Origin of the sequence: Streptomyces vastus, from assembly GCF_039532825.1 — a bacterium.
GTDB classification, from domain to species: Bacteria; Actinomycetota; Actinomycetes; order Streptomycetales; family Streptomycetaceae; genus Streptomyces; species Streptomyces vastus.
Map to the genome: position 1 here is coordinate 57,672 of NZ_BAAASJ010000017.1, position 57,671 is coordinate 115,342.

50 protein-coding genes, 1 pseudogene and 1 riboswitch (2 of these 52 cut by a window edge) are annotated in these 57,671 nt (G+C 70.0%); of the genes and pseudogenes, 38 read left to right on the forward strand and 13 right to left on the reverse strand.

The annotated features are described in order from the left end of the window. From ABD357_RS06450 to metK, 11 genes are all read left to right on the forward strand, one after another. Positions 1–1,239: the 3' portion of a dihydroorotase gene (locus ABD357_RS06450; RefSeq protein WP_344388099.1), read on the forward strand. The gene continues 48 nt to the left of window position 1, outside the view; the window shows 1,239 of its 1,287 coding nt (coding positions 49–1,287); its start codon lies beyond the left edge, outside the window; its stop codon occupies positions 1,237–1,239. Next, positions 1,236–1,814 (forward strand): PH-like domain-containing protein, encoded by a 579-nt coding sequence (locus tag ABD357_RS06455; RefSeq protein ID WP_328772932.1) that lies wholly within the window; start codon positions 1,236–1,238, stop codon positions 1,812–1,814. Before ABD357_RS06450 ends, ABD357_RS06455 begins: the two co-directional genes overlap by 4 nt. After that, on the forward strand, positions 1,811–2,962 hold the full coding sequence (carA, locus tag ABD357_RS06460; protein WP_344388103.1) for a glutamine-hydrolyzing carbamoyl-phosphate synthase small subunit: 1,152 nt from the start codon (positions 1,811–1,813) through the stop codon (positions 2,960–2,962). Before ABD357_RS06455 ends, carA begins: the two co-directional genes overlap by 4 nt. Beyond that, positions 2,955–6,263: a carbamoyl-phosphate synthase large subunit gene (carB, locus tag ABD357_RS06465; RefSeq protein ID WP_344388105.1), complete on the forward strand. Its 3,309-nt coding sequence runs from the start codon at positions 2,955–2,957 to the stop codon at positions 6,261–6,263. The genes carA and carB overlap by 8 nt, the downstream gene beginning before the upstream one ends. A gap of 4 nt (positions 6,264–6,267) precedes the next feature. After that, positions 6,268–7,374: a quinone-dependent dihydroorotate dehydrogenase gene (locus ABD357_RS06470; RefSeq protein WP_344388106.1), complete on the forward strand. Its 1,107-nt coding sequence runs from the start codon at positions 6,268–6,270 to the stop codon at positions 7,372–7,374. Next, entirely contained in the window at positions 7,371–8,222 is an 852-nt protein-coding gene (pyrF, locus tag ABD357_RS06475) for an orotidine-5'-phosphate decarboxylase (RefSeq protein WP_344388107.1), read from the forward strand. Before ABD357_RS06470 ends, pyrF begins: the two co-directional genes overlap by 4 nt. Before the next feature lie 267 nt (positions 8,223–8,489). Then, positions 8,490–8,813 carry an integration host factor gene (locus ABD357_RS06480; RefSeq protein WP_005319887.1) on the forward strand — a complete coding sequence of 108 codons (324 nt, stop codon included), beginning with the start codon at positions 8,490–8,492 and terminating at the stop codon, positions 8,811–8,813. A 38-nt stretch (positions 8,814–8,851) separates the two neighbouring features. Then, on the forward strand, positions 8,852–9,445 hold the full coding sequence (gene gmk, locus ABD357_RS06485; protein WP_344388108.1) for a guanylate kinase: 594 nt from the start codon (positions 8,852–8,854) through the stop codon (positions 9,443–9,445). Between the two features lie 38 nt (positions 9,446–9,483). Continuing rightward, a complete protein-coding gene (gene rpoZ / locus ABD357_RS06490) occupies positions 9,484–9,756 on the forward strand; it encodes a DNA-directed RNA polymerase subunit omega (RefSeq protein ID WP_033321800.1) in 273 nt (90 codons plus the stop codon). Between the two features lie 149 nt (positions 9,757–9,905). After that, complete coding sequence (coaBC, locus tag ABD357_RS06495) at positions 9,906–11,108, forward strand: bifunctional phosphopantothenoylcysteine decarboxylase/phosphopantothenate--cysteine ligase CoaBC (protein WP_344388110.1); 1,203 nt, start codon at positions 9,906–9,908, stop codon at positions 11,106–11,108. 253 nt (positions 11,109–11,361) lie between these two features. Beyond that, a complete protein-coding gene (gene metK / locus ABD357_RS06500; RefSeq protein WP_344388112.1) occupies positions 11,362–12,570 on the forward strand; it encodes a methionine adenosyltransferase in 1,209 nt (402 codons plus the stop codon). A gap of 68 nt (positions 12,571–12,638) precedes the next feature. On the opposite strand, the gene ABD357_RS06505 is transcribed toward metK, so the two are convergent. The 4 genes from ABD357_RS06505 to ABD357_RS06520 form a co-directional block, all read right to left on the reverse strand. Further along, the gene (locus ABD357_RS06505) at positions 12,639–13,748 is read right to left on the reverse strand and encodes a hypothetical protein (protein WP_344388114.1); all 1,110 of its coding nucleotides are present in this window, start codon (positions 13,746–13,748) and stop codon (positions 12,639–12,641) included. 19 nt (positions 13,749–13,767) lie between these two features. Continuing rightward, complete coding sequence (locus ABD357_RS06510; RefSeq protein WP_344388116.1) at positions 13,768–15,696, reverse strand: nSTAND3 domain-containing NTPase; 1,929 nt, start codon at positions 15,694–15,696, stop codon at positions 13,768–13,770. Next, the gene (locus tag ABD357_RS06515) at positions 15,693–16,451 is read right to left on the reverse strand and encodes a toll/interleukin-1 receptor domain-containing protein (protein WP_344388118.1); all 759 of its coding nucleotides are present in this window, start codon (positions 16,449–16,451) and stop codon (positions 15,693–15,695) included. Before ABD357_RS06515 ends, ABD357_RS06510 begins: the two co-directional genes overlap by 4 nt. A 71-nt stretch (positions 16,452–16,522) precedes the next feature. Then, the gene (locus ABD357_RS06520) at positions 16,523–17,836 is read right to left on the reverse strand and encodes an NsdA family TPR-like regulatory protein (protein ID WP_344388119.1); all 1,314 of its coding nucleotides are present in this window, start codon (positions 17,834–17,836) and stop codon (positions 16,523–16,525) included. A 295-nt stretch (positions 17,837–18,131) separates the two neighbouring features. Here ABD357_RS06520 and ABD357_RS06525 point away from each other — a divergent pair, with 295 nt between their 5' ends. Further along, the gene (locus ABD357_RS06525; RefSeq protein ID WP_344388122.1) at positions 18,132–20,276 is read left to right on the forward strand and encodes a primosomal protein N'; all 2,145 of its coding nucleotides are present in this window, start codon (positions 18,132–18,134) and stop codon (positions 20,274–20,276) included. Positions 20,277–20,464: 188 nt separating this feature from the next. On the opposite strand, the gene ABD357_RS06530 is transcribed toward ABD357_RS06525, so the two are convergent. Further along, positions 20,465–21,016, reverse strand: coding sequence for a hypothetical protein (locus ABD357_RS06530; RefSeq protein ID WP_344388123.1), 552 nt, complete (start codon positions 21,014–21,016; stop codon positions 20,465–20,467). A 387-nt stretch (positions 21,017–21,403) separates the two neighbouring features. Between ABD357_RS06530 and fmt the strand changes: the two genes are divergently transcribed. The 3 genes from fmt (at position 21,404) to ABD357_RS06545 (ending at position 24,750) form a co-directional block, all read left to right on the forward strand. Next, positions 21,404–22,339: a methionyl-tRNA formyltransferase gene (gene fmt, locus ABD357_RS06535; protein ID WP_344388125.1), complete on the forward strand. Its 936-nt coding sequence runs from the start codon at positions 21,404–21,406 to the stop codon at positions 22,337–22,339. A gap of 75 nt (positions 22,340–22,414) precedes the next feature. Continuing rightward, a complete protein-coding gene (locus ABD357_RS06540; protein WP_344388127.1) occupies positions 22,415–23,845 on the forward strand; it encodes an RsmB/NOP family class I SAM-dependent RNA methyltransferase in 1,431 nt (476 codons plus the stop codon). Positions 23,846–23,916: 71 nt separating this feature from the next. Next, the gene (locus tag ABD357_RS06545) at positions 23,917–24,750 is read left to right on the forward strand and encodes a TylF/MycF/NovP-related O-methyltransferase (RefSeq protein WP_344388128.1); all 834 of its coding nucleotides are present in this window, start codon (positions 23,917–23,919) and stop codon (positions 24,748–24,750) included. 3 nt (positions 24,751–24,753) lie between these two features. Here ABD357_RS06545 and ABD357_RS06550 read toward each other — a convergent pair whose 3' ends face one another. Next, on the reverse strand, positions 24,754–26,934 hold the full coding sequence (locus ABD357_RS06550) for an MMPL family transporter (protein WP_344388129.1): 2,181 nt from the start codon (positions 26,932–26,934) through the stop codon (positions 24,754–24,756). Between the two features lie 134 nt (positions 26,935–27,068). Between ABD357_RS06550 and rpe the strand changes: the two genes are divergently transcribed. The 9 genes and pseudogenes from rpe to ABD357_RS06595 all read left to right on the forward strand — a co-directional run bounded on the left by rpe (position 27,069) and on the right by ABD357_RS06595 (position 37,071). Next, positions 27,069–27,755, forward strand: a complete 687-nt coding sequence (gene rpe, locus ABD357_RS06555) for a ribulose-phosphate 3-epimerase (protein ID WP_344388130.1) — start codon at positions 27,069–27,071, stop codon at positions 27,753–27,755. Positions 27,756–27,843: 88 nt separating this feature from the next. Next, complete coding sequence (locus ABD357_RS06560) at positions 27,844–28,887, forward strand: sugar-binding transcriptional regulator (RefSeq protein WP_344388132.1); 1,044 nt, start codon at positions 27,844–27,846, stop codon at positions 28,885–28,887. A gap of 104 nt (positions 28,888–28,991) precedes the next feature. Then, on the forward strand, positions 28,992–29,342 hold the full coding sequence (locus ABD357_RS06565; RefSeq protein ID WP_344388134.1) for a barstar family protein: 351 nt from the start codon (positions 28,992–28,994) through the stop codon (positions 29,340–29,342). A gap of 258 nt (positions 29,343–29,600) precedes the next feature. After that, positions 29,601–30,689 (forward strand): annotated as a pseudogene (locus ABD357_RS06570) (winged helix DNA-binding domain-containing protein). A gap of 240 nt (positions 30,690–30,929) precedes the next feature. Continuing rightward, complete coding sequence (locus ABD357_RS06575; RefSeq protein ID WP_344388135.1) at positions 30,930–32,396, forward strand: GuaB1 family IMP dehydrogenase-related protein; 1,467 nt, start codon at positions 30,930–30,932, stop codon at positions 32,394–32,396. Between the two features lie 149 nt (positions 32,397–32,545). Next, the gene (locus tag ABD357_RS06580) at positions 32,546–32,998 is read left to right on the forward strand and encodes an Lrp/AsnC family transcriptional regulator (protein ID WP_344388136.1); all 453 of its coding nucleotides are present in this window, start codon (positions 32,546–32,548) and stop codon (positions 32,996–32,998) included. Between the two features lie 152 nt (positions 32,999–33,150). Further along, positions 33,151–34,353, forward strand: coding sequence for an MFS transporter (locus tag ABD357_RS06585; RefSeq protein WP_344388137.1), 1,203 nt, complete (start codon positions 33,151–33,153; stop codon positions 34,351–34,353). A gap of 154 nt (positions 34,354–34,507) precedes the next feature. Continuing rightward, positions 34,508–35,305 carry a carbon-nitrogen hydrolase family protein gene (locus ABD357_RS06590; RefSeq protein WP_344388138.1) on the forward strand — a complete coding sequence of 266 codons (798 nt, stop codon included), beginning with the start codon at positions 34,508–34,510 and terminating at the stop codon, positions 35,303–35,305. Positions 35,306–35,361: 56 nt separating this feature from the next. Continuing rightward, positions 35,362–37,071 carry a flavin monoamine oxidase family protein gene (locus ABD357_RS06595; RefSeq protein ID WP_344388139.1) on the forward strand — a complete coding sequence of 570 codons (1,710 nt, stop codon included), beginning with the start codon at positions 35,362–35,364 and terminating at the stop codon, positions 37,069–37,071. 40 nt (positions 37,072–37,111) lie between these two features. Here the strand turns inward: ABD357_RS06595 and ABD357_RS06600 are convergent, their stop codons facing one another. Then, positions 37,112–38,044, reverse strand: a complete 933-nt coding sequence (locus tag ABD357_RS06600) for an LLM class F420-dependent oxidoreductase (protein WP_344388140.1) — start codon at positions 38,042–38,044, stop codon at positions 37,112–37,114. Between the two features lie 122 nt (positions 38,045–38,166). Then, complete coding sequence (locus ABD357_RS06605; protein ID WP_344388141.1) at positions 38,167–38,853, reverse strand: DUF5995 family protein; 687 nt, start codon at positions 38,851–38,853, stop codon at positions 38,167–38,169. A 175-nt stretch (positions 38,854–39,028) separates the two neighbouring features. Between ABD357_RS06605 and ABD357_RS06610 the strand changes: the two genes are divergently transcribed. Continuing rightward, the gene (locus tag ABD357_RS06610; RefSeq protein ID WP_344388234.1) at positions 39,029–40,159 is read left to right on the forward strand and encodes a glycoside hydrolase family 6 protein; all 1,131 of its coding nucleotides are present in this window, start codon (positions 39,029–39,031) and stop codon (positions 40,157–40,159) included. Here the strand turns inward: ABD357_RS06610 and ABD357_RS06615 are convergent. Further along, positions 40,141–41,349 (reverse strand): MFS transporter, encoded by a 1,209-nt coding sequence (locus ABD357_RS06615; protein WP_344388142.1) that lies wholly within the window; start codon positions 41,347–41,349, stop codon positions 40,141–40,143. The genes ABD357_RS06610 and ABD357_RS06615 overlap by 19 nt on opposite strands. A 130-nt stretch (positions 41,350–41,479) precedes the next feature. Here ABD357_RS06615 and ABD357_RS06620 point away from each other — a divergent pair, with 130 nt between their 5' ends. Continuing rightward, complete coding sequence (locus ABD357_RS06620) at positions 41,480–42,661, forward strand: ROK family transcriptional regulator (protein WP_344388143.1); 1,182 nt, start codon at positions 41,480–41,482, stop codon at positions 42,659–42,661. A gap of 165 nt (positions 42,662–42,826) precedes the next feature. Here ABD357_RS06620 and ABD357_RS06625 read toward each other — a convergent pair whose 3' ends face one another. Next, positions 42,827–43,579, reverse strand: a complete 753-nt coding sequence (locus ABD357_RS06625; protein ID WP_344388145.1) for an SDR family oxidoreductase — start codon at positions 43,577–43,579, stop codon at positions 42,827–42,829. 298 nt (positions 43,580–43,877) lie between these two features. Continuing rightward, positions 43,878–44,008, forward strand: a riboswitch (FMN riboswitch). Positions 44,009–44,159: 151 nt separating this feature from the next. Between ABD357_RS06625 and ABD357_RS06630 the strand changes: the two genes are divergently transcribed. From ABD357_RS06630 to ABD357_RS06670, 9 genes are all read left to right on the forward strand, one after another. Then, the gene (locus ABD357_RS06630; protein ID WP_344388146.1) at positions 44,160–44,762 is read left to right on the forward strand and encodes a riboflavin synthase; all 603 of its coding nucleotides are present in this window, start codon (positions 44,160–44,162) and stop codon (positions 44,760–44,762) included. Continuing rightward, the gene (locus ABD357_RS06635; protein WP_344388147.1) at positions 44,759–45,403 is read left to right on the forward strand and encodes a nicotinamide mononucleotide transporter family protein; all 645 of its coding nucleotides are present in this window, start codon (positions 44,759–44,761) and stop codon (positions 45,401–45,403) included. Before ABD357_RS06630 ends, ABD357_RS06635 begins: the two co-directional genes overlap by 4 nt. Beyond that, the gene (locus ABD357_RS06640; protein WP_344388148.1) at positions 45,400–46,689 is read left to right on the forward strand and encodes a bifunctional 3,4-dihydroxy-2-butanone-4-phosphate synthase/GTP cyclohydrolase II; all 1,290 of its coding nucleotides are present in this window, start codon (positions 45,400–45,402) and stop codon (positions 46,687–46,689) included. The genes ABD357_RS06635 and ABD357_RS06640 overlap by 4 nt, the downstream gene beginning before the upstream one ends. Before the next feature lie 37 nt (positions 46,690–46,726). Then, positions 46,727–47,212, forward strand: coding sequence for a 6,7-dimethyl-8-ribityllumazine synthase (gene ribH, locus ABD357_RS06645; RefSeq protein WP_344388149.1), 486 nt, complete (start codon positions 46,727–46,729; stop codon positions 47,210–47,212). 34 nt (positions 47,213–47,246) lie between these two features. Further along, a complete protein-coding gene (locus tag ABD357_RS06650; protein WP_031486114.1) occupies positions 47,247–47,519 on the forward strand; it encodes a phosphoribosyl-ATP diphosphatase in 273 nt (90 codons plus the stop codon). Positions 47,520–47,586: 67 nt separating this feature from the next. Continuing rightward, positions 47,587–48,435 (forward strand): ATP phosphoribosyltransferase, encoded by an 849-nt coding sequence (gene hisG / locus ABD357_RS06655; RefSeq protein ID WP_344388150.1) that lies wholly within the window; start codon positions 47,587–47,589, stop codon positions 48,433–48,435. A gap of 20 nt (positions 48,436–48,455) precedes the next feature. Beyond that, positions 48,456–48,956, forward strand: coding sequence for a PH domain-containing protein (locus ABD357_RS06660; RefSeq protein WP_344388152.1), 501 nt, complete (start codon positions 48,456–48,458; stop codon positions 48,954–48,956). A gap of 198 nt (positions 48,957–49,154) precedes the next feature. After that, complete coding sequence (locus ABD357_RS06665) at positions 49,155–50,483, forward strand: hemolysin family protein (protein ID WP_344388153.1); 1,329 nt, start codon at positions 49,155–49,157, stop codon at positions 50,481–50,483. Next, the gene (locus ABD357_RS06670) at positions 50,480–51,586 is read left to right on the forward strand and encodes a hemolysin family protein (protein WP_344388154.1); all 1,107 of its coding nucleotides are present in this window, start codon (positions 50,480–50,482) and stop codon (positions 51,584–51,586) included. Before ABD357_RS06665 ends, ABD357_RS06670 begins: the two co-directional genes overlap by 4 nt. Positions 51,587–51,679: 93 nt before the next feature. Here ABD357_RS06670 and ABD357_RS06675 read toward each other — a convergent pair whose 3' ends face one another. Both ABD357_RS06675 and ABD357_RS06680 read right to left on the reverse strand, forming a co-directional pair. Continuing rightward, the gene (locus ABD357_RS06675; RefSeq protein WP_344388155.1) at positions 51,680–53,545 is read right to left on the reverse strand and encodes an AAA family ATPase; all 1,866 of its coding nucleotides are present in this window, start codon (positions 53,543–53,545) and stop codon (positions 51,680–51,682) included. A 436-nt stretch (positions 53,546–53,981) separates the two neighbouring features. After that, on the reverse strand, positions 53,982–54,614 hold the full coding sequence (locus tag ABD357_RS06680; RefSeq protein ID WP_344388156.1) for a uridine kinase family protein: 633 nt from the start codon (positions 54,612–54,614) through the stop codon (positions 53,982–53,984). Between the two features lie 162 nt (positions 54,615–54,776). Between ABD357_RS06680 and ABD357_RS06685 the strand changes: the two genes are divergently transcribed. The 3 genes from ABD357_RS06685 (at position 54,777) to ABD357_RS06695 (ending at position 57,215) form a co-directional block, all read left to right on the forward strand. Further along, positions 54,777–56,144 carry a peptidase C39 family protein gene (locus ABD357_RS06685; RefSeq protein WP_344388158.1) on the forward strand — a complete coding sequence of 456 codons (1,368 nt, stop codon included), beginning with the start codon at positions 54,777–54,779 and terminating at the stop codon, positions 56,142–56,144. Positions 56,145–56,286: 142 nt separating this feature from the next. Further along, a complete protein-coding gene (locus ABD357_RS06690; RefSeq protein ID WP_344388159.1) occupies positions 56,287–56,448 on the forward strand; it encodes an SCO1431 family membrane protein in 162 nt (53 codons plus the stop codon). Between the two features lie 113 nt (positions 56,449–56,561). Continuing rightward, complete coding sequence (locus ABD357_RS06695) at positions 56,562–57,215, forward strand: TetR/AcrR family transcriptional regulator (protein ID WP_344388160.1); 654 nt, start codon at positions 56,562–56,564, stop codon at positions 57,213–57,215. A gap of 52 nt (positions 57,216–57,267) precedes the next feature. Here ABD357_RS06695 and ABD357_RS06700 read toward each other — a convergent pair whose 3' ends face one another. Continuing rightward, positions 57,268–57,671: the final stretch of a glycoside hydrolase family 18 protein gene (locus ABD357_RS06700; protein WP_344388161.1), read on the reverse strand. Its footprint extends 862 nt past the window's final position; the window shows 404 of its 1,266 coding nt (coding positions 863–1,266); its start codon lies off the right edge, out of view; it ends in the stop codon at positions 57,268–57,270.

Consider the following 57,671-nt stretch of genomic DNA (forward strand, 5'->3'; position numbering starts at 1 on the left):
CAGGACGTCCTGATCGACGGCGACACCATCGTGGAGGTCGGTGCCGGACTTCCCGCCGAGGGAGCCGAGGTCGTTGAGGCCGAAGGCAAGGTGCTTCTGCCGGGCCTCGTCGATCTCCACACCCATCTGCGCGAACCCGGGCGTGAGGACTCCGAGACCGTCCTGACCGGTACGCGGGCTGCCGCGAGCGGCGGTTACACGGCCGTGTTCGCCATGGCCAACACCTTCCCGGTCGCCGACACCGCCGGTGTGGTCGAGCAGGTCTACCGGCTGGGCCAGCAGCACGGCTACTGCGATGTGCAGCCCATCGGGGCCGTCACCGTCGGCCTGGAGGGCAAGAAGCTCGCCGAGCTGGGCGCCATGCACGAGTCGGCGGCCGGCGTCACCGTCTTCTCGGACGACGGCAAGTGCGTGGACGACGCCGTGATCATGCGGCGGGCCCTGGAGTACGTGAAGGCCTTCGGCGGTGTCGTGGCCCAGCACGCGCAGGAGCCGCGGCTGACCGAGGGCGCCCAGATGAACGAGGGCGTCGTCTCGGCCGAGTTGGGGCTCGGCGGCTGGCCCGCCGTCGCCGAGGAGTCGATCATCGCGCGCGATGTGCTGCTCGCCGAACACGTGCACTCCCGGGTGCACATCTGCCATCTGTCGACCGCCGGCTCGGTCGAGATCGTGCGCTGGGCCAAGTCCCGCGGCATCGACGTGACCGCCGAGGTCACCCCGCACCACCTGCTGCTCACCGATGAGCTGGTCCGCTCGTACGACCCGGTCTACAAGGTCAATCCGCCGCTGCGCACCGAGCGCGACGTGATGGCCCTGCGCGAGGCGCTCGCCGACGGCACGATCGACATCGTCGCCACCGACCACGCCCCACACCCGCACGAGGACAAGGACTGCGAGTGGGCCGCGGCGGCCATGGGCATGGTCGGCCTGGAGACCGCGTTGTCCGTGGTCCAGCAGACGATGGTCGACAGCGGACTGCTCGACTGGGCCGGCGTCGCGGACCGTATGTCCTTCAAGCCCGCCCGGATCGGCCGGGCGACGGGACACGGCCGGCCCGTCTCGGCAGGTGAGCCCGCCAACCTCACGCTGGTCGATCCGGCATACCGTGGGACCGTGGACCCCACGGGCTTCGCGTCGCGCAGCCGCAACACTCCGTACGAGGGTCGTGAGCTGCCGGGCCGTGTCACGCACACATGGCTGCGGGGCCGCGCCACGCTCGTCGACGGGAAGCTCGCGTGACACCACTGACGCAACTGACGTACGCCGCGGAACAGAAGTCGGCGGAAGTGACCGACTGGGCCGCCCGCATCGGCTGGCTCGTGGGGCTCGCGCTCTTCGTCGCCCTCGTCTACTGGCTGATGCGCGAGGGCTGGAAGTGGCGCGGCACGCTCCAGGGAGACCTGCCCGAGCTGCCCCAGGCCCCGGACGAGCCCGGTCCGGTGAAGCTGACGATGAGCGGCCGCTACCACGGCTCCACCACCGCCGGTCAGTGGCTCGACCGCATCGTGGCGCACGGCCTGGGCACCCGCAGCCGGGTCGAACTCACGCTGACGGACGCGGGCCTGGATGTCGTACGCCCCGGAGCGGCCGACTTCTTCGTGCCTCTCGAGGCGCTGCGCGAGGCCCGGCTCGACAAGGGCATCGCGGGCAAGGTCCTCACCGAGGGCGGCCTGCTGGTCGTCACCTGGGAGCACGGTGACAGGCTGCTCGACTCCGGTTTCCGCTCCGACCACGCGGCCGAGCACAACGAGTGGGTCGAGACCCTGAACCAGATGATCAACAAGGACAGCAACAAAACGGAAGGCGCACGATGACCACCTCCACCCGGGGAGCTTCCAGAACTCCCGCCGTACTCGTCCTGGAGGACGGCCGGATCTTCCGCGGCCGCGCCTACGGGGCCGTGGGGGTGACCTTCGGAGAGGCCGTCTTCTCCACCGGGATGACCGGATACCAGGAGACCCTCACCGACCCCTCGTACCACCGCCAGGTCGTCGTGATGACCGCCCCGCACGTCGGCAACACCGGCGTCAACGACGAGGACCCCGAGTCGAAGCGGATCTGGGTCGCCGGCTATGTCGTACGCGACCCCGCGCGCGTGCCCTCCAACTGGCGCTCCCGGCGCTCGCTGGACGAGGAGCTCGCCCGGCAGGACGTCGTCGGGATCTCCGGCATCGATACGCGTGCCCTCACCCGTCATCTGCGCGAGCGCGGCGCCATGCGCGTCGGGATCTTCTCCGGGAACGCGCTGCCCGACGAGGGCACGATGCTCGCCGAGGTGCGCCAGGCCCCCGAGATGAAGGGCGCCAGCCTGTACGAGGAGGTCGCGACGGAGGAGGCGTACGTCGTCCCCGCCATCGGCGAGAAGCGGTTCACCGTCGCCGCGGTGGATCTCGGCATCAAGGGCATGACCCCGCACCGTATGGCCGAGCGCGGCATCGAGGTGCATGTACTGCCCGCCACCGCGACCGCCGAGGACCTCTACGCGGTCGGGCCCGACGGCGTGTTCTTCTCCAACGGTCCCGGCGACCCGGAGAAGGCCGAGCACCCGGTCTCGGTGATGCGCGCCGTCCTCGAGCGGAAGACCCCGCTCTTCGGCATCTGCTTCGGCAACCAGATCCTGGGCCGCGCCCTCGGCTTCGGCACGTACAAGCTGAAGTACGGCCACCGGGGCATCAACCAGCCCGTGCAGGACCGTACGACCGGCAAGGTCGAGGTCACCGCGCACAACCACGGGTTCGCCGTCGACGCGCCGCTCGACCGCGTCAGCGACACCCCCTACGGGCGTGCCGAGGTCTCGCACGTCTGCCTGAACGACCAGGTCGTCGAAGGGCTCCAGCTGCTCGACCAGCCGGCGTTCAGCGTCCAGTACCACCCCGAGGCGGCAGCGGGCCCGCACGACGCGGCCTACCTGTTCGACCGCTTCGTAGAGCTCATGGCAGAAAAGGGAGCCCAGCGTGCCTAAGCGCACCGATATCCAGTCCGTCCTGGTCATCGGCTCCGGCCCGATCGTCATCGGCCAGGCCGCCGAGTTCGACTACTCCGGCACCCAGGCCTGCCGTGTCCTCAAGGCCGAGGGCCTGAGGGTCATCCTCGTCAACTCCAACCCCGCGACGATCATGACGGACCCGGAAATCGCCGACGCGACGTATGTCGAGCCGATCACCCCGGAGTTCGTCGAGAAGATCATCGCCAAGGAGCGGCCGGACGCCCTGCTGCCCACGCTGGGCGGCCAGACGGCCCTCAACACGGCCATCTCGCTGCACGAGGCCGGGACGCTCGACGAGTACGGCGTCGAGCTGATCGGCGCCAATGTCGAGGCGATCAACAAGGGCGAGGACCGCGATCTCTTCAAGGAGGTCGTGGACGCCGTGAAGGAGAAGATCGGGCACGGCGAGTCCGCCCGGTCGGTGATCTGCCACTCCATGGACGACGTCCTGAAGGGCGTCGACACACTCGGCGGTTACCCGGTCGTCGTCCGGCCCTCCTTCACCATGGGCGGCGCCGGTTCCGGCTTCGCGCACAACGAGGACGAACTGCGCCGCATCGCCGGCCAGGGGCTCACCCTGTCCCCGACCACCGAGGTGCTCCTGGAGGAGTCCATCCTCGGCTGGAAGGAGTACGAGCTGGAGCTGATGCGCGACAAGCACGACAACGTCGTGGTCGTCTGCTCCATCGAGAACTTCGACCCCATGGGCGTGCACACCGGCGACTCGATCACCGTCGCCCCGGCGATGACGCTCACCGACCGCGAGTACCAGATCCTGCGCGACATCGGCATCGCCGTCATCCGCGAGGTCGGCGTCGACACCGGCGGCTGCAACATCCAGTTCGCGGTGAACCCCGAGGACGGCCGGGTCATCGTCATCGAGATGAACCCTCGCGTGTCCAGGTCGTCCGCCCTCGCTTCCAAGGCGACCGGCTTCCCGATCGCCAAGATCGCCGCGAAGCTCGCCGTCGGCTACACCCTGGACGAGATCCCGAACGACATCACCGAGAAGACACCGGCGTCCTTCGAGCCGACGCTCGACTACGTCGTCGTGAAGGCGCCGCGCTTCGCCTTCGAGAAGTTCCCGCAGGCCGACTCGACGCTGACGACGACCATGAAGTCGGTCGGCGAGGCCATGGCCATCGGCCGCAACTTCACCGAGGCCCTGCAGAAGGCGCTGCGGTCACTGGAGAAGAAGGGCTCGCAGTTCACGTTCATCGGGGAGCCCGGGGACAAAACGGCCCTCCTGGAAGAGGCGATCCGACCGACCGACGGGCGGATCAACTGCGTCATGCAGGCCATCCGTGCGGGCGCGACCCAGGAGGAGGTCTTCGAGGCGACGAAGATCGACCCGTGGTTCGTCGACCAGCTCTTCCTCATCAAGGAGCTCGCGGACGAGCTGACCGCCGCCGACAGGCTGGACCCGTCGCTGCTGGCGGAAGCCAAGCGGCACGGCTTCTCCGACGCCCAGATCGCCGAGATCCGTGGCCTGCGCGAGGACGTCGTCCGTGAGGTGCGGCACGCGCTGGGCGTGCGCCCGGTCTACAAGACGGTCGACACCTGCGCCGCCGAGTTCGCGGCGAAGACGCCGTACTTCTACTCCTCGTACGACGAGGAGAGCGAGGTCGCCTCCCGTGAGAAGCCCGCGGTGATCATCCTGGGCTCCGGGCCCAACCGCATCGGCCAGGGCATCGAGTTCGACTACTCCTGCGTCCACGCCTCCTTCGCGCTGAGCGACGCCGGGTACGAGACCGTGATGGTCAACTGCAACCCGGAGACCGTCTCCACGGACTACGACACCTCCGACCGGCTGTACTTCGAGCCGCTCACACTGGAGGACGTACTGGAGATCGTCCACGCGGAGTCCCTGGCCGGGCCGATCGCCGGTGTCGTGGTGCAGCTCGGCGGACAGACCCCGCTGGGTCTGTCGCAGGCGCTGAAGGACAACGGCGTCCCGGTGGTGGGCACGCCGCCCGAGGCGATCCACGCCGCCGAGGACCGCGGCGCCTTCGGCCAGGTGCTCGCCGAAGCGGGGCTGCCGGCTCCCAAGCACGGCACCGCGACGACCTTCGAGGGCGCCAAGGCCATCGCGGACGAGATCGGCTACCCCGTCCTCGTACGGCCCTCGTACGTGCTCGGCGGGCGCGGCATGGAGATCGTGTACGACGAGACGCGACTGGAGGCGTACATCGCCGAGTCGACCGAGATCTCCCCGTCACGCCCGGTCCTCGTCGACCGCTTTCTCGACGACGCGATCGAGATCGACGTGGACGCGCTGTACGACGGCCACGAGCTGTACCTCGGCGGCGTCATGGAGCACATCGAGGAGGCCGGGATCCACTCCGGCGACTCGGCGTGCGCGCTGCCGCCGATCACGCTGGGCGGCTTCGACATCAAGCGGCTGCGGGCCTCAACTGAGGCCATCGCGAAGGGAGTTGGCGTCCGGGGGCTGATCAACATCCAGTTCGCGATGGCAGGCGACATCCTGTACGTCCTCGAAGCCAACCCGCGTGCCTCGCGCACCGTCCCCTTCACCTCCAAGGCGACGGCCGTGCCGCTGGCCAAGGCGGCGGCCCGGATCTCCCTTGGCGCGACCATCGCCGAACTGCGCGCCGAGGGGCTGCTCCCGGCGAGCGGTGACGGCGGCACGCTGCCGCTGGACGCGCCGATCTCCGTCAAGGAGGCCGTCATGCCGTGGTCGCGCTTCCGCGACATCCACGGGCGCGGCGTCGACACGATCCTCGGCCCGGAGATGCGCTCCACCGGTGAAGTCATGGGCATCGACTCGGTGTTCGGCACGGCGTACGCCAAGTCGCAGGCGGGCGCGTACGGTCCGCTGCCGACCAAGGGCCGCGCCTTCATCTCCGTCGCCAACCGCGACAAGCGCTCGATGATCTTCCCGGCGCGTGAACTGGTCGCCCACGGCTTCGAGTTGCTCGCCACCTCCGGCACGGCCGAGGTGCTCAAGCGCAACGGCATCAACGCCACCGTCGTACGCAAGCAGAGCGAGGGCACCGGCCCGAACGGCGAGCGGACGATCGTCCAGCTCATCCACGAGGGCGAGGTCGACCTGATCGTCAACACGCCGTACGGCACCGGTGGCCGCCTCGACGGCTACGACATCCGTACGGCCGCCGTGGCCCGCTCCGTGCCCTGCCTGACGACCGTGCAGGCGCTCGCCGCCGCCGTCCAGGGCATCGACGCGCTCAACCACGGGGACGTGGGCGTCCGTTCGCTCCAGGAACACGCGGAGCACCTCACGGCGGCGCGGGACTGACGCCATGTACCGACTGTTCTTCAGTTTGCTCTTCAAACGGATGGACCCGGAGCGGGCCCATCACCTGGCCGTCGCCTGGATCCGCCTCGCCGCCCGCCTCCCTGTGCTGCGTACGTTCATCGCGGCGGCTCTCGCCCCGCGCCACAAGGAGCTGCGCACCGAGGTCTTCGGGCTGCGGATGCACGGGCCGTTCGGGCTCGCGGCCGGCTTCGACAAGAACGCGATCGCGGTCGACGGGATGTCGATGCTCGGCTTCGACCACGTCGAGATCGGCACGGTCACGGGGGAGCCGCAGCCCGGCAACCCCCGTAAGCGGTTGTTCCGGCTCGTCCCGGACCGGGCGCTGATCAACCGCATGGGGTTCAACAACGAGGGCTCCGCTGCCGTGGCGGAGCGCCTGGCAGGCCGCGAGGCGGTCTTCAGGACCGTCGTGGGCGTCAACATCGGCAAGACCAAGGTCGTGCCCGAGGCCGAGGCGGTAGGCGACTATGTGAAGTCGACGCGGCGGCTTGCCCCGTACGCCGACTATCTGGTGGTCAACGTTTCCTCGCCGAACACGCCGGGCCTCAGGAATCTGCAGGCGGTGGACCATCTGCGACCGCTGCTCAGCGCCGTCCGCGAGGCCGCCGACCAGGCCGTGACCGAACGCCGCGTCCCGCTGCTGGTGAAGATCGCCCCCGATCTCGCCGACGAGGACATCGACGCCGTCGCCGACCTCGCCGTGGAGCTCGGCCTGGACGGGATCATCGCCACGAACACGACCATCGCGCGCGACGGGCTCGGTTTGACATCCGAACCCTCCGTCGTGAAGGAAACCGGTGGCCTCTCCGGTGCGCCGCTGAAGTCGCGCTCCCTGGAGGTGCTGCGTCGCCTCTACGCGCGCGTGGGCGACGACATCACGCTCGTGGGCGTCGGCGGCATCGAGAACGCCGAGGACGTCTGGCAGCGCATCCTGGCCGGCGCCACCCTGGTCCAGGGCTACAGCGCCTTCATCTACGAGGGCCCCTTCTGGAGCCGTGCGATCCACAAGGGGCTCGCGGCACGCCTGCGCACCAGTCCATACGCCACCCTTGCCGACGCGGTCGGCGCCGACATGAAGGAGCCCGCGTGAACCTGGAACCCTTCGGTACGCGCCTTCGCCGCGCCATGGACGAACGCGGTCCGCTGTGCGTCGGCATCGACCCGCATGCCTCGCTGCTCACCGACTGGGGCCTGAACGACGACATCGCGGGCCTGGAGCGCTTCAGCCGCACCGTCGTGGAGGCGCTGGCCGACCGGGTCGCCGTACTGAAGCCGCAGAGCGCGTTCTTCGAGCGCTTCGGGTCACGCGGTATCGCCGTACTGGAGAAGTCGGTCGAGGAGGCACGGGCCGCCGGGGCGCTCGTCGTCATGGACGCCAAGCGCGGCGACATCGGCTCGACCATGGCCGCGTACGCCTCCGCCTTCCTGGAGAAGGGTTCGCCGCTGTTCTCGGACGCGCTGACCGTTTCCCCGTACCTCGGCTACGGATCGCTGAAGCCGGCCGTCGAGCTCGCGCGCGAGAGCGGTGCCGGGCTGTTCGTGCTAGCGCTCACCTCCAACCCGGAGGGCGGCGAGGTGCAGCACGCGGTACGGCCCGACGACGCGGCCCGCAGGAACGTCGGCGCCACCATGCTCGCGCACCTCGCAGAGGAGAACGCGGGGGAGGCCCCCATGGGGTCCTTCGGCGCGGTCGTGGGCGCCACGCTGGGCGACCTCTCCTCGTACGACCTCGACATCAACGGGCCGCTCCTCGCGCCCGGCATCGGCGCCCAGGGAGCGACCCCCGCCGATCTTCCGGGCGTCTTCGGGGCCGCGGTGCGTCGTGTGGTTCCGAACGTCAGCCGGGGTGTTCTGCGTCACGGACCCGATGTCGGCGCGCTACGCGCGTCCGCGGACCGGTTCGCGGAGGACATCAGAGCGGCCGTGGCGGCGGTCTAGCGTCTTCGGCGCCTCTTCGGTGAGGTCCTTGTGGACGTCCCACGTCTGAATACACCCTCAAATCCGGAGCGCTATGTACCAAATGTCGGGTTCAATGGAGGCTGACCAGGACTTTTCCGCTGTTCTCGCTGACTCCAGCGGACTTGGCCGCTAGTCTCCGACGAGTGGGGACGGGCAAGAAGCGTTGCTCGTTGCTCCCCAGGTGTGGGGCGACTAGGTTCCTCACCGGTCCGTATCCGACAGTTCGACATCCGAGGTGACGTAGGCGTGGCTCTTCCGCCCCTTACCCCTGAACAGCGCGCAGCCGCGCTCGAAAAGGCCGCCGCGGCTCGCCGGGAGCGGGCCGAGGTCAAGAATCGACTCAAGCACTCCGGCGCCTCCCTTCACGAGGTCATCAAGCAGGGCCAGGAGAACGACGTCATCGGCAAGATGAAGGTCTCCGCTCTCCTGGAGTCCCTGCCGGGCGTGGGCAAGGTCCGCGCCAAGCAGATCATGGAGCGACTCGGGATCTCCGAGAGCCGCCGCGTGCGCGGCCTCGGCTCCAACCAGATCGCGTCTCTTGAGCGTGAGTTCGGCGGCGGTGCCGCCTGACGTTCTCGGGCACTCCTGAGAACCTGGATAATCGCTGCATGGCTGCAACATCCCGGGGGACAACCCCCGTACCCCCGGAATCACGTCCGCGGCTGACCGTGCTCTCCGGCCCCTCCGGGGTCGGCAAGAGCACGGTCGTCGCTCATATGCGCAAGGAACACCCCGAGGTCTGGCTCTCGGTGTCGGCGACGACCCGTAAGCCGCGTCCCGGTGAGAAGCATGGCGTCCAGTACTTCTTCGTCAGCGACGAGGAAATGGACAAGCTGATCGCCAACGGAGAGCTTCTCGAGTGGGCGGAGTTCGCCGGCAACCGCTACGGCACCCCGCGGGGCGCCGTGATGGAGCGGCTGGAGTCCGGCGAGCCCGTCCTGCTGGAGATCGACCTCCAGGGCGCGCGTCTGGTCCGCGAGTCGATGCCCGAGGCCCAGCTGGTGTTCCTGGCTCCGCCCTCCTGGGGGGAACTGGTGCGCAGACTCACCGGGCGGGGCACCGAGCCGCCCGAGGTGATCGAGCGCCGACTGGCCGCCGCGAAGGTCGAGCTGGCGGCCGAGTCGGAGTTCGATGTCACCCTGGTCAACACCTCCGTCGAGGACGTGGCGCGTGAGCTGCTAGCCTTGATGGACGTAGTGTGATCGTTTTCGATCTCATCCCATCTTTCGGAAGGTAGAGCGTGTCCTCTTCCATTGCCGCGCCCGAGGGCATCATCAACCCCCCGATCGACGAGCTCCTCGAGGCCACCGACTCGAAGTACAGCCTCGTGATCTACGCGGCCAAGCGGGCCCGTCAGATCAACGCGTACTACTCGCAGCTCGGCGAGGGTCTCCTCGAGTACGTCGGTCCGCTCGTGGACACGCACGTCCACGAGAAGCCGCTCTCGATCGCCCTGCGCGAGATCAACGCGGGCCTGCTGACGTCCGAGGCCGTTGAGGGCCCGGCGCAGTAGGCAGCGTGCGGCAGGCGCCGCACAGTAAGCAATATCTGCAGATCGCAGCAGGCTTTTCCACAGGCCCGGCAGCCCGGCTGTCGGGCCTGTGGTGTGTCATGAGTACGTATACGTTTGCAGGCGCAGGTGAGCCGAGCCGGGGAGAGACCGTGGACAAGCCGAAGGTCGTGCTGGGAGTCAGCGGTGGCATCGCCGCGTACAAGGCGTGCGAACTGCTGCGCCGGCTGACCGAGTCGGGGCACGACGTACGGGTCGTACCGACCGAGTCGGCGCTCCATTTCGTCGGCGCCGCGACCTGGTCCGCGCTCTCCGGCCACCCCGTCACGACCGAGGTCTGGTCCGATGTGCACGAAGTCCCGCATGTCCGCATCGGCCAGGAGGCGGACCTGGTGGTCGTGGCGCCCGCCACCGCGGACATGCTGGCGAAGGCCGCGCACGGCCTGGCCGACGACCTGCTGACCAACACCCTGCTCACCGCCCGCTGCCCGGTGGTCTTCGCCCCCGCCATGCACACCGAGATGTGGGAACACCCGGCCACGCAGGAGAACGTCGCGACGCTGCGCCGCCGCGGTGCCGTCGTCATCGAGCCCGCCGTCGGCCGTCTGACGGGCGTCGACACGGGCAAGGGCCGGCTGCCGGAGCCCGGCGAGATCTTCGAGACCTGCCGCCGGGTGCTGGCCCGCGGGGCTGTCGCCCCCGATCTGGCGGGCCGCCATGTCGTGGTCAGCGCCGGCGGCACGCGCGAGCCGCTCGACCCGGTCCGCTTCCTCGGAAACCGCTCCTCCGGCAAGCAGGGGTACGCCCTCGCGCGCACCGCTGCGGCCCGGGGTGCCAGGGTCACGCTGATTGCCGCGAACACCGGGATGCCGGACCCGGCGGGCGTGGACGTGGTGTCGGTCGGCACGGCCGTCCAGTTGCGCGAGGCGGTGCTGAAGGCCGCCGCGGACGCCGACGCGGTGGTGATGGCGGCCGCGGTCGCGGACTTCCGTCCGGCTGCGTACGCGGCCGGAAAGATCAAGAAGAAGGACGACCGGGACCCGGATCCGATCACCCTGGTGCGTAATCCCGACATCCTCGCCGAGATATCCACCGAGCGCGCCCGCCCCGGTCAGGTGATCGTAGGCTTCGCCGCCGAGACGGACGACGTCCTCGCCAATGGGCGGACGAAGCTGGAGCGCAAGGGATGCGATCTCCTCGTCGTGAACGAGGTGGGGGAGCGCAAGACCTTCGGCTCCGAGGAGAACGAAGCGGTCGTGCTCGGTGCCGACGGCAGTGAGACCCCCGTGCCGTACGGGCCCAAGGAGGCTCTGGCCGAGACGGTGTGGGATCTCGTGGCGCGGCGCCTGGAGTGATGCCTGATTCGTTCCGTCGGAGCAGTCTTTGTCGACTTCCGAAACCGGCGAATTCGTGCGGGGAAAGCTGGCGGAAACCGAGCGTCGTTGGGCAGAATGCCTGTGCCGCAGGTCACAGGTCTTCCGAGTCGCGAGACGGGGTGGACCCGCAGTCGAGCGTGACCGATAAACTGACCCCCGGACGACAGCGGGCGCAGCCCCCGATCCGTCCACCAATGATCAGCCAGCAGCCGCTGCAACCCCAGGGAGCGTTGTGTCCCGTCGTCTGTTCACCTCGGAGTCTGTGACCGAGGGTCACCCCGACAAGATCGCTGACCAGATCAGCGACACCATTCTCGACGCGCTTCTGCGCGAGGACCCGAAGTCCCGGGTCGCCGTCGAAACGCTGATCACGACCGGCCTCGTTCACGTGGCGGGCGAGGTCACGACCAAGGCGTACGCGCCGATCGCGCAGCTGGTGCGCGACAAGATCCTCGAGATCGGTTACGACTCCTCGAAGAAGGGCTTCGACGGCGCCTCCTGCGGCGTGTCGGTGTCGATCGGCGCCCAGTCCCCGGACATCGCGCAGGGCGTCGACACGGCGTACGAGAAGCGCGTCGAGGGCGACGAGGACGAGCTGGACAAGCAGGGCGCGGGCGACCAGGGCCTGATGTTCGGTTACGCGACAGACGAGACGCCCGAGTTGATGCCGCTGCCGATCCACCTGGCGCACCGCCTGTCGAAGCGACTCTCCGAGGTCCGCAAGAACGGGACGATCCCCTACCTGCGCCCCGACGGCAAGACCCAGGTCACCATCGAGTACGACGGCGACAAGGCCGTCCGCCTCGACACGGTGGTCGTCTCCTCGCAGCACGCCCAGGACATCGACCTGGACTCGCTCCTGGCCCCTGACATCCGCGAGTTCGTGGTCGAGCCCGAGCTCAAGGCCCTCCTGGACGACGGCATCAAGCTGGACACCGAGGGCTACCGCCTGCTGGTGAACCCCACCGGCCGCTTCGAGATCGGCGGCCCGATGGGTGACGCCGGCCTGACCGGCCGCAAGATCATCATCGACACGTACGGCGGCATGGCCCGCCACGGCGGCGGCGCCTTCTCCGGCAAGGACCCGTCCAAGGTGGACCGCTCGGCGGCGTACGCGATGCGCTGGGTCGCCAAGAACGTCGTGGCGGCCGGCCTGGCCACCCGCTGCGAGGTCCAGGTCGCCTACGCCATCGGCAAGGCGGAGCCCGTCGGCCTCTTCGTCGAGACCTTCGGCACCGCCAAGATCGACACCGACAAGATCGAAAAGGCCATCACCGAGGTCTTCGACCTCCGCCCCGCCGCGATCATCCGCGACCTCGACCTGCTCCGCCCGATCTACGCCCAGACCGCGGCGTACGGCCACTTCGGGCGTCCGCTGGACGACTTCACGTGGGAGAAGACGGACCGGGTGGAGGCGCTGCGTCGGGCGGCTGGGCTCTGACCCCACCGTTCGGCGACTGCTCGGGCCCGGCTCTCAGCCTGTGAGAGCCGGGCCCGACCCGTACCGTGTCAGATGCCGAAGCCACCCGGGTCTCCGGCGCCGCCCGGGCGATCGTCGTGGGCAGGCGGCTCAGGCTTGTACGGGTCGCTCGGCGCGGCCGAAGAGTCGTCGAGCCGACGCCGGAGAGCTTCGGCCACCTGGGACCTCCCGGCTGCCTCTGCGTCCTCGGCCACTCGCTTGAGGAAGAGCAGACGGCGCGGATCTTCTTCGGGAAGCCCCACGAACTCCAACAGGAGGTCCACGTACTCGTCGGGTGTGCGCGGCCCCGTCTCCGCGGGCTCGGGGCTCGGCTCCTCCGAGGCGGCCGGTGTCGGTTCGGCAGCCAGTCCGGGCACGAAGCGATGGAAATCGAGCGGGACCGGCTGATCGTGCGCCGCCGACGCGAGCTCGGCGAGCAGCCCGATGTCCGAAACCGCCTTGTCGATCTGCTCGCCATTTTTCGTAAGCCACCACACCACCGCGCTGCCCGGCGTCTTGAGCACGTCGTCGCCCAGATAGGCGCGCTTGTTCTGCTCCCACTTTCGTTCGTGCTCCCACACCGCTTCGTTCTTGCGTACCGTGGCGAGCTTCTCCAGCCGCTCGTGATCGGCTTCCTCCAGCGTCAGCCGTACGTCCTCCGCCATGGCCACAACCCTGCCGCTGACGTCGGGCAGCATCGTCGCCAGTTCGCCGTTCAACCGGTGCTGGACGAGGGAGCTTTGGTGCGGTGACGACCGTTCAGTGATCCGTCGGGCACGCTCCAGGATCGCGTCGACTGCCAGGCCGCCCGTGTTGACGGTGGGGGCATTCGCGGGCGGGTCCTGCGGCAACCAGCGAACGCTGGCCGAGAAGTGGAAGTCGTAGTCCTCCAAACGTGACGGCAGCGCTACGCCCTTGACGACGCACTCCCAGCGCTCGACTGGAGCGATCGGTATATCGGGTTCCAGTCGGCGCTCGGGTGGGATGACTGGCCTGTGCCGACGCGCGTACGCGAGGGAGGCCGCCACGTATGCGAACACGACGCCGGCTGCGACAGGCCATGTCCAGAGGGGCCACTGGGTCATGAGCCCGGTGATGAGGAGCAGCAGAGCGAGGATGACGGAGAGAAATCCCGTCATGGCCTTGTTGCCGGAGTGCATGAGTCGTCTCCTGGGGGCGTCATGGGTGGATTCGGTCAATGCCCTGCTCGGCATTGATCTTCTGCAGGACGAGGTTGCCAACCCGGTGCGGGTAGGCGAGTTGGTAGAGGCGGCTCAGCTTCAGAGGATGTTCCTGGCAGGCGCGGACGAGGATGTCGATCAGATGCTCGCGGTGGGGTGGGGCGGCATACCCTGCCGCTGAGAGCCACTGGTCGGGCAGGTCATGGCACTCGGCCAGTGATACGTGCTCGAACAGTGCCGCCCAACAGCCGGTGAGCTGCTCGCGTACGCCTCTCTCGTCCAGCAGCGCGTGGGGCGCGGCGCCCGGACCGGTGCGCCGGGTGGTGAGGTGGCGGGGCGAGGCCAGGGCGGCGAACAGGCGGACGTTCGCTTTCCGTGGTTTCTCCAACCATCGTGCGAGCCGTTCCAGCATCCGGCGGTGCAGCCGGGGCTCGGGCAGCACGAGGGCGGTCAGCCTGGACTCGGCCTCCTGGCCTCGGCTGTGATGCTGGGCCACGCGGTGCAGCCGCACCATCGCCCGCTCCGGATACCGTGACGCGAACTCGCTCGAGCACACGTCGATGAGTACTTCGGCGCGGCCGTCCGACAACGTGGGGGAGATGGCCCAGTCGTACAACTCCTTGCGAAATCTCCGCCCATGGTCCCTGTGCAGAGCGCCATACGTGAAGGTCTGTGTGGCGGCCGGCCGTGCTTGGGGACCGCTGTCGGCCCAGGCTCCTATATGTTCCAACAGGTCTTTTGCGCCTCCCGTGCGGAGAATCTGCTCGGCGAAGCGTTCGGCCAGCCGGAGGCGGTCGTCGGGTGTCAGCGAGTTCAGGGAGACCGCCTTGCGCACCCAGGCGCCGAGTTGGGGGCGGAGTCCTGGCATGTTGTTCCAGAAATGGGCACGGATGGCGATGTCGTAGTCCATGTCCGCGAACGTCACCCGGCCCTGCGGATCCGGGGTCGCGTTGATCTTGTCGAACTGAGCGGAGAGGTCCTCACGTTCGAGGAGGGGGCGGCTGTCCTTCGGATGATCGACCGTGGCAAGCAAAGACTCGCAGGCTTCGTGGACGGCATCGGAGCTGGCGCCGTGCAGCATGGCGGTTGTCAGAAGCAGCGCCCTCGGCCTGCCGTCCTCCAACGCGAGGACGCGTTGCGCCACGTCCTCCGGGCGCCGAGTCAGTGCCTCCACCGCTGTCTGGCACCACTTGTCGAAGGAGTCCGACGGGCTGGCGTCGGCCGTCGTCCGGATCAGCCACGCAAGGTGGGCGACCTCGTCCAGGGGCGGCCTGTGCTGCAGGAAGCGGTGGACTTCTCCCGGCGGATCCAGGTCGACGGGCAGCTTTGCCTCGCGGAGTACGCCACGCATGACCAAGATCTCGTCCGGGCGGTTGACCGGCGCCCGGAGCCCGGCCAGATCCGAGTGCAGTCGGCTCGGGACGGGGCTCGGAAGCACCACGGCGAGACGTGAACCGTTCTTGCATACATCGGCGTGGAAGCCGGGCAGGCTGTCGTGGAGGATGGTCCAGGCCTGGGCATCGGTCTGGGACAGGTCGAGCAGCAGGCCTTCGGCCTCTCCTGAAGGGCGTTGTTCGAGCCTGACGTTCCCCTCGTCGTCCTCGGGCAGCACCTCGTGGAGATTGCCGCGTAGGTCGCGGAATTCGTACAGCAGCATGCGGGCCGCGGCGTTCCTGCCACTGCCGGGCTCTCCAGCGATCAGTACCGTATGCGCGTCCCTGAGGATCCGCCGGCCGTTTCCGAACCCCTCCGGCGGTACGAACCGTTGTTGGAGCCGGTCAAGGAAGTCAGGAGCAAGCGGCCGGTAGCGGGACTCCGGGCTCTGCTTCCCGACGCCGTAGTAGATGTTCTGTGTGCCGCTGCCCGTGTGGAAGTTGCCGTGCTCGGCGTCGAAGGCATTGTGGAAACGGGCGGAGGAGTCGCTCACCGCTGCTCGTCCTCGCCGCCCCGATGGCGCTCGTCACGCCTGAAGGTGTGGCGGATGCCGCCATGGTTGTCGCCCGCCACGAAGGTGCCGCCGTCGCCCGAGAACCGCGGCGAGTTGGTGTGGTGATGCGTGTGCTGGTCACCTGTGCCCGTGTGAAAGGGGCCCGTGTTGTTCTTGTAGATCGTCCCCGCGATGTCTCCGCTGAAGTCGCGCCCCTGCGCGAGAGTGCCCTGGTTGCCGCCGGAGACGGAGTTGTGCGTGCCGACTGCCGGGTCCGGCGTGGGGGACGGCCGCTGAGTGTCCGTCAGGCTCTTTATACGATCCGCGAGTTCGTCCCCGATGCGGGCAAGATCTGTCGTCGAGGTGTAGGGGGCGTACCGCAGGGACTGGAGTTCGGCCAGCCATGAGATCTCCTGCGGTAGTTCCTCCCTGCGCAGCCATGTGACCGAGGGGTCACCGAGGATCGGGATGATGGGGATACGACACGCGTGTGCCTCGAGGATCTCCCGCCGCACCCAGTCGTCCGGATCTCGAAGGCGCGGTGCCGTCACCCAGTCGGGGCCGATCACGACGAGCAGGACGCTGCTCTTGCGCAGCTCGGATAAGAGCTCATGCGGATACTCCGAGCCCGGACGTATCGAGCGTCCGTCGCGGAACACCGTGTCCGCGCCGAACCGATGGCCCAGAGCTTCGTCCAGCGTGGCGGCGAGGTGATCCCCGTCGCCTGTGCGGTAGTTGATGAAGATTTCGGGCATGTCAGAGCCTTCCTTCTCATGAATGGCACAGGGCCAGGACGTCTCCGGAGCGGACACCCCGGGTGCCGGGCTCAACGCAGGGGTGTGTGCAACGCGGCTGTGAGGTCGGGCGACAGCTGTGCCGCGGCCGGGCTGGTCCGGAAACGCGCGAGCGTGCGCGCGAGGCGGCGCATGTCCAGTCGGATCGTGGCCGAGTCCGCGCACTGTGCGGCGGGCAGGAGTTCGCCCGCGATCGTGCAGGCGTGCTCTATCTCGCCACTGTTGGCGTGTGCCAGGGCCCGCCGCATGCCGTACCGTGCCCGGGTCCGCAGGGCGTGGGCGGGCAGCGTCGAGAACGCCTCGTCGAGGACGGCGGCTGCTTGCCGTGGTCGTCCCAGATCGAGCATGCACCAGCCCGTGATCATGGTGATCGGGTCGGTGAGATGTGTTGCCCCCAGCAGGGGCATCGCCGGGTCCGGGCGGTCGGCGGCCAGCAGCGTGCGTGCACGGTCGAGGTGGCGGAGGCAGGCGTCGTAGTCGCCCGCCAGCGCGTGTCCCTGCCCCACGTGCTGGGCTGCCAGTCCTCGGATCCGCGGCGGGAGGCGCCCTGACTGGGCCCCCGATGCCAGGGAGATCGTGTCGGCCGCGTCTCCTCGGTAGTAGCTCATCAACGCCCGGCGCGTAAGTGCGTACGAGGCCAGATCCCGGTCGCCTGCCTCCTCGGCGAGCCGCACGGCGTGGTCGGTCCAGTCGAGCGCGGCCGTGTCGTCACCGGCCTCCTGTGCCATCCAGCCGGTGAACTCGGCGTAGCGCGCGGCCAGGTTCAGCAGACCCGTGCGTGTCCGGGCCCGGCAGCGGGCCGCGAGACCGCCGAGGGAGCGGGACTGTTCGGCGATCACGGGAAGCAGTGTCCCTGGTGGCGTGAGCTGGCCGAGGCGGCGGTACTGGGCGAAGAGGTCCAGGGACGCTTCCAGGAGGTCGGCTCCGGAGTCTTGCGGGACGGCTTCCGCGGACGCGGAGGCGCCGCTCGCGGGCGCAGCGCCGAGGACCGATGCCGCACCCACCGCCATGACCTGCCGGCGGGTGGGCGATGTCCCTCCGGGCATTCGGCCGGATCGGTCCGGGGTGGGTGTACCGCGTCGCATGATTGCTCCTGCCTGGTCCTGAGGCGTGGGCCGACCGTCGGCTAAGCCCGGCGGCACGAGAGCGGCCAGAGCTCCCCCTGCGTCGAGTGCCGTGTCACACAACCGCGCGAACTCGGTGGTGGCTCGTTTGTGGCCTGTCTCGATCTTGCTGATCTGGCTCTTGCTGTAGTGCACCGACGAGGCAAGCTGGGCCAGGGTCAGCCCGGCGGCGAGTCGTAATCGACGCAGTTCCGGGCCGAACGTCTGTGGCTGCTTCAGCATGTGAACCCCCTCATGCCGCTGCCCATGCCCGGAACGCCCGTCGTCGCGCATCAGCGTGGGCCGGGCGCGATGACACGGGCAAGGTGGGCGGCGGAGTTTCCCGTTTCCAGTTCTGATACCGGGGCGGGGGACGCCTGCAACGCCGGGGCTTCGGGGAGGCCGGATCCGGGGTGGAATTGGCCGGTGGGCAGGGCTTGCGGGCTCGTGCATGGGTGATCTCGGGCAACGTGCGAGCCGTCCACCGTGGGAAATCGGGCGGTGGGCGTTGTCGGTGGTGTCTGGTACCAATGCTGGTGTGAGCAGCGCGAATGGGCAGGGCGAGGGGGCGGGGGGCGTGCCCCCTGAGCAGCTTGCGCTTATTCGGGAGAGTGTGCGGTCGGCGAAGGGGCCGCGGGCGAAGCCTCGGACGTGGCGGGGGGCCGCGTTGGCCAAGGAGCGGCCGGTGGCTCGGGTTTTGGTGGACAAGGGGGTGCTGCATCTTGACCGGTACTTCGACTATGCCGTTCCGGAGGAGCTGGACGCCGATGCGCAGCCCGGGGTGCGGGTGCGGGTGCGGTTCGGGGCTGGGCGGCATCGCGTGCGGGAAGGGCGGCGTGAGGGTGGGGGGCTGATCGACGGGTTTCTGGTGGAGCGGCTTTCCGAGTCCGACTACTCGGGGCCCCTTGCCGCGCTGGCCCAGGTCGTCTCGCCCGAGCCGGTGCTCACTGAGGAGTTGCTGGGGCTCGCGCGGGCCGTGGCCGATCGGTACGCGGGGAGTGTGGCCGATGTGCTGCAACTGGCCGTGCCGCCCCGGAACGCGCGGGCGGAGAGCCGGCCGTCCCCGGTGCCGCTGCCGGTGCCCGAGATACCTGACGTCGGGTCATGGGGGCGGTACGGGCGAGGGGACGCCTTCGTACGATCGCTTGCGACGGGCGGGGCACCGCGAGCCGTGTGGAACGCGCTGCCGGGGCCCGAGTGGGCCGACGAGCTCGCGCGGGCCGTCGGGGCGACGCTCGCTTCGGGGCGCGGCGCGCTGGTCGTCGTACCGGACGGGCGGGCCGTTGCCCGGGTCGACGCAGCGCTGACCTCGCTCTTGGGGGAGGGACGGCATGCGGTGCTGACGGCCGAGGCCGGTCCCGAGAAGCGGTACCGACAGTGGCTTGCGGTGCGGCGGGGGTCCGTACGGGCTGTAGTGGGGACCCGGGCCGCCATGTTCGCGCCCGTACGGGATCTGGGGCTCGTCGCCATCTGGGACGACGGGGACGACAGCCACAGTGAGCTGCACGCGCCGCAGCCGCATGCGCGGGAAGTGCTGCTGTTGCGGGCCGCCCATGACAAGTGCGCGTTCCTGCTGGGGAGTTGGAGCTGCACCGTGGAGGCCGCGCAACTCGTCGAGAGCGGCTGGGCGGCGCCACTCGTCGCCGATCGCGAGCAGGTGCGGGCGGCGGCTCCCCTCGTACGGACCGTGAGTGACGGGGACCTCGCGCGGGACGAGGCCGCCCGGGCGGCACGGCTGCCCACGATCGCCTGGCAGGTCGTACGGGAAGGACTGCAGAACGGCCCCGTGCTGGTGCAGGTGCCCCGGCGTGGCTACGTACCCCGGATGGCGTGTGCGCAGTGCCGGGAACCCGCGCGGTGCCGCCACTGCGCGGGCCCCTTGGAGGGGCAGGACGGCGGGGTCCTGCGCTGTGTCTGGTGCGGGCGGGACGAGGGGGCCTGGCACTGTCCCGAGTGCGGTGGGTTCCGGCTGCGGGCACAGGTCGTGGGGGCGCGGCGGACCGCCGAGGAGCTGGGGCGCGCGTTTCCCGCCGTGCCCGTGCGGACCTCGGGGCGCGAGCAGGTGCTGGACACGGTGCCGGGGGCGCCCGCGCTCGTGGTGAGCACGCCGGGAGCGGAGCCCGTCGCCGAGGGAGGGTATGCGGCTGCGTTGCTGCTCGACGGCTGGGCGATGCTGGGGCGGCCCGATCTGCGGGCGGGCGAGGACGCCCTGCGGCGGTGGATCGGGGCGGCTTCGCTGGTACGAGCGCAGGGAGCCGGCGGGAATGTGGTGGTCGTCGCCGAGCCGACGCTGCGGCCCGTGCAGGCGCTGGTGCGCTGGGATCCCGTCGGGCATGCGGTCCGCGAGCTGGGCGAGCGGGCCGAGTTGGGGTTCCCGCCCGTGTCGCGGATGGCTGCCGTGTCCGGAACGCCGGAGGCCCTCGCCGGGTTTCTGGCCGCCGTCGAACTGCCCGGCGACGCCGAGGTGTTGGGACCGGTGCCGCTGCCCGTCACGGAAGCGGGGCGGCCTCGGCGTACGGGGGCGCCGCCGGTCGGGGAGCGCTGGGAGCGGGCGTTGATCCGGGTGCCGCCGGGGAGTGGAGCCCCGCTGGCTTCTGCGCTGAAGTTCGCGCAGGCGGCGCGGATGGCTCAAGGGGGGAGTGAGGTCGTACGGGTTCGGATTGATCCGCCGGACATTGGGTGAGGGGTGAGGGGGGAGGGGGAGCGGTGGCAAGGGAGTCGATGGGACCTGCGGACCGCCAACTGCACGCCTGCGCCTGCGGACGGGCGCCCGCCTTCCGAAGCGTCTGCCTGCTGACGCGCGTCTGCCTCCCGCGATGGTCGTCGGGAGGCAGACGGAGGAGGCGTCAACCGGCTATCAGCCGCCGGGGGTCAGCCATTTCGTGGGCCAGGAAAGGCGCTTGGCCTCGCCTCGTCGCGGAGGGTGGGGCTGCCGGCGGTCGGCTGGGTGGGCAGGGGCATGGAGCGGGCCGCGGGGACCGTGGGCAGGCCGACACCCCCGGCCACCGCGCGGGAGCTCGACGGCTCCGTGGCGCGCTCGGCCTCGGCGGCGGCCTCGGCGGCGGCCTGGGCGGCGGCGCGGCGCGCGCCATAACGGCGGTGTACCGCCTGTTTGGTGACTCCGAGTGCGGAGCCCACCGCGTCCCACGAGAAACCCAGTGAGCGATCGAAGTCCACGGCGGCGGTGACCAGGGTCTCGACACTGTCCCGCAGTTCCTGGGCGAGGCGGACGGTCGGGGCGGGGGCGCGTCCGTAGACGACGAAGCCTGTGGACGGGCCGGAGCGGCGCGGGCGGTAGACGTTGCCCAACTGGGCGGTGAGCGTGCGCAGTGCGTCCACCTGCCGGCGGACCCGCTCGATGTCCCGCACCAGCAAGTGCAGGCTGGCCCGAGCCTGGGCGTCGTGGGTTGCGTGGTCGGCCATGAACAAGCCTCTCGAACCGGCGTTGAAAAGGATCGGGCCGCTGGTGCGGCCCGTTTTGGTCAACTCTTTCTTGACCCAACGCGTTGGCGCTCCGCTGGTCACGGGTGGGGGCGTGTGCGTGTGTTCGTGCGCTCCCTGGGCGGTGGGGGTGCGCTGTGTTCGGCTCGCCTTCGGCTTCGCCGGGTTTCTCTCCCACCCGCGCACCGCCGCTTTCCAGTGGGGAGAGAGGTGGGCGTCTCCTGTGGGGTGTTCGCCGTTGGCGGCTTTCCCGCCGTGGTCGTGGGATCTGCCGCTTCCCGTTGTCGGCGTGGGATCTTTCGCGTTTCGCCGCCATAGACTTGTGTGTTGCCCGCTTTCCACCCTCGCCCGAGAGGCCCGAACCAGCCCATGAAGCTCGTCTTCGCCGGTACACCCGAGGTTGCCGTTCCCGCTCTGGATGCACTGATCGCTTCTGAGCGGCATGACGTGGTCGCCGTTGTCACCCGGCCCGACGCGCCGGCCGGGCGGGGGCGGAGGCTGGTTGCCAGCCCGGTCGCCGAGCGGGCCGAGGAAGCCGGGATCGAGGTGCTGAAGCCCGGGAAGCCGCGGGAGCCGGAGTTCCTGGAGCGGCTGCGGGAGATCGGTCCCGATTGCTGCCCGGTTGTCGCGTACGGGGCGCTGCTGCCGCGGGTCGCCCTCGACATTCCTGCCCATGGCTGGGTCAATCTGCACTTCTCGTTGTTGCCCGCCTGGCGGGGTGCGGCGCCCGTGCAGCATGCGGTGATGGCGGGGGACGAGATCACGGGTGCGTCCACGTTCCTGATCGAGGAAGGGCTCGACTCCGGGCCCGTGTACGGGACCGTCACCGAAGAGGTACGGCCCACCGACACCAGCGGGGATCTGCTGACGCGGCTCGCCTTCGCGGGCGCCGGGCTGCTCGTCGCGACGATGGACGGGATCGCGGACGGCACGCTCAAGGCCGTACCGCAGCCGGCGGAGGGCGTCACGATCGCCCCGAAGATCACTGTCGAGGATGCGGAGATCGACTGGTCCGCGCCCGCGTTGCGCGTCGACCGGGTGGTCCGGGGCTGCACCCCGGCACCCGGCGCCTGGACCGTTTTCCGCGGCGAGCGGCTCAAGCTCATCCAGGTCGCGCTCGTGCCCGAGCGCACGGACCTCGCCCCGGGCGAGCTGTCCGTCGCCAAGAACAACGTGTACGTCGGCACGGGCTCGCACGCCGTCGAACTCCTGTGGGTCCAGGCTCAGGGCAAGAAGCCGATGCGCGCGGCGGACTGGGCGCGCGGGGTACGGATCGCCTCCGGAGAGCGGGTCGGGGGCCGATAGGGGTTCAGTACGGGTCCGGCAGAGGTCGACGTACGCTGGACGAGTAGCCCTTCCAAGATCCGGAGCACCTTTTACGTGAACGAGCAGGACCGTCGTCGTCGCCCGCGGGGGAAGCCGCACCGCCGCCCGAAGAAGGACCCTGTGCGGATGCTCGCCTTCGAGGCCTTGCGGGCCGTGGACGAGCGCGACGCGTACGCGAACCTGGTGTTGCCCCCGCTGCTGCGGAAGGCGCGGGAGAAGGGGGACTTCGACGGTCGGGACGCGGCGCTGGCAACGGAGTTGGTGTACGGGACGCTGCGCCGGCAGGGGACGTACGACGCTGTCATCGCGGCCTGTGTGGACCGGCCGTTGCGGGAGGTCGACCCTCCCGTGCTCGATGTGCTGAGCCTCGGCGTGCATCAGTTGCTCGGTACGCGGATTCCCAGCCATGCCGCCGTGTCCGCCTCCGTCGAGCTCGCCCGGGTCGTACTCGGTGACGGGCGGGCCAAGTTCGTCAACGCCGTTCTCCGGAAGGTCGCGCAGGACGATCTCGACGGGTGGCTGGAGCGGGTGGCGCCGCCGTACGACGAGGACCCCGAGGAGCACCTGGCCGTCGTGCACTCGCATCCTCGATGGGTCGTCTCGGCGCTGTGGGACTCGCTCGGGGGCGGGCGTGCCGGGATCGAGGACCTCCTCGCGGCCGACAACGAGCGGCCCGAGGTGACCCTCGTCGCCCGGCCCGGACGCGCCACGGCCGGGGAACTTCGCGACGCGCTCGATGACGAGGCCGCGTTGCCCGGGCGCTGGTCGCCGTACGCCGTGCGGCTCTCCGAGGGCGGCGAACCGGGTGCCATCGCAGCCGTGCGCGAGGGCCGGGCCGGCGTCCAGGACGAGGGCAGCCAGCTGGTGGCACTCGCTCTCGCCAACGCCCCCCTGGAGGGGCCCGACCAGGCGTGGCTCGACGGCTGTGCGGGACCGGGCGGCAAGGCGGCGCTGCTCGCCGGACTCGCCGCCGAGCGGGGGGCCGTGCTGCTCGCCGCCGAGAAGCAGCCGCACCGGGCCGGGCTCGTGGCCAGGGCACTCGCCGGAAACCCGGGGCCGTACCAGGTCATCGCCGCCGACGGTACGCGTCCGCCGTGGCGGCCCGGCTCCTTCGACCGGGTCCTGATGGACGTACCGTGCACGGGGCTCGGCGCCCTGCGCCGCCGCCCCGAGGCCCGCTGGCGGCGCCGCCCCGACGACCTGGACGACTTCGCACCGCTCCAGCGCGGGCTGCTGCGCACGGCACTCGAGTCGGTACGGGTCGGCGGGGTCGTCGCATACGTCACCTGCTCGCCGCACCTCGCCGAGACCCGCGCGGTCGTCGGCGACGTCCTCAAGCAGTACGACGGCTCCGCCGAACTGCTCGACGCCCGGCCGCAGTTGCCCGGTGTACCGGCGCTGGGGGACGGGCCCGACGTACAGCTGTGGCCGCATCTGCACGGGACGGACGCGATGTATCTGGCGCTGATCCGCCGGACCGGCTGACGTAAAACTGTTTGTGGGTACGTGGCGGCGGTGAAGCTGCCGGTTTCTGGTTCGGGACGTACGTTGCCTTTATGACGTGGCGTAGGAATGTCAATGACACCTTGAGGCGGCTCAGCGGCTACGAACTCCGTCGCTCGAGACCTGCATTGTCCCGGGAGAGCTCCCCGCAGAGCTTCCAGCAAAGGCCCCCACAAAGGCCTCAGAAAAGCTGGGAGCCGTCTCCCGGTCGCGCATTCCCCGCCGACTACGACGATGACGCAAAGGAAGTCATTCGGGCCGTTTCCCCCTACACGATGACCTCGCCCGAACGGCTCAATGCCCTGATTCTGGCCGCCCGTTACGTCAGTCGGCACAACATCGCCGGTGACATCGTCGAGTGCGGCGTGTGGCGGGGCGGCAGTATGCAGGCGGCTGCCCGCACTCTGCTCGGCCTGCATGACACCGGGCGGCACCTGTACCTCTTCGACACGTTCGAGGGCATGCCGGCGCCGACCGACAAGGATCTGCGCCGGGACGGGGAATCCGCCGCGGATCTGCTCGCCAGGCAGGACAGGAGCCGCCCGATCTGGGCCGTCGCCACGTTGGAAGACGTCAAGGAGGGATTCGAACGGATTCCGTACCCCGCAGATCGCGTTCATTTCGTGCAGGGGCTTGTGGAGGACACCATTCCCGCCGCGGCGCCCGAGCAGATTTCGATTCTTCGGCTCGACACCGACTGGTATGCGTCGACGCGTCACGAACTGGAGCACCTTTACCCGCGGCTGGTCAGCGGCGGCGTTCTCCTCATCGACGACTACGGCTGGTGGCAGGGGTCGAAAGCCGCGGTGGACGAATTTCTGGAGAAGACCGGCGCCCGGCTGCTCCTGCTCCGTATGGATGAGGGCCGTATCGCGGTCAAGCCATAGGTTCTACTCCGATGGTCCGCCCGGCCGCGACGCTGGTTCAGGAGTGCCGCCCTCGACCGTCGTCGGCGGCGCCCCGCTGTCCTCCCGGGCCAGTCGGTGGGGCCACCACACCTTCGGGCCGACATCCAGGAACAGGGACGTGACCAGGACCGAGCGGACGATGAACGTGTCGAGGAGGACGCCGAGGGCCACGGCGAAACCGATCTCCGCGAAGGCCACCATGGGGAGGGTGCCGAGGGCGGCGAAGGTGCCGGCCAGGACCAGGCCCGCCGAGGTGATGACGGCTCCGGTCGCGGCCAGGCCCGTCACCACGCCGGGGCGGGTGCCCTGCCGGGCCGTCTCCTCGCGGATGCGCGTGGTCAGGAAGATGTTGTAGTCGATGCCCAGCGCCACCAGGAACACGAAGACGAAGAGCGGGAAGTCCGTCGACTCGCCCGCGTAGTCGAAGAGGTGACGGAACGCGAGCGCACTGATCCCCAGCGCGGCGGCGAACGACAGCACCACCGTGCCGATCAGCAGGAGCGGCGCGATCAGGGCGCGCAGCAGCGCACCGAGGATCAGCAGCACGACCACGAGCACCAGCGGGATGATCAGGATGTTGTCGTGGGTCGTCGCCCTGTCCATGTCCAGCAGAGCCGCCGTACCACCGCCCACCTGCGCGTCCGCGTCGGGCACCGCGTGCACGGCGTCCCGTACCCGCTCCACCGTCTCCTTCGCGGCCTCGCTGTCCGCGGGCGCGGTCATCGTGGCTTCGAAGAGGACCTTGCCCTCGAACTGCGGCTTCGTGCCCGGTGGCAGGCCGAGGGACTCCGGTACGACGCCGGAGGTGCCCGCGACGGCCTGGCCGACTTCCTGGGCCTGCGCCTGGTTGCTGATGATGACCAGCGGATCGCCGCTGCCCGCGGGGAAGTAGCGTGCGGACACCTCCTGGCCGATGATCGAGTCGGGTTTTTCGGTGAATGCGTCGGCGTTGCTGAGCCCCTCCGCGCGCATCTGGATCAGGCCGAGCGACAGCAGCGCGAGGGCCGCCGCCGTGACGCCCCAGATCATGCGGGGGCGGCGGGCGATACGCCGGCCCATGCGGGCCCAGACGCCACGCTCGGTGGGGTCGGGCGCGCCGAAGTGCGGGATCACCGGCCAGAAGATCCAGCGGCCGAAGATCACGAGCAGGGCGGGGAACAGGGTCAGCATCGCGAGCAGCGCCACCGCGACGCCGATGGCGGCGACCGGGCCGAGCCCACGCGTCGAGTTCATCTCGGCGGCGAGCAGGACCAGCATGCTCAGGACGACCGTGGCGCCGGACGCGATCACCGCAGGACCCGCCCGGTGCAGAGCCAGCGCCATCGCCTCGTGGCGGTCCTCGTGGCGGCGCAGTTCCTCCCGGTAGCGGGCGACCAGGAGCAGGGCGTAGTCCGTCCCGGCGCCGAACACCAGGACCGTGAGGATGCCCGCGCTCTGTCCGTTCACGGTGAGACCCGCGTGCTCGGCGAGGAGGTAGATCAGCGCCTGCGCGGTGAACAGCGCGACGACCACCCCGAGCAGCGGGACGAGGATCAGCGTCGGGCTGCGGTAGGTGAGCAGCAGCATCACGATGACGACGGCCATCGCCGAGAACAGCAGCGTCGAGTCGATGCCCTCGAAGGCCTCGGAGAAGTCCGCGGACGTACCGCCCGGGCCCGTGATGTGTACGGCAAGCCCGTCGCCGCCCTCGCCGACGTCCGCACGGATCGAGTCGACCGCCGGCGCGATCCGCTCCCAGCCCCTCTCGTCCATCGTGATCGGCACGAAGACCTGGGCCGCCCGCGGATCGGCGTCCCGGTCGAACGTCGGGCCTCGGGTCTCCGCCCCGCGGATGCCGTGGTCGCGCAGCTCCTTGAGCTCGCGCACGTCCTGGGAGATCTGTGCCCGGTCCTGTGCCGTGAGGCCGCTCTCGCGGGCGTACACGACGATCGCGGGGATCTGCTCCGGCCTGAAGTCCTCGGAGGACTCCAGGACCTGGGTCGACTCCGCGGAGCCGGGCAGCCAGGACGCCGCGTCATTGTCCTGGGCGTCGGTCAGCTTCTGCGCGAACGGCGCCGTGAGCAGCAGCACCACCAGCCACAGCGCCACCACGAGCCACTTGGCCCGCCGCCCGCAGACCAGGTGCGCGATGCCTCGCTTCTGCTGGTCTCGTACGTCCGTCATGGCTACCCCCGTAGCCGTACGCGGAGCCCGTGAGCGGACCAGAATGGCACGCCGTCATGGGATGCCGCATGCGCAGAAGGGACTAGATCCGGACCGAGGGGAACAACCCCCGGAGGGCATGGCAGGCTTAGAGCATGGCCGCGCAGATCAACCCCAGCATCCTGTCCGCCGACTTCGCCCGCCTCGCCGAGGAGGCAAAGGCGGTCGAAGGGGCCGACTGGCTCCATGTGGATGTGATGGACAACCATTTCGTCCCGAACCTCACACTCGGTGTGCCGGTCGTAGAGTCGCTGGCGCGTGCTACGGACACGCCGCTGGACTGCCATCTGATGATCGAGGACGCCGATCGCTGGGCGCCTCAGTACGTAGAAGCGGGTGCCGGTTCCGTCACCTTCCATGTGGAGGCAGCCGCCGCTCCGGTGCGGCTCGCCCGCGAGATCCGGGCCAAGGGCGCCCGTGCCTCCATGGCCCTCAAGCCCGCGACGCCGATCGAGCCGTACGAGGATCTCCTCGCCGAACTCGACATGCTGTTGATCATGACCGTGGAACCTGGTTTCGGAGGCCAGGCGTTCCTCGACATCATGCTCCCCAAGATCCGCCGGACCCGCGAGTTGATCTCCAAGCACGGTCTCGAGCTCTGGCTCCAGGTCGACGGCGGAGTCTCGGCCGAGACCATCGAGCGCTGCGCCGAGGCCGGGGCCGACGTCTTCGTGGCGGGTTCGGCGGTGTACGGCGCTTCCGACCCGGCAGAGGCGGTACGCGCATTGCGCAGCCAGGCGGAGGCGGTGATGGCTCGTGCGGCCTGGGCGTGCGGCCACTGAGCCACTGCCAGGCCAAGGGAACGTGAACGTCGCCCATCAGGGCTGATCAAGGACGCCGGATCTGCAAGGATGACGGCGAATCCAGAGTGTGAACAGCAGTGAGGAGATCGCCGTGTCGGGTATGTCGGCGGGCCGGTCAGCCATGCGGATGGGGCCCGCTGAGCTCGTGCAGGCGGCGGCCATGGCCCGCCGCTTCTACCTCGAGGGCAAATCCAAGATCCAGATCGCCGAGGAGTTCGGCGTCAGCCGCTTCAAGGTGGCCCGGGTCCTGGAGACCGCTCTCGAACGGGATCTGGTGAGGATCGAGATCCGTGTCCCCGCCGAACTGGACGCGGAGCGCTCGGACGCGCTGCGCGCCCGCTACGGCCTCAGGCACGCCGTCGTGGTGGAGTCCCCGGCCGACGCTGAGGAGTCGCCCGACCCGGAGAACCTCGGAGAAGTGGCCGCCGATCTGCTCGGCGAGCTGGTCACCGAGGGCGATGTGCTCGGCCTTGCATGGGGCCGGTCCACCATCCACATGGCGGCGGCCCTCGACCGGCTGCCGCCGTGCACGGTGGTGCAGCTGACGGGGGTGTACGACGCCGGGACGGCCGAGCGCGGCTCGGTCGAGGCCGTGCGCCGGGCCGCCCAGGTCTCGGGTGGCGACGCCCACCCCATCTACGCGCCGATGCTGCTGCCGGACGTGGCCACCGCCGCCGCGCTGCGCAACCAGACGGGGATCGCCCGCGCCTTCGAGTACTTCGACAAGGTGACGGTCGCCTGTGTGTCGATCGGTTCCTGGGAGGCGGGCATCTCCACGGTGCACGACATGCTCACCGACGAGGAGCGCTCGCACTACGCCTCGCTCGGTGTCGCCGCCGAGATGTCCGCTCACCTCTTCGACTCCGAGGGCCGTCGCGTGGGCAGGGACCTGGGGGAGCGCTGCATCACGGTCGAGGCCGACCGGCTGCGGCGGATCCCCGAAGTCGTCGCGATCGCGGGCGGGCAGCGCAAGGCCGCCGCCATCGACGCGGTGCTCCGCTCCGGCCTGGTCACCAGCCTGGTGACCGACACGTCGGCCGCGGACCATCTGATGACGACGGGGCCCGCGCCGCGTCCGGCCCTGAACCGGGCCGACCCCGACGGGCCCTGATCCGTCAGCGGCCCGTCGGCGGTTCGACTGCTGACGGGCCGCGATCTCTTGCTCCTACGGGTCTTACGGGTCTTATGGGTCTTTCGAGGCAGGGCGGTACCGAGATGACGGACGATTTGGCGGACCGCCTCGTGGTCACGCTGGACCTCTCAGGGGTCGCGGACAAGGCGGGCTTCATGGAGCGCTGCGTACGCGCCCTGGAGCTGCCCGACTGGTTCGGCCGCAACTGGGACGCGCTGGCCGACAGCCTCACCGACCGCTCGGTGTGGCCCGCGGACGCCGCCGAGCGCGGCTTGCTGATCGTCGTCACGTGCTGGCGTACGTACGCCAAGGCGCGGCCTGAGGAGTGGGAGATCGCGCAGGACGTGTTCGCCGAGGCCGCGGACCGGCCGGCCGGGCTTTCGGTGCTGCTTGTGCTGGGAGGTACCCGGCAGAAGCCCTCTGACGACGGCTGATTGCCGACCGGGCAGCCTGGTGGTGCTCGACACGCAAGTGTTCATGCGCCGGGAAGTGCCGACCGACACGACGGGGTGGGATCCGGCAGAAACGGGTGCCCCGCAGGAGGCTCGGGATTCGGCGGCGGCGCTGGTCCGGGCCCGTTCCAGCCTGGGCTGCGACAGGTCGATGCCCAGGGCGTACCCGTGGCAGTCACTCCGGCATGATGGGGGCGAGAACTCGATCGCCGCTCAAGGGCCGCTGTGGACAATCCCCCTATGCCGCCGCTCCCTCTCCGCGCCCTCAACAGAACCCTGCTGCACCGGCAGTTGCTCGCGACCCGCAGCAACCGCCCGGCTCTCGACGTCGTACGACACCTCGTCGCGACGCAGAGCCAGGAGCCCAACTGGCCGTACGTGGGCCTGTGGACGCGGATGGAGAACTTCACGCACGACGAGCTGACCTCGCTCCTGGAAGACCGCGGGGTGGTGCGCTCGACCGTGCTGCGCGGCACCCAGCACCTGGTGGCCGCCGACGACTTCGGCTGACTGCGCCCCACACTTCAGCCGCTCCTCGACCACACCTTGCGCGCCGCCTACTACGCCAAGGAGACCGCCGGCCTCGACCTGGCCGACCTCGCCGCGGCGGGACGCGACATCGTCGCCGACCGGACCATGCCCCGCCGCGAACTCGGCCGGCTCCTCGTCGAACGCTGGCCCGGCCACAAGGGGGCCGTCCTCGCCGGAGCGGTCGAGCTCCAGGTGGCCCTGGTGCATCCGACACCTGGAGGAACCTGGGGCAAGTGGGGCACCCGCGCCGCCATGCCGGTGGCCCTCGCCGAGGCGTGGACCGGGCGGTCGATGGGCACGGCGTCCGTCGAGACGATGATCGACCGGTACCTGGCGGCTTTCGGCCCCGCGAGCGTCAAGGACATACAGGCGTGGTCCGGACTGACGAGGCTGCGCGAAGTGGTCGACCGGCTGCGCCCCCGGCTGTGGGTGCTCCGCGACGAACGCGGCACGGAGCTGTTCGATCTGCCCGACGCCCCGCACGCCGACCCCGACTCCGCGGCCCCGGTGTGGTTCCTGCCCGCCTTCGACAACCTCGTCCTCGGGCACGCCGACCGGACCCGTGTGATCAGCGATGACGACCGTGAACGCGTGATGCCCGGCCAGGCACAGGTCCTGCCCACGTTCCTCGTCGACGGCTTCGTCCGCGGAACCTGGGCCCTGGAGCCGTCCCGGCTGCAGGTGTCGCCGTTCCGGCCGCTGTCGAAGACGAAGCGCATGGCGGTGACCGATGAGGCGGCGCTGCTGCTGCCGTTCCTCGTCGGCGACACCACGGGGTACGACATCCATGTGGGCTGATCCGGCCGGTTCCGGCCATCTTGTCCTCCCCGGCGTCGAACGTGCTTCGAGCCCGAGTCGAGCGGTGAGCGGCATGGCCGGCCGCCGCCTCACACCACCGCGGTAACGTTTTGTTGTAAGGCAGGTCCCTGCCCGACACGGGAGCCCCCGTACCTCCCTGGAGGATTGCCTGATCGCGGGGGCCTCTTGCTGTGTCTTCATGGGAGAGACCTGCGCCAATTCGCGTGAAACTGTGGGTCTATGCGTTTCCTCGAGGCCAGCACCGGTCGCTACGTAGAGTCATCTCCGGTTCCCTACGACCTGACGTACGACGATGTCTTCATGGTGCCGAACCGTTCCGCGGTCGGCTCGCGGCAGGACGTCGACCTGGCGTCGCCGGACGGCACCGGCACCACGATTCCGCTGGTGGTCGCGAATATGACGGCGATCGCGGGCCGCCGGATGGCCGAGACCGTGGCCCGCCGCGGCGGGCTCGTCGTCATTCCCCAGGACATCCCGATCGACGTCGTCACCGAGGTCGTCTCCTGGGTCAAGGGCCGTCATCTGGTGCTCGACACCCCGATCGTCCTCGCGCCCCACCAGACCGTCGCCGACGCGCTGGCGCTGCTGCCCAAGCGGGCGCACAACGCAGGCGTCGTCGTGGACGAGGACGGCAAGCCCGTCGGCGTGGTCACCGACGCCGACCTGCGCGGAGTCGACCGCTTCACACAGCTGGCCGAAGTCATGTCCCGCGACCTGCTGCTGCTCGACGCGGACATCGAGCCGCGCGAGGCCTTCAACACGCTCGACACCGCCAACCGCCGTTACGCGCCCGCCGTCCACCAGGACGGCCGCCTCGCCGGAATCCTCACCCGCAAGGGCGCCCTGCGCGCGAACCTCTACACACCGGCCACCGACGCCAACGGCAGTCTGCGCATCTCCGCCGCCCTCGGCATCAACGGCGACGTCGCGGGCAAGGCCAAGCAACTGCTCGACGCGGGGGTGGACACGCTCGTCATCGACACGGCGCACGGCCACCAGGAGTCGATGGTCACAGCGATCAAACTGGTACGCGCCATCGACCCGCAGGTCCCGATCGTCGCGGGCAACGTCGTCGCCGCGGCCGGTGTGCGGGACCTGATCGAGGCGGGCGCGGACATCGTCAAGGTGGGCGTGGGCCCCGGCGCCATGTGCACCACGCGCATGATGACGGGCGTCGGCCGGCCGCAGTTCTCGGCCGTCCTCGAATGCGCCGCCGAGGCCAAGAAGTACGGCAAGCACGTGTGGGCCGACGGCGGCGTCCGGCACCCGCGCGACGTGGCGATGGCACTCGCCGCCGGTGCGTCGAACGTGATGATCGGCTCCTGGTTCGCCGGCACGTACGAGTCGCCGGGCGACCTGCACCAGGACGCCGACGGCCGCCTGTACAAGGAGTCGTACGGCATGGCCTCGGCCCGCGCCGTCCGGAACCGCACCAGCGAGGAGTCGGCGTACGACCGGGCCCGCAAGGGCCTGTTCCAGGAGGGCATCTCCACCTCGCGCATGTACCTCGACCCGGACCGCCCCGGCGTCGAGGACCTCATCGACGCGATCATCGCGGGCGTCCGCTCCTCCTGCACCTACGCCGGCGCGAACTCCCTGGAGGAGTTCGCCGAGAAGGCGGTCGTCGGCATCCAGAGCGCCGCCGGCTATGCGGAGGGCATGCCACTGCATGCCAGCTGGAACTGACGTTGCTGGGCGATGCCGCCGCGCGTCCAAGGAGGCCGCAGGCCTCTTGGGGGCGCGGGGCAGTATCAATTTGCGGCTCCGCCGCGCGGGCGCGACCAGCCACAGCGAACCCGCAGCTTCGAAACCGCCTCACCCAGCGGAGCGCTCACGTGCTGAACGAACTCGACGAACGCATCGTCCACGCCCTCGCCGAGGACGCCCGCCGCTCCTACGCCGACATAGGGCAGGAGGTCGGCCTGTCCGCGCCCGCCGTGAAGCGGCGCGTGGACCGGTTGAGGGCCACCGGAGCCATCACCGGTTTCACGGTTCGGGTGGACCCTGCCGCGCTCGGCTGGGAGACCGAGGGGTTCGTCGAGATCTACTGCCGCAGCAACACTTCGCCCGAGACCATTCGACGTGGTCTCGAGCGCTACCAGGAGATCGTGGCCGCGTCCACCGTCACCGGTGAGGCGGACGCGGTCGTTCAGGTCTTCGCCTCCGACATGCGCCACTTCGAGCGGGTGCTGGAGCGGATCGCCGGGGAGCCGTTCGTGGAGCGGACGAAGTCCGTGTTGGTGCTGTCGCCGTTGCTGCGGAGGTTTTCTTCGGGGGCGCCTGGCTGACTACGGGCCACCGTTATCCCCTGGGCCGGTGGCTCCCGCGCGTCTAACATCGGTGCCATGACCTGGCGACATTGATCCACCAGCCGTGCCTCCCGAGGGCCGCCTCGGGCGCTGTACCTCCGGCGTCCGATTCGTCCCTGCGGGAAGGCCTCATGACAATCTCACCTGCGCGCGTGCCCGAGACCACCGGTGTACGGCGGCTCACGGCCACGTTGTACGGCTACGCGTTCCTCGACGACCTCGTCCTGCTCTACCCGGTGTACGCCCTGCTGTTCGCCGACACCGGGATGTCCCTGTGGCAGATCTCCTCCCTCTTCGCCCTGTGGTCACTCACCGGCGTACTGCTGGAGGTCCCCTCCGGTGCCTGGGCGGACACCTTCTCGCGGCGGACTCTTCTGTGGGTCGGCCCGCTGCTCACCGCCGCCGGCTTCGCCCTGTGGGTGCTCGTCCCGTCGTACGCGGCCTTCGCGCTTGGCTTCGTCCTGTGGGGCGCGGGTGGAGCGCTCGGCTCCGGCGCGCTGGAGGCGCTGGTCTATGAGGAGCTGGACCGGCTCGGCGCCGCCGACCGCTACGCCCACGTCATGGGCCGTTCCCGGGCGGCGCGGCTGCTGGCCACGATGGCGTCGATGGGGCTGGCCGGACCGGTGCTCGCGCTGGGCGGTTACCCGGCCGTCGGCGCGGTCAGCGTCCTGGCCTGCCTGCTGACCGCGGCGTCGGCGACCCGGTTCCCGGAGCACCGTGTGCCGCCGGAAAGCGGTGACGACGGTTGGGCGACGACCCTGCGCACCGGGCTCGCCGAAGCACACCGGGACCGCTCCGTGCGCGGCGCCCTGTTGCTCGTGCCGGCCGTCGCCGCAGTGTGGGGCGCGCTCGACGAGTACACGTCGCTCCTGATCCGCGACACGGGCGTGGCCGACCAGACGGTGCCCTACCTGCTCCTGCTGGTCTGGGCAGTGGTCGCGGCAGGCAGCCTGCTCGCCGGAGCGGCCGAACGCCTCGGGACGACCGGGCTTGCGGCGGTGATCGCGGGCGCCGCGCTCGCCCTCGCCGTCGGTGCGCTGACGCGTACGCCTGCCGGTATCGCCCTCGTCGCCGTCGCCTTCGGCGGTTTCCACCTGGCCGAGGTGCTCGCCGAGGTCCGGCTCCAGCACCGCATCGACGACACCCGCCGGGCCACCCTCACCTCCGTCGCGAGCCTGGGCACCGAGCTGGCCACGGTCGCCGTGTTCGGCGTGTACGCGGTCATCGGCGCGCAGGCGGCGCACAGCACGGTGTTCGCGATGCTTGCCGTGCCGTACCTGCTGACAGCGCTGATCCTGCTGGCCAGAGCCTCGACCGCCAAGTTCCGACCGTGAAACCACCCGTGCGCAACGAATCGCCGCCTGGCCCCCGAAGTACGCAACGATCCGCCCTCAAACACGCAACAACACCGCCTTGTCCGGCCGAAGCCGCCGCCCGTACCGTCGATCTGGCCCCCGAACCCCCCTCCGCCCCCGGTGAGGAACACCCATGCGCACCGCCCTGCTCCAGAGCTCCGGACGCCCCGGCTCCGTCGCCGCGAACCTCAAGGTTCTCGACGAGGCCGCGGGGCGTGCCGCCGCCGCGGGCGCCGGGCTGCTGGTGGCACCGGAGATGTTCCTGACCGGGTACGCGATCGGAGCCGACGTGCGACGCCTTGCCGAGCCCGCCGACGGGGACTGGGCCGACGCGGTCGCGGAGATCGCAGGGCGGCACGGACTCGCGATCGCGTACGGATACCCGGAGCGGGACGGCGACACCGTCTTCAACTCCGCCCAGCTGATCGCCACCGATGGCGTGCGTCTCGCCAACTACCGCAAGACGCACCTCTTCGGCTGCTTCGAACGCGACCACTTCACACCGGGCGACGCCCCGGTCGTCCAGGCAGAGCTCGGCGGCCTCCGCATCGGCCTCATGATCTGCTACGACGTGGAGTTCCCGGAGAACGTCCGCGTCCACGCCCTGGCCGGCACCGACCTCCTCGTGGTCCCCACGGCCCAGATGCACCCGTTCCAGTTCGTCGCCGAATGCGTCGTACCGGTGCGCGCCTTCGAGAACCAGATGTACGTCGCGTACGTCAACAGGGTCGGCGCGGAAGGGGAGTTCGAGTTCGTCGGGCTCTCCACGCTGGCCGGCCCTGACGGGGTGGCCCGGGCCCGCGCGGGCCGTGGCGAAGAGCTTGTCCTCGGTGACGTGGATCCCGTCCTGCTGGCCGCTTCGCGCGAGGCGAACCCGTATCTGAAGGACCGCCGTCCCAGCGTCTACGGGCCCCTGAGCCGAACGATCTGAACGACTCGCCCCCCCAAGCCCCACCCCGCAGCTTTCTCGCAAGGAGTCCGCACCCCATGACGTCCACCGTGCCCAACGCCATCGAGCACGCAGACAAGCATCAGCCGCCGATCACGATGTTCGGCCCGGACTTCCCGTACGCGTACGACGACTTCCTCGCGCACCCCGCGGGCCTCGGCCAGATCCCGGCGACCGGACACGGCACCGAGATCGCGGTCATCGGTGGCGGCCTGTCCGGCATCGTGGCGGCGTACGAGCTGATGAAGATGGGCCTGAAGCCCGTCGTGTACGAGGCCGACGAGATCGGCGGCCGGCTGCGGACGGTGGGCTTCGACGGGTGCGATCCCTCTCTCATCGCCGAGCTCGGCGCGATGCGCTTCCCTCCGTCCTCCACGGCACTCCAGCACTACATCGACCTGGTGGGCCTCGAGACCAGGCCGTTCCCCAACCCCCTTGCCGAAGTGACGCCTTCGACGGTCGTCGACCTCAAGGGCGAGGCCCACTACGCCCGGACCATCGACGACCTGCCCGAGGTCTACCGCCAGGTCGCGGCGGCCTGGAACGCCTGCCTCGAAGAGGGCGCCGACTTCTCCGCCATGAACCAGGCCATGCGCGAGCGTGACGTCCCGCGCATCCGCGAGATCTGGGCAAGGCTGGTCGAGAAGCTCGACGACCAGACCTTCTACGGCTTCCTCTGCGACTCCGAGGCCTTCAAGTCCTTCCGGCACCGCGAGATCTTCGGCCAGGTCGGCTTCGGCACGGGCGGCTGGGACACCGACTTCCCCAACTCGATCCTCGAGATCCTGCGTGTCGTCTACACCGAGGCCGACGACCACCACCGCGGCATCGTCGGCGGGAGCCGCCAACTCCCGCTCCGGCTCTGGGAACGCGAGCCGCAGAAGATCGTGCACTGGCCGTACGGGACCTCGCTCGCGAAGCTGCACGACGGGACCCCCAAGCCCGCCGTGACGCGCCTGAACCGCACCGCCGGCAACCGGATCACCGTGACGGACGCGCACGGCGAGATCCGTACGTACCGAGCGGCGATCTTCACCGCGCAGTCGTGGATGCTGCTCTCCAAGGTCGACTGCGACGACTCGCTCTTCCCGATCGACCACTGGACGGCCGTCGAGCGGACTCATTACATGGAGTCGAGCAAGCTCTTCGTGCCCGTCGACCGGCCCTTCTGGCTCGACAAGGCCGTCGACGACAGGGGAAACGCAACCGGGCGTGACGCGATGTCGATGACCCTCACCGACCGTATGACGCGCGGTACTTACCTCCTCGACAACGGCCCGGACCGCCCCGCCGTCATCTGCCTCTCCTACACCTGGTGCGACGACAGCCTGAAGTGGCTGCCGCTCTCCGCCAACGAGCGGATGGAGGTGATGCTGAAGTCGCTCGGAGAGATCTATCCGAAGGTCGACATCCGGAAGCACATCATCGGCAGCCCGGTGACCGTGTCCTGGGAGAGCGAGCCTCATTTCATGGGCGCGTTCAAGGCCAACCTGCCCGGCCACTACCGCTACCAGCGGCGCCTGTTCACGCACTTCATGCAGGACCGGCTCCCCGAGGACAAGCGAGGCATCTTCCTCGCGGGCGACGACATCTCCTGGACGGCAGGCTGGGCCGAGGGCGCCGTCCAGACCGCGCTGAACGCGGTCTGGGGCGTCATGCACCACCTGGGCGGGGCGACCGACCCGGCCAACCCCGGGCCCGGCGACCTCTACGACGAGATAGCGCCGGTGGAACTGCCCGAGGAGTGAGGCGAGGGCCGGCCGGCCGCCTCAAGAGAAACGCGGAACCTCAGATCCCGGCCGCCCTCGCCGCCGTGAACACCTCGGCGGCCACATCCTTGAGCTCCTGGGCGTCCCGTGTGGAGGCCTGGAGGTCGAGGAAGAACTCGTCGAGGCCGATCTCGGCATGGGCTTTGAGGTCCGTCACGATCTGCTCGACATTGCCCTGGAACGGGGCGCGGTCGGCGCCGTCGTACGCCTTCGCCGTGTACTGCACGCCGTTCACCCGCACTGCGGTCTCGATCGGCTTCGTCCGGCCGCGCTCGGCCGCCATGTCCTGCACCTGCCGCCACTGTGCGGCCAGTTGCTCGGCCCCCATGGCGATCGGCATCCAGCCGTCGGCGCGGTCGATGAGCCGGGTCAGCGCCTTCTTCGTGTTGGCGGGCAGCAGGACCGGGATGGGCCGGGCGGGCTTGGGCCCGACCACGGCAGACTCGATCTTGGTGAGGTTGCCCTCGTACGACACCGGGTCCGGGCCCCACACGGCCTGGCACACGTCGAGGACCTCGTCCAGGACCTTGCCGCGCTCCTCGAACGGCGCGACGCCCGCCGCCGCGTACTCGTCCAGCGACCAGCCCGTGCCGAAGCCCGCCACCACCCGGCCGCCACTGGCCGCGTCCAGCGTGCCGAGCGTCTTGGCCAGCTGGAACGGGCCGTGCAGCGGGGCGACCAGGACACCCGTGCCGAGCCGGACCCGCTCGGTGGCCGTGACCGCCAGCGTCAGCGTGACCAGCGCGTCGGGGACGCTGCGGTAGTGCTCGGGCCAGGGCAGGCCCGGGACGCCGTACAGGCCCTGCGTCGCGGGCTCCGGGAACAGGGCGCGCTCGTACACCCACAAGCTCTCGTAGCCGATCTGCTCGGCGGTGCGCGCCACATCGGGCACGTCCCGTCCCATGTCGTACTGCGGCGCCTGAGGAAGACAGAGACCCAACCTGGTGGCCATGCGTATGCTCCTTCGCGTCGGTTCGCCTAAGGCAGTTCAACGGTCAACCTAACGCCCGCGTACCCCGATTCGGCGGTGCCGAGCCGGTGTGGCCGGATCAATCCGGCAGAGGAGAGACCGGATCAATCCGGCAGGGGAGTGAGCAGCATCCGGCTTGCCAGACCGACGGCCGCATCCAGGCGGCGGGCGAACTCGTCCGCGAGGTCGGGCAGTGCGCGCAGGGCCCACAGCGCGCGAGCCGCCGACCACGCTCCGTCCCGCGCCCGCTCCAGGCTCCACGAGCCGATCAGATGGGTGAGCGGATCGGCGATCTGGAGGACGTCGGGGCCCGGCATCAGATCTTCGCGGATGCGCTCCTCCAGCGTGCTGAGGATGTCGCCCACGCGGTCGAACTCGTCCTCCAGGTGGACGGGTTCGCAGTCGAGCGTACGACAGGCGTCTACTACGGCGAGCGCCAGATCGTGCCCGATGTGCGCATTGATGCCCGCGAGCGCGAACTGCAAGGGGCGTACACCGGGATGGCGCCGGAACTGGAACAGCGGACGCCAGCAGGCGGGTGGACGGCGCTCTTCGGCCACCGCCTCGACGGCAGCGAGGTAGCGCTCGGCGAACCGCACATCCAGCGTGATCGCGGCCTGCGCGTCGGGGAATTGGCCGGCGTCCACGTGCCGGTCGACCTCCTCCGTGACGGTGAGGTAGACGCGGTTGAAGACCGCGACGCCGTCCCGCTCGGGCCAAGTCGCGCTCAGCGTGCGCAGACGAGATACGACCTTGTCCACGGGTGTCGCGAAATGTTCCAACTGGACCATGGATGCAGCGTCCCACCCTTAGGGTGACTAAAGGTCCGACGGGCCGAACGCTTCCCCAGAACGGGGGAACGTGCCCGATCGGGAAGCGGAGGGGGAGCACCGAGTGTCAGGCAAACGTGCCCGGCGCCTTGCCGAACGCAAGGCCGAGCGCAGGCGCGCCGCCCGGCGTGGCGCCATGGTGTCGGTGGCCTGCGCAGTGGTGGCGGTCGGCACCGCGACGGGGATGATGTCCGCACTCGATGACCGAGGCGGCAGCGACGAGGCCCGCCCGGAGGTGACCACCTCCCCGTTCCTGGAGCCCGGTCCGGCCGTGCCGACCTCATCGCCCACGAAGGCGTCTCCCTCGCCGTCCTCCTCGCCGTCCAAGTCCTCGGCCAAGCCGAGCCCCAAGCCGTCGAAAGTCCCGAAGCCCGAGGTGAAGAAGCCGAAGGCCGTCGAGGCGTCCACGAATCTGTACCGCTACCCCGGTTCCAAAGTGCTCGAGTGGGTCGCCGCGAACCGCAACGACCCTCGTGCCGCGCTCATAGAGTCCCGCATAGCGGACCATCCGCAGGCAGTGTGGTTCGCGGAGTTCGCTCCGGACACCATCACCTCGCGGGTCCGTGCGGTCACGTCCGCCGCCGCGGCCAAGGGGAGCGTCCCGGTCGTGGTGCCGTACGCGATTCCGCAACGCGACTGCGGCGGGCCCTCCCAGGGTGGGGCGGGCAACCTCGGCGAGTACGACGCGTGGATCGACAAGTTCGCGGCGGGCCTCGGCTCCGGCGAGGTCGTCGTGATCCTGGAGCCCGACTCCATCGCCCTGTCCGACTGCCTCTCCGAAGGTGAACGGGGCGCCCGCTTCGCCTCGTTGGCCCGCGCCGGCCGCGTCCTCAAGGCCGCGAACCCGAACGCCCGGGTCTACTACGACGCGGGCCACTCCGACTGGCACCCCGCCTCGGAAGTGGCCCCGCTACTGCGCCAGGCGGGTGCGGCCTCGGCCGCCGGCTCGGACGGCATCTTCAGCAACGTCGCCAACTTCAACGGTACGAGCGGTGAGATCGCGTACGTCCGGCAGACCCTGGACGCGCTCGGCGGCCCCGCGAGCCTCGGCGCAGTCATCGACACCAGCCGCAACGGCAACGGCGCCCCGCCTCCCGGCGTGTGGTGCGATCCGGCGGGCCGCAAACTGGGCCAGTCACCGACCCTGAGCACCGGCGAGGCCCGGATCGACGGCTACCTGTGGATCAAGCTGCCGGGCGAGTCCGACGGCTGCCTGGCCGCGCCGGGGACGTTCGCCCCGGACTACGCCTACGACTTGGCGCGCTGAACCGGCTCGTGTGAGGCGACCTCGGCAGTCTGCCGGGCGCCGGTGCGCAGCACGCCCGCGAACGCGGCGAGCCCGAAGGCCAGGGCCGTCACCAGGCCGAAGGACACCACCAGGCTCGACGCGTCCGCGATCGTGCCGATGGCGGAGGGGGCGATCAGGCCCGAGGTGTACGTGATGGTGGCTACGCCCGCGATGGCCTGGGCGGGGTTGGGGCCGCTGCGTCCGGCCGCCGCGAAGCAGAGCGGTACGACGACGGCGATGCCGAGGCCGAGCAGCGCGAAGCCGCTCATCGCCACCACCACGTTCGGGGCCGCCACGACGAGCAGCCCGCCGAGGGTCGCGAGGACGCCTCCGACGCGTACGGTGCGGACCGGGCCGAAGCGGTCGATCACCCTGTCGCCCGCGAGGCGCGCGATCGCCATGGTGAGGGTGAAGCCGGTCGTGGACGCCGCCGCCACTCCGGCCGAACTGTCGAGCACATCCCGAAGATAGACCGCCGACCAGTCCAGGCTCGCCCCCTCCGCGAACACCGCGCAGAACCCGACCGCGCCGATGAGCAGCGCGGACCTGGGGGGAAGCGCGAACCGCGGCGGCGCCTCCTCGTCCTGAGTGGGCCGCAGATCCAGTACGCCCTGACAGGCGGCCACACCGATCAGCGTGAGCGCCACGGCGGCCAGGGCGTGATGGAGGCGGGCGTCGGAGCCCAGGTGGGCGGCGAGGGTGCCGGCCGCCGAGCCGATCAGGGCGCCCGCGCTCCACATGCCGTGCAGTCCGGACATGATCGACTTGTCGAGACGGGTCTCCACCTCGACGCCCAGCGCGTTCATCGCCACGTCGGACATGCCCGCGGTGGCGCCGTACACGAAGAGGGCCACGCACAAGGTGAGCAGATTCGGCGCGAGTGAGGGCAGTACCAGGGCCAGCGTCCACAGCGCGAGCAGTCCGCGCAGGGCCGCACGGGCACCGAAGCGATGGCTGATCCCGCTGGCCAGCGGCATCGCCACGGAGGCGCCGATCGCGGGGAACGCGAGCGCCACCCCCAGTTGACCCGCGCTCACCGAGGCGTGGTCCTGGATCCACGGAACGCGGGTCGCGAACGAGCCCGTCACGGCGCCGTGAACGGCGAAGACCGTCGCCACGGCGTACCGGGCGCGCCTCAACTCGCGTTTGCCGTAGACCACTTCGCTCACGTCCCCGGGCCCTCCCTCGCGCCTGTCCGCTCTGCCGATCCGCCGACGTAAACTATCAGGGTCCCTGCCTGATAGATAGCGGATATCGGGCCGTGGTCGCCTTGCCCCTCCCATCTGGAAGGATCCCGGCATGCCCGCATCCCCGAGTACTGCCCGGGCCATCAACGACCGGCTCGCCCTGCGGCTGCTGCAGCAGGAAGGCCCTTTGACGGCAGGGCAGTTGAAGCAGCTCACCGGACTGTCCCGGCCCACGGTCGCCGACCTGGTGGAACGCCTCACGGCCGCCGGGCTGATCGCGGTCGTGGGGGAGGCGGGGGAGCAGCGCCGTGGCCCGAACGCCCGGCTGTACGGGATCGTCGCAGGCCTCGCGCATCTGGCCGCGCTGGACGTCCGCACCGAGGGCGTGTCCGTGGTCGTCACGGACCTGCTGGGCTCGGTGCTGGCCGAGGCGTCGGTACCGATCGGGGACGAGACGGGCACCGGGTCCGCGGTCGAGCAGGCGGTCACGCTGGTTGAGCGTACGGCCAAAGAGGCGGGCGCCGACCGGCTGCACACGGTGGGGATCGGCGCGCCCGGTCTGATCGACCCCGCCACCGGCGAACTCCGTGACTCCTCCGGCCTGCCCGAGTGGCACCGGCGTCTCGTCGCCGCACTTGACGACCGGCTCGCGGCCCGCGTCCTCGTCGAGAACGAGACGAACCTCGCGGCCCTCGCGGAACAGCGTGTCGGCTCCGCCCGCGACCGGGACACCTTCGTCCTCCTCTGGCTCGGCCACGGCATCGGCGCCGCCGTGGTCCTCGACGGCACCCTGCGCCGGGGCGCCTCCGGCGGCACCGGCGAGATCGGCTTCCTCCCGGTACCGGGAACCGCGGGGCTGCCGTCGGCGACGGCCTGCGACGGCGGCTTCCACTCCCTCGCGGGGGCGGCGGCGATCGTCGAACTCGCCGAGCAGTATGGCGTGGTGGCGCCCCCGTCACCTCAGGAGCCGCATGCGGCGGCACTGGTCCGGGCGGCGGCGAGTGGTGTGCCGGCGAGTGGCGCTGCGGGCAGCTTCCTCGATGCGCTCGCCGATCGTGTTGCCATCGGGGCCGCGTCCGTGATCGCCGTGCTGGACCCGGGGTGTGTGGTGCTCGCGGGGGAGATCGGGCAGGCCGGCGGCGAGGCTCTGGCAGGTCGCGTCCAGGAACGGCTGACCCGGTTGTCGCCGCTGCCCACCGAGGTGCGGGCCAGTTGGCTGGGGGGCGGAGCGGTGCTTCGGGGGGCGTTGCTGATGGCGCGGGAAGGGGCGCAGGACGAGCTGTTCGCGCGATGACGCTCCGCTGGGTGCGGGGTGAGACGTGCGGGGTGGGAACTGCGGCGTGGAAACCGCGGGTCGTTTGTGGCTGGTCGCTTCCCCCCACTCTCGGCTCCGCTCGAGCGGGGGCCCCCTCGCGGCGGAGCCGCACATGTCACAGCCCCGTGCCCCTGACGGGGCGCGTCACGAGCGCACTCCGTCGAACCGAGCCGCCAGATACTCCTCGAACGTGCCCTTCCCCACGGCCCTTTCCGGAGTCAGGTGGCCGCCCGTGCGGAAGGCGCGGTACGCCCTGCCGAACAGCGGGACGTTCACGATCGGCCGACGGCGACCCGTCGCCTTCAGGTAGGCGCGGGCCAGGTCCGGGAGCGTACGGACCTCGGGACCGCCCATGTCATCGACGCGTCCGGCGGGTCGGCCCGTGGCGAGGCCGGTCAGACGGTCGGCGACCTCGGCCACATCGAGGGGCTGGTCGCTGACCCCGGCCGGCAGGAACAGAACCGGGAGCTTGGAGAGGGCCTGGAGGAGTGTCGCGACAAGGTCGTGGAACTGGGTCGCGCGCAGGATCGTCCAGCCGAGCCCCGATGCCTCGATCTGCTTCTCCACGGCCAGCTTGGCTTTGTAGTAGCCGAAAGGCACCCGGTCGATGCCGACGATCGAGATGTAGACGAGGTGCCGTACGCCCGCCCTCCGCGCTGCCGTGATCAGATGGCGCGCCGCCTGCTCGTCGCCCCCGCGCGCCGTGGTCGCGCAGTGCACGATCGTGTCCACGCCCGCCACCGCCGCGTCAAGCCCGCTGCCGCCTTCGCGTAGATCGACGGCGTACGGCCGGGAGCGCCGGCTGAGCACCCGCACCTCGTGGCCGTTCGCGCGCAGCCGCTCGACGACGAGCCGGCCGAGCGTTCCGGTGCCGCCGGTCACCAGGATCGTGGTCATGCTGATCAGCTCCTTACGCCTCCAGCAAGACCGTAGCGGGCAGGAGACCCGGCGGCGGGGCAAGGGCCTCCGTCACCGCCGCCGGGTCGCTCTTGGGGCGGATCGGTGAAGGCAGACCCTAAGAGGACTGAACTGGTGCGTCAATAGGTATGGACCAATGGCAAGGCGCCGTGCCCGTACGGAAGTTGGGCCGTCATGAGTGTCCCGTGAAGTCCATCGAGATGCGCTGTGAGCCAGCCCACAGGCATCGGGCCCGTGGGCATCGATCAGGCGTGGCACACTGGCTCTGTACCAGAAGCAGCGCACTCCGGGGTCGGTGAAACTCCGAACCGGCGGTTAAAGTCCGCGACCCGGTCGCTTCCAGCGGCCGGTTGACCAGGTGAAATTCCTGGACCGACGGTTAAAGTCCGGATGGGAGGCAGTGCGCGGCGGGCGGGCATTCGTGCGCGCCGCCGTCTGTTTCGACGTGTCCCGTGGACATGTCTCATTCGGCGTCGTTCCCGGTGTCGTCGTCCGTTCATATCTGTCGTCATCGACAGGCCCCGGAGTCCGTGCCCGAAGAGGCAGGAGGACCCGGGAAGTGTTCACCGGAATCGTCGAAGAGCTGGGCGAGGTCACGGCCGTCGAGAATCTTGACGACGCCTCCCGCTTCCGGCTGCGTGGACCCGTCGTCACCGAAGGCGCGCGCCATGGCGACTCCATCGCCGTCAACGGCGTATGCCTCACGGTCGTCGACCACGAGGGCGACGAGTTCACCGCCGATGTGATGGCCGAGACCCTGAACCGTTCCAGCCTCGGTGTCCTCACCGTCGGCTCCCGCGTCAACCTCGAACGCCCGATGGCCGTCGGTGAACGTCTCGGCGGCCACATCGTGCAGGGCCATGTGGACGGCACGGGCGAGATCATCGAGCGCAAACCGTCCGACAACTGGGAGATCGTGAAGATCTCGCTCCCCGAGGACCTCAGGCGATACGTCGTCGAGAAGGGCTCCATCACCGTCGACGGCATCAGCCTCACCGTCGTCGACGCGGGCCCCGACTACTTCACCATCAGCCTCATCCCCACGACCCTCGCGCTGACCACGCTCGGCCTCAAGCAGCCCGGCGACCCGGTCAACCTCGAGGTCGACGTCATCGCCAAGTACGTCGAGCGGCTGCTCGGCAGCCAGGGGGCCGGGCGGTGAACTGGCTGAACTCCGAGGCCTTCACGGTCTTCGGACAGCACATCAAGTGGGCGGACATGATGGGCAACACCATCGGTCTGATCGCCCTGGCTCTCGGCTGGCGACGCTCCCTGTGGACCTGGCCCGCCCAGTTCCTCTCCGGCGTCATCCTCCTCACCGCCTTCGCGACCGCCCACCTCTCCGGCAGCGCAGGCAAGCAGGTGGTCGTCATGGCGGTCGCCGCCTGGGGCTTCTGGCAGTGGAACCGCGGCGAGCGGAAGGCGCAGGACGGCTCGGTCGCCGTACGGTTCGCGACCTGGCGTGAGCGCGCCTACCTGGCCGGCGCCGCCGCGCTCGGCACCCTCGCGGTCGGCGGCCTGTTCACCGCGTACCCGACCCTGTCGTGGGACCCCTGGCCGGACGCGTACATCTTCGTCGGCACGATCGTCGCCATGTACGCCCAGGCGCGCGGCATGGTCGAGTTCTGGTTCGCCTGGCTGCTCGTCGACCTCGTGGGCGTGCCGCTCAACTTCGCCAACGGCTTCGCCTTCTCCGGCTTCGTCTACATCATCTACGGCGCACTCGTCCTGTGGGGCATGCGCGACTGGTGGCTGCGCTCGCGGCAGAGCGCGCAGCCCGTCCTGGAAGGAGCCCCCGCATGACTGCGGCACCCATCCTGTACAGCACCGAAGGCTTCGAGGACCTCACCCTCGACCCCATCGAGCAGGCCATCGCCGACATCGCGGCGGGCCGCCCGGTCGTGGTCGTCGACGACGAGGACCGGGAGAACGAGGGCGACCTCGTCATCGCCGCCGAGAAGGCGACCCCCGAGATCATCGCCTTCATGATGAGCGAGTGCCGTGGCCTGATCTGCGCCCCCATGGAGGGCGAAGAACTGGACCGGCTGCGGCTCCCGCAGATGGTCGACGACAACACCGAGTCGATGAAGACCGCGTTCACCGTCTCCGTGGACGCCTCCGCCGCACACGGTGTGACCACCGGAATCTCCGCCTCCGACCGGGCCGCCACGCTTCAACTCCTGGCGAGCGGTACGGCCGAGCCGACGGACCTGGTCCGCCCCGGCCACATCTTCCCGCTGCGCGCCAAGTCCGGCGGCGTGCTCGTCCGCAACGGTCACACCGAGGCCGCCGTTGACCTCGCCCGCCTCGCGGGCCTGCGCCCGGCCGGCGCCATCGTCGAGATCGCCGGCGAGGACGGCCAGATGCTGCGCCTGCCCGAGCTGATCCCCTTCGCCCGCAAGCACGGCCTGACGATCATCTCCATCGAGGACCTCATCGCCTACCGCCGCACCTCCGAGCCCACCGTCCGCCGCGAGGCCCAGACCCAACTCCCCACCGCCTTCGGTGAGTTCACGGCATACGGCTACCGCTCGACCGTCGACGGCGTCGAGCACGTCGCCCTCGTCCACGGTGAGATCGGCGACGGCGAGGACGTCCTCGTCCGCCTCCACTCCGAGTGCCTCACCGGCGACATCTTCCACTCGCTGCGCTGCGACTGCGGCCCCCAGCTGGAGGCCTCCCTGGAACGCATCCACGCCGAGGGCAGGGGAGTGGTGGTCTACCTGCGCGGACACGAGGGGCGCGGCATCGGGCTGCTGTCCAAGCTGCGCGCGTACGAGCTCCAGGAACGCGGTCGCGACACCCTCGACGCCAATCTGGAGCTGGGCCTGCCCGCCGACGCCCGGGACTACGGCGCGGGCGCGCAGATCCTCGAGGACCTCGGCGTACGCAGCCTGCGGCTGATGACCAACAACCCCGACAAGACCGACGCCCTCGTCCGTCACGGCCTCAAGGTCACCGACCGCGAGCCGATGCCCGTGAAGGCGGGCGAGCACAACCTCCGCTACCTGCGCACCAAGCGGGACCGGATGGGTCACGACCTGCCCTGGCTGGACACGACCACCGTGTCCCCCTGCGGCAACCAGTAAGAGCACGGAAAGCACGAAAAGAGCGCTGAGGAGACACGTGAGCGGCAAGGGTGCACCTGAACTGTCCGTACGCAACTGCGGCGACCTGCGCGTCGCGGTGATCGCGGCACAGTGGCACGAAAAGGTGATGGAAGGCCTCGTCGACGGCGCCCTGCGCGCCCTGCGCGAGTTGGGGATCGACGAGCCGACCGTGCTGCGCGTCCCCGGCAGCTTCGAGCTCCCGGTCGTCGCCAAGGTCCTCGCGGGCCGCGGCTACGACGCGATCGTCGCCCTCGGCGTCGTCATCCGCGGCGGCACCCCCCACTTCGAGTATGTGTGCCAGGGCGTCACCCAGGGCCTCACCCAGGTCTCCGTGGACACCGGCGTCCCCATCGGCTTCGGCGTGCTGACCTGCGACACCGAGGAACAGGCCCTCGACCGCGCGGGCATCGCGGGCTCCAACGAGGACAAGGGACACGAGGCGGTGACGGCCGCCGTCGCGACCGCGGCCACACTGCGCTCGGTATCCGAACCCTGGCGCTGAGGAACGGGCGGCTGCGCGTAAAGTGGGCGCCACCATGTCCAAGAAGACGTTCGAGGAGCTCTTCACCGAGCTCCAGCACAAGGCCGCCAACGGCGACCCCGCCACCTCCCGCACCGCCGAGCTGGTCGGCAAGGGCGTCCATGCCATCGGCAAGAAGGTCGTCGAAGAGGCCGCCGAGGTCTGGATGGCCGCCGAGTACGAGGGCAAGGAAGCAGCCGCCGAGGAGATCTCGCAGCTGCTCTACCACGTCCAGGTGATGATGGTCGCCCGCGGCATCTCCCTGGACGACGTGTACGCCCACCTCTGAGCCGTCACGCCGTAAAGACGCAACCCCAACTCCCGCACCGTACGCACGAACAAAGGAAGCCGACCTCATGCTGCGCATCGCCGTCCCCAACAAGGGTTCCCTGTCAGGCCCTGCGGCGGAGATGCTGCATGAGGCCGGCTACCAGCAGCGCCGGGAGTCCAAGGAACTCCGGATCGTCGACCCGGAGAACGACGTCGAGTTCTTCTATCTCCGCCCCCGCGACATCGCGATCTACGTCTCCTCCGGACAGCTCGACATCGGCATCACCGGCCGCGACCTGCTCATCGACGCCGGCGCCGACGCCGAGGAGATCCTGCCGCTCGGCTTCGCCCGCTCCACGTTCCGCTACGCCACCAAGCCCGGCACGGCGAACGGCGTCACGGACCTGAACGGCATGACGGTCGCCACCTCGTACGAGGGCATCGTGGCGAAGCACCTCGCCGACCACGGCATCGACGCCTCCGTCGTCCACCTCGACGGCGCCGTCGAGACCGCGATCGAGCTGGGCGTCGCCGAGGTCATCGCGGACGTCGTCGAGACCGGCACCTCGCTGCGCAACGCGGGTCTCGCGGTCATCGGCGAGCCCATCATGAAGTCCGAAGCCGTCGTCATCCGCCGTACGGGGACGGACGGCGAGGAGCCGAAGGTGCAGCAGTTCCTGCGCCGCCTTCAGGGCGTCCTGGTGGCGCGGACGTACGTGATGATGGACTACGACTGCCGCGTCGAGGAACTGGAGAAGGCCGTGGCCCTCACGCCGGGTCTGGAGTCGCCGACGGTCTCGCCGCTGCACAACGAGGGCTGGGTCGCCGTCCGGGCGATGGTTCCGGCCAAGGAAGCGCAGCGGATCATGGACGACCTGTACGACATCGGCGCGCGGGCCATCCTGACCACGGCCATCCACGCCTGCCGTCTCTGACCGGGATCCGGAGCACGCCCATGTCGGATCTGCCCGCTCTGCCCGCTCTTCCCGTCACTTTCAGGCCGGGACGCACCCGTGCCGTCCTGCTGACCGCCGGTGCCGCGATCTTCGTGGTCATCACGACGGTCGCGATGCTGCTGGAGAAGCTCAGCCTCGGGGAGCGCCTCAGCTTCGTCTTCACCGGGGCACTGCTCTTCGGGGTGCTCGTCCTGCTCTCGCGGCCGAAAGTCGTCGCCGACGAGTCCGGAGTCACCGTCGTCAACATCGCCAGCCGACGGCACCTTGCCTGGGCGGAGATTCTGCAGGTCAACCTGCGTCCCGGCGACCCGTGGGTGTTCCTGAACCTCAGCGACGGCACCAGCCTGCCCGCGCTCGGCATCCAGCCGGGGATCGCGAAGCAGCAGGCGATCAGGGACGCCCGTACGCTGCGGGCGCTGGCCGAGGCCCGCGCGATCGGCGATGCCGACGGACAGCACGAAGGACCGGGCGACGGCCGGTCCGGCGAACATCACGGCTGATCGCAGGAATTCACCCTGCCGCTTTCGCCGGTGTCTTGATTAATCTGGTGCCGGAGGCGTTTTCGTTGCGCCTCCGCCCCTGATGTTCCGCCCCGGAAGTCAGGGGCTCCTGCTACTCGAGGAGTGACTCCCTCCAGCGATGGACGGATCGTCCTGTAGTACCTGCGCCGCCCCCTCCCGGCATATCGAGGCGGCGGCATGACCATCCCCCTGCTGCTCCTCGGGGCGGCGTTCCTCCTGATCCTCGCCAACGGCTTCTTCGTGGCGGCCGAGTTCGGCCTCGTCACGGTGGAGCGCCCCGACGCCGAGAAGGCCGCGGCCGAGGGCGACCGAAGGGCCCACCGGGTCGTCGAGTCGCTCAAGGAGCTGTCCTTCCAGCTCTCCGGCACCCAGCTCGGCATCACCATCACCTCCCTCGTCGTCGGCATGCTCGCCGAACCGGCGCTCGCCGAGCTGCTGCACGGCCCGTTCACCTCGATCGGCATACCCGAAGGTGCCGTCCCCGGTGTCTCCGTGATCGTCGGCATGCTGCTGGCCTCGGCCGTGCAGATGGTGATCGGCGAGCTCGTGCCCAAGAACTGGGCGGTGTCCAGGCCGATGCAGGTCGCGCGCTTCGTCGCGGGACCTCAGCACCTCTTCTCCCGTCTGTTCAGGCCGGTGATCGCCGGCCTGAACTCCGTCGCCAACCGGCTCGTCCGTGTCTTCGGCGTAGAGCCGGCCGCGGAGCTGGCCTCCGCCCGCACCCCCGGCGAACTCGTTTCCCTGGCCCGGCACTCCGCCCGGGCCGGCACCCTGGAACAGGACACCGCCGACCTCTTCGTCCGCACTCTCTCGCTGGCGGACCTCACCGCGCAGCACGTCATGACACCGCGCGTGAAGGTCAGCACCCTGCAGTCCTCCGCGACCGCCGAGGACGTCGTCAACCTCACCCGTGCCACCGGCCTGTCCCGCTTCCCCGTCTACCGGGAGCGCATCGACGAAATCGTCGGCATGGTTCACCTCAAGGACGCCCTCGCGGTGCCCACACAGGAGCGGCTGCGCACGCCCGTCGGCCGGATCGCGCAGCCTCCGCTGCTCGTCCCGGAGACGCTGCCGGTGAAGCCCCTCCTGGAGCGGCTGCGCAGCGAGCAGCCCATCGCGGTCGTCGTGGACGAATACGGCGGCACGGCCGGTGTCGTCACCCTGGAGGACATCGTCGAGGAACTCGTGGGCGAGGTTCGCGACGAGCACGACGGACACGACCTGCCCGAACTCGCCGTGGCCCCGTCCGAGGACGGCTGCCCCGCCTGGGACGCCGACGGCAGCTGCCGCGTCGACATCCTCCAGCGCATCGGCCTCGAGGTGCCCGAGGGCCCGTACGAGACCGTCGCCGGCCTCGTCGCCGATCTGCTCGGCCGGATCCCGGCGCCCGGTGACAAGGCCGAGCTCCCCGGCTGGCGCCTGTCGGTGCGGCAGGTCGGGCACTACCGGGCCGAGCGGGTACGTCTGGTCAAGGCCGCGGACGCCATGGTGGAGGCCGTCCGATGAGTCTGCTCCAACTCCTGTTCGCCGCCCTGCTCGTACTCGCCAACGGATTCTTCGTCGGCGCCGAGTTCGCGCTCGTCTCCGTACGCCGCAGCCAGATCGAACCGCTCGGCACCGCACGCGCCCGGCAGGTCATGTACGGCCTGGAGAACCTGCCGCAGATGATGGCCGCCGCGCAGTTCGGCATCACCGTCTGCTCGTTGACGCTGGGTGCCGTCGCCGAGCCCACCGTGGCCCGCCTCCTGGAACCCGTCTTCCACGCGGTGAACCTGCCCGAGGGCATGATCCACCCCCTCGGGTACGTCATCGCCCTCGCCGCGGTCGTCTTCCTCCACCTAGTCGTCGGCGAGATGCTGCCGAAGAACCTGGCGATGGCCGCGCCGGAGAAGACCGCGCTGTGGCTCAGCCCCGGTCTGGTCGCCTTCGCCCGGCTGTGCAGGCCGGTCACCGCGGGCCTCGGCGCCTGTTCCCGCATGATCCTCAAGCTTTTCCGTGTCGAGCCGAAGGACGAGGTCGAGGCGGTCTTCACCAGCGAGCAGCTCAACCGCCTGGTGGAGGACGCGGGCCAGGCCGGGTTCCTCGACCCCGAGGAGCAGGAGCGCCTGGAGGACGCCCTGGAGCTGGGCTCCCGCCCGGTCACGGATGTGCTCCTGGACCGCGAGTCACTGGTGGCGGTCGGCCCCTCGGTCACCCCGGGCCAGGTCGTCGCGCTCACCGCCCGCACCGGCTACTCCCGTTTCCCGGTGTGCGCGGAGAACGGCGCCTTCATGGGCTATCTGCACGTGAAGGACGTACTCGACCTGGAGGAGTCCGAGCGGGCCGTGCCGCAGCAGGTCTGGCGCCCCATGACCACCCTGCGTTCCGAACTCCCGCTGGACGACGCCCTGACCGTGATGCGCCGCGCCGCGACGCACCTCGCCCAGGTCGCCGACGCCTCGGGCCGCGTACTCGGCCTGGTCGCTCTGGAGGACGTACTGGAACTCCTGGTCGGCGAGGTACGCGACCCGGCACACCGGGCCGTTCCGGGGACCCAGCAGGCTCAGCAGGTGACGACGCTGGCGGAGCCCGTCCCGGGCGGTGCCCCTGAGGAGGCTCTGGCGAGCTGAAGGGCTGGGGGTGGGGTGGGGCCGAAATCGTGACACTTGCACGTCACAGCGTCATAATTTCGCGCCCACCATGGCCCCCGGGAAGCCGCCCGTTCACAGCGCCGACGGATCCTGAGGCCCCCGGCCCGACAGGACCTCGCCGTACGCCTGCATCAGGTCCGGCAGGCGCAGGGTGGACAGATCGTCGCGGGTCAGCTCGCTCGTGTAGCCGGACAGTCGCAGATCGCGGTAGGCGCAGCTCTTCTCGTACAGAGTGCGCAGGAAGCGGCCGTTGCCGAGTTCGTCGATCCAGCCCTGGTCGACGACATGCCCGCTGATGGAGCGCAGTTCGTCGAGCGCCTCCTCGTCCCATACGTCGCCGTTCTCGGCGGCCAGCACCTCGCCGATCGAGGTGAGTTCGAGGGGACGGTACGAGGGGAAGTCGACGCGGGTCGTGAAGCGGGACGAAAGTCCTGGGTTGGCGGCGAGCAGGCGGTCCATGCCCTCGGGGTAGCCGGCGAGGATCACCACGAGATGGTCGCGGTTGTCCTCGGCGCGCTTGAGCAGCACCTGAAGCGCCTCGTCGCCGTATGCGTCGCCCTTGCCGTAGCCGGAGTTGGAGAGCGAGTAGGCCTCGTCGACGAAGAGGACGCCGCCGATCGCGGAGTCGATCAGTTCGTTGGCCTTCACGGCGGTCTGTCCGAGGTACTCGCCCACCAGGTCGGCGCGCTGGGCCTCCACGAGGTGGTCGCCGCCGAGCAGCCCGAGCGCGTAGAAGACCCTGCCCAGGATGCGGGCCACCGTCGTCTTGCCGGTGCCGGAGGGCCCGGAGAAGACGAAGTGCCTCTTCGGCGGCTGCACGGGCAGGCCCTGGCCGGCGCGCAGCCGGGCCATGTTCAACTGCGCGGACAGTGCCTTCACCTGCCGCTTCACCGGCTCCAGGCCGACCATCCGCTCCAGCTCGGCGAGCGCCTCATCGAGCAGCGCGGGGTCGGTGGGACCGGTCGGCAGCTGCGGAGGCCGGATCGGCACTATGGCCTTCTCGCGAACCGTGTCGGCATCCGGCGGCAGCCCGCCCGACGGCGGCAGATCGGGCTCCGAGAGCTTGAGGTCCCGGCCCTCCGGGCCGAACAGCGCGTCCACGCCGTCCGGTCCGTCGATCATGTCCTGGACGCCGGTGAGCGTGATCGCCGCGAGATCCGCCGCGTCGTCGTACCCGTCGCCCTCGGCGATCGCCGCGAGCCGCGCCGAGGTGTCCATGAAGGCGGGATCCACCCGGTGCACCGCCCGGTACAGCGGCAGCGCCGCCGCCGACCGTCCCGTGCCCTCGTGCGCCCGCGCCAGCCAGTACCGCAGCTCCTTGCGCTGCGGCTGCTCGCTGCGACAGCGCATCAGCGCGGCCGACAGCAGCGGCTCGGCCTGCCCGTACATCTCCAGGCGTACGCGCGCCATGCCGCCGAAGAGCCCGGCCTCGATGCCCAGCATCGGATCGTCGATCAGCGGATCGGTGTGCCGGACCAGCTGCTCCCAGTCCTTGACGAGGTAGGCCCGGCAGGCGTGCAGAAACCGCACCTGCCGGTCGGCGTCCACCGGCGGCAGTCCCGCGAGCGCCCGGTCCAGCTCCGGGACATGGCGTCCGTCGAGCCAGTGCGAGGCGTGCGCGAGCAGCAGATCACGCGGGCTCTCAAGGACGGGCTGTACCCACCAGCCCAGCCAGTACCAGGAGTTGAGGGTGCGCCGGTGGCGGGCGCGCTGTTCCCCGAAACGCTCCCGGTGCCGGAACATCCGCAGCAGCGCGGTGGTGGTGTCGATGCGCAGCGCGTGCAGCCCGAGCCAGCCGTCGGCCATCCCCGGATCCATCCGGACCGCCGCGCGGAACTCCTCCTCCGCCTGTGGATAGGCCCCCATCGTGTAGGCGTCCACACCTCGCAGCCAGGCGAGGTCGGCCGGGGCCTCGGGGCCCTGCGTGCCGAAGTCCATCACGTCCCCCACATACCGTGCCCCCGTTGAGTGCCGGGCGGGCAGGTGCCCGTCGGCAGCCTTCGTCGAACCGCTGTGCTGTGGACGGGAGTTGCGCGTTCGGTGCGGAGAGCAGCCGTCCGAAGGTCGCACCGAGAGGCATCGTACCCGCGGGGTGTACCCGGCCGAAGAGTGCCCGCACGACGGGTTCTTCGAGGTGGGAGCACATGGGGCGCACTCGGTTCGGTGACCGAGGGTGAGCGAAACATTTCGCCGGGCGTCCGGAATCCGGAATGAGGACAGAACGAAGCCCCCGATCACGGGGGAACAACCGGGGGCTTCGCGTCTGTCGGCGACTTCGAAGAGCCGCACATTGGAAACGTAAGACCTGTACGGCCCCCCGGTCAAGCCGAGTTGAAGCACTTGGGGCAGTTCTCGGACACACCTCTTCACAGGTTCAGCACACAGGAGACGGCCCGTCACGGTGCGTGACAACCTGGTCTGGTCCAGCGGTCCCAGCAGGTCCCGGAAGTACCTCAAATCCCTCTGAAAACCCCCGCACCAAGAGATCGGCATAGGGCCGGGAAGGGTCCTCGGTGAAGTGGCGGCACTCGGCGATGACCCAGCCTGCCCAGAAGTCCCTCTGCTCCGAACCGTCCCGCTGACGCCCGCGCGCCCAGGCGTCCTCGGCAGCCAGCTCCATCCACAGCAGGCACGCCAGAAACGGCCGCAACGCACGGCGTCCCGCGCCCACACCCTCGACGAGCACCACGGGCGCGGGCGGCAGGGCGCGGACCGGCCCGAAGCGGCGCGCCTGCCAGTCGTACGCCCGGTAGTGCGCCTGATCGCCGCGGCTCAGCGGCTCGACGACGTCCCGGAGCAGCCGGCCCGCCCACGCGAACAACTCCTCGTGCGTGGCGATGTCGTCCAGATGCAGTACGGGTGCACCGCTCAGAGCCTCGGCCAGCCGCCCCGCGAACGTCGTCTTTCCGGAGCCCGCGTGCCCGTCGACGCCGACAAGGCGGACGGGTCCGCACGACGGGGGCAGGCGGAGGAGGCGGGAGGCGAGGGCGTCTGGCGAGGTGTGCACATTGCCAGGGTATTTCCCGAACGTTGTGCCATTGGTTGTGACCAATATTGATCGGTGCCACGGCCCTCGAAGTGCTGGCAGCCGACAGCACGGCCATCCATAGTGGGCCGCACACCCGCACTTTGCACTCGACCGTTCCGGAAACCTGGGGGTCACCCGCACATGACCAGAGCCGAACAGCCCTCCCGCAGAAGCCTCTTGGCCGTGGCGGTGGCCGCGGCGGCGGTGGGTGCCGCGAGCCCGGCAGCCGCTGCCGGCTCCTCCGCCCGCACCGCGCACGCCCCGTCGAAAGCGCCGTCCGGCCAGGTCGACAACCGCGCCTGGACCTCGTACACCGACTGGCGCGGCGGCACCGCGAAGGGCACCCGAGCCGTCTCCGGGAAACGTCCGGGCCTGGTGATCGCGACCCCCGCGGGGCGCACCGACTACGCAGACCCGCACACCGGCAAGACGACGACCTGGGAGTACGCGCGCTGGACCTCGCCCGTCCACCGCCTCGCCGTGCCCTCGACCGAGGTCATCGCCTCCTGGAACGCGCACACTCCGGCGGGGACCTGGCTCCAGGTCGAGCTGGCGGGCACGTACTCCGACGGCATGGACGCCCCCTGGTACGTGATGGGCCGCTGGGCGGCCGGCGACCAGGACATCAGGCGGACCTCGGTGGACGACCAGAGCGACGGCAAGAGCAGCGTCTGGACGGACACCTTCGCCATCGACGACGCGGCCTCCGGCCTGCGTCTCGTCTCGTACCGGCTGCGGCTGACCCTGTACCGCAAGCCCGGCGCGAAGATCACGCCCACCGTGTGGCGGCTGGGCGCGATGGGCTCCGACATCCCGGACCGCTTCACCGTCCCGGCCTCGAAGCCCTCACTCGCCAAGGAGCTGACGGTCCCGCGGTACTCGCAGGAGACCCACATCGGCCAGTACCCGGAGTACGACAACGGCGGCGAGGCCTGGTGCAGCCCCACCTCCTCGCAGATGATCATCGAGTACTGGGGGCGGAAGCCCACGGCCGAGGACCTGGCCTGGGTCAATCCCGACTTCGAGGATCCGCAGGTGTGCCATGCCGCCCGGTTCACCTACGACTACCAGTACGAGGGGTGCGGCAACTGGCCCTTCAACGCCGCGTACGCCGCCATGTACAAGGACCTCCAGGGCGTGGTGACGCGCCTCGGTTCGCTCACCGATCTGGAGACGCTGATCGCGGCGGGCATCCCGGCCATAACGTCCCAGTCGTTCCTCGAGTCCGAGCTGCCCGGAGCGGGTTACGGCACCGCGGGCCATCTGATGACGGTCATCGGATTCACGGCCGCCGGTGACGTGATCGCCAACGACCCGAACTCACCGAGCAACGAGGCCGTGCGGCGGGTCTACCAGCGGCGCGCCTGGGAGAACATCTGGCTTCGTACCAAGAGGTACAACGCCTCCGGGAAGGTGACCTCCGGCACCGGCGGGGTCTGTTACCTCTACTTCCCTGCGCATCCCACGGCGCGCCAGCGGAAGGCGCTGACAGCGGTCGGCATCCGCTGACCCGGGGGCCGGATGGCCTGGGCATTCGGGAGGTGAGCAAGGTCTCCCCCGCAAAAGCCGATCCGGGTGGCAAGGTGGACAGCCCCCGGGACCCCGGAACGCGGGGGAGCCCACCGACCGAAACCAATGCGAGCGAGCTGCCATGACCGCGACCTCTGCCACCGCCGGACGCCTTCAGACCGGACGCTCTCAGACCCGTACCGGCGGTCCCAAGGACGACGGCCCGAAGATCCTTGAGCACCTTGCCGGGTGGACCTTCGTGGTAGTGCTCGCGATGCTCGTCACACAGCTCGGGATGATCTGACGGCCGACCTGCGGGACTACGGCAACAGTCGAATGGTGTCGAACGGGCCGGTGGCGGGGGTCTGACATACTGCCAGCGAAAGTTTCGGAGGCAGTTGAAGACCAGGGCTGGAATTGAACCATAGTCAACGGCACGCCGGCCGCCCACAGACACGCGGCACCGACCGCTCCTTGGCGCGTCGTGCCGAACTCATCGCCATCGGGCGGAAGTTATTCGCCGACACGTCCTACGACACCCTGTCGATGGACGACATCGCCAAGCAGGCACACGTCGCCAAGGGCTTGATCTACTACTACTTCAAGTCCAAGCGCGGCTACTACCTGGCCATCATCGAGGACTCGGTCGCCGACCTGATCTCCCGTGCGGCCGGCGGCCTCGAACTGCCGCCCGAGGAACGGGTGCACCGCACGATCGACAGTTATCTGTGCTACGCCGAGCAGCACCAGGCCGCGTACCGCGCGATCATCACCGGCGGCGTCGGCTTCGACGCCGAGGTCCTCGCCATCCGCGACGGCGTGCGCGAGGCCATCGTCGAGGCCATCGCCGAGGGGGCGTACGGCCGGCGCAAGGTCGCTCCGCTGCCCCGCACGGCGCTGCTCGGCTGGCTGTGCAGCGTCGAGGGCGCCACCCTCGACTGGATCGACCACCAGGCGCTCCCGCGCGACGTGATGCGCGAACTGCTGGTGAAGATGCTCGGCGGTGCCCTGCGGGCGATCGAGGACCTCGACTCCTCGTACCCGGCGCCCCCGGCCGCCCGCCGGGCGTGAGCGAAGAGCGGGGGGTCCGCCGACCCCCGCCCCAAGTGACGTACGGAACAAGCTAGTTGATCGCCTTGATCAGCTCGCCGTTCGAGCTGTCACCGCTCAGTTCCCAGAAGAAGGTGCCTCCCAGGCCCTGCTGGTTCTTGTAGGCCATCTTCCCGGCGATGGTCGACGGGGTGTCGTAACTCCACCAGTCGCCGCCGCACTTGGCATACGCCGTGCCGCCGACCGTGCCCGTCGCCGGGCACTTCGACTTGAGCACCTTGTAGTCGTCGATGCCCTGCTCGTACGTCCCCGCCGCCGGACCGGTGGCGGAGCCGCCGGGCGCCGCCTGGGTGACACCGGTCCAGCCGCGCCCGTAGAAGCCGATGCCGAGCAGCAGCTTCGAGGCCGGGATGCCGAGACCCTTGAGCTTGTTGATGGTCGCGGAGGTGTGGAACTGCGCCTTCGGAATCCCGGAGT

Excerpts from the sequence above, each read along its gene's own strand:
- carA (WP_344388103.1), top strand. The coding sequence starts at position 1,811 with ATGACCACCTCCACCCGGGGAGCTTCCAGAACTCCCGCCGTACTCGTC.
- ABD357_RS06470 (WP_344388106.1), top strand. The coding sequence starts at position 6,268 with ATGTACCGACTGTTCTTCAGTTTGCTCTTCAAACGGATGGACCCGGAG.
- gmk (WP_344388108.1), top strand. The coding sequence starts at position 8,852 with ATGGCTGCAACATCCCGGGGGACAACCCCCGTACCCCCGGAATCACGT.
- ABD357_RS06505 (WP_344388114.1), bottom strand. The coding sequence starts at position 13,748 with ATGCACTCCGGCAACAAGGCCATGACGGGATTTCTCTCCGTCATCCTC.
- ABD357_RS06515 (WP_344388118.1), bottom strand. The coding sequence starts at position 16,451 with ATGCCCGAAATCTTCATCAACTACCGCACAGGCGACGGGGATCACCTC.
- ABD357_RS06520 (WP_344388119.1), bottom strand. The coding sequence starts at position 17,836 with ATGCTGAAGCAGCCACAGACGTTCGGCCCGGAACTGCGTCGATTACGA.
- ABD357_RS06530 (WP_344388123.1), bottom strand. The coding sequence starts at position 21,016 with ATGGCCGACCACGCAACCCACGACGCCCAGGCTCGGGCCAGCCTGCAC.
- fmt (WP_344388125.1), top strand. The coding sequence starts at position 21,404 with ATGAAGCTCGTCTTCGCCGGTACACCCGAGGTTGCCGTTCCCGCTCTG.
- ABD357_RS06545 (WP_344388128.1), top strand. The coding sequence starts at position 23,917 with ATGACGTGGCGTAGGAATGTCAATGACACCTTGAGGCGGCTCAGCGGC.
- ABD357_RS06550 (WP_344388129.1), bottom strand. The coding sequence starts at position 26,934 with ATGACGGACGTACGAGACCAGCAGAAGCGAGGCATCGCGCACCTGGTC.
- rpe (WP_344388130.1), top strand. The coding sequence starts at position 27,069 with ATGGCCGCGCAGATCAACCCCAGCATCCTGTCCGCCGACTTCGCCCGC.
- ABD357_RS06565 (WP_344388134.1), top strand. The coding sequence starts at position 28,992 with ATGACGGACGATTTGGCGGACCGCCTCGTGGTCACGCTGGACCTCTCA.
- ABD357_RS06575 (WP_344388135.1), top strand. The coding sequence starts at position 30,930 with ATGCGTTTCCTCGAGGCCAGCACCGGTCGCTACGTAGAGTCATCTCCG.
- ABD357_RS06585 (WP_344388137.1), top strand. The coding sequence starts at position 33,151 with ATGACAATCTCACCTGCGCGCGTGCCCGAGACCACCGGTGTACGGCGG.
- ABD357_RS06590 (WP_344388138.1), top strand. The coding sequence starts at position 34,508 with ATGCGCACCGCCCTGCTCCAGAGCTCCGGACGCCCCGGCTCCGTCGCC.
- ABD357_RS06595 (WP_344388139.1), top strand. The coding sequence starts at position 35,362 with ATGACGTCCACCGTGCCCAACGCCATCGAGCACGCAGACAAGCATCAG.
- ABD357_RS06600 (WP_344388140.1), bottom strand. The coding sequence starts at position 38,044 with ATGGCCACCAGGTTGGGTCTCTGTCTTCCTCAGGCGCCGCAGTACGAC.
- ABD357_RS06605 (WP_344388141.1), bottom strand. The coding sequence starts at position 38,853 with ATGGTCCAGTTGGAACATTTCGCGACACCCGTGGACAAGGTCGTATCT.
- ABD357_RS06610 (WP_344388234.1), top strand. The coding sequence starts at position 39,029 with ATGGTGTCGGTGGCCTGCGCAGTGGTGGCGGTCGGCACCGCGACGGGG.
- ABD357_RS06620 (WP_344388143.1), top strand. The coding sequence starts at position 41,480 with ATGCCCGCATCCCCGAGTACTGCCCGGGCCATCAACGACCGGCTCGCC.
- ABD357_RS06625 (WP_344388145.1), bottom strand. The coding sequence starts at position 43,579 with ATGACCACGATCCTGGTGACCGGCGGCACCGGAACGCTCGGCCGGCTC.
- ABD357_RS06640 (WP_344388148.1), top strand. The coding sequence starts at position 45,400 with ATGACTGCGGCACCCATCCTGTACAGCACCGAAGGCTTCGAGGACCTC.
- ABD357_RS06650 (WP_031486114.1), top strand. The coding sequence starts at position 47,247 with ATGTCCAAGAAGACGTTCGAGGAGCTCTTCACCGAGCTCCAGCACAAG.
- hisG (WP_344388150.1), top strand. The coding sequence starts at position 47,587 with ATGCTGCGCATCGCCGTCCCCAACAAGGGTTCCCTGTCAGGCCCTGCG.
- ABD357_RS06660 (WP_344388152.1), top strand. The coding sequence starts at position 48,456 with ATGTCGGATCTGCCCGCTCTGCCCGCTCTTCCCGTCACTTTCAGGCCG.
- ABD357_RS06665 (WP_344388153.1), top strand. The coding sequence starts at position 49,155 with ATGACCATCCCCCTGCTGCTCCTCGGGGCGGCGTTCCTCCTGATCCTC.
- ABD357_RS06670 (WP_344388154.1), top strand. The coding sequence starts at position 50,480 with ATGAGTCTGCTCCAACTCCTGTTCGCCGCCCTGCTCGTACTCGCCAAC.
- ABD357_RS06675 (WP_344388155.1), bottom strand. The coding sequence starts at position 53,545 with ATGGACTTCGGCACGCAGGGCCCCGAGGCCCCGGCCGACCTCGCCTGG.
- ABD357_RS06685 (WP_344388158.1), top strand. The coding sequence starts at position 54,777 with ATGACCAGAGCCGAACAGCCCTCCCGCAGAAGCCTCTTGGCCGTGGCG.
- ABD357_RS06690 (WP_344388159.1), top strand. The coding sequence starts at position 56,287 with ATGACCGCGACCTCTGCCACCGCCGGACGCCTTCAGACCGGACGCTCT.